This is a genomic window from Prevotella jejuni, from assembly GCF_900187995.1.
In the GTDB taxonomy this organism is placed as follows: domain Bacteria; phylum Bacteroidota; class Bacteroidia; order Bacteroidales; family Bacteroidaceae; genus Prevotella; species Prevotella jejuni.
In genome coordinates this window covers 1-57,671 of sequence record NZ_FZNZ01000023.1, presented here as the reverse complement: position 1 = coordinate 57,671, position 57,671 = coordinate 1, and the positions used below count along the sequence as shown (strand labels likewise).

Annotated in this window: 44 protein-coding genes (1 of these 44 running past the window's edge); 21 read left to right on the top strand and 23 right to left on the bottom strand. The window is 42.6% G+C overall.

Annotated features, from left to right (window positions below; translation table 11 throughout):
* Positions 1-682, bottom strand: the 5' end (the start) of a protein-coding gene (locus tag CHB62_RS09745; protein WP_089366681.1) for an NAD(P)/FAD-dependent oxidoreductase. The gene continues 893 nt to the left of window position 1, outside the view; only the first 682 of its 1,575 coding nucleotides appear in the window; its start codon is at positions 680-682; its stop codon lies beyond the left edge, outside the window.
* A gap of 154 nt (positions 683-836) precedes the next feature.
* On the opposite strand from CHB62_RS09745, the gene thrA reads away from it, so the two are divergent.
* On the top strand, positions 837-3,272 hold the full coding sequence (gene thrA, locus CHB62_RS09740) for a bifunctional aspartate kinase/homoserine dehydrogenase I (protein ID WP_089366680.1): 2,436 nt from the start codon (positions 837-839) through the stop codon (positions 3,270-3,272).
* A 78-nt stretch (positions 3,273-3,350) separates the two neighbouring features.
* On the opposite strand, the gene CHB62_RS09735 is transcribed toward thrA, so the two are convergent.
* The 8 genes from CHB62_RS09735 to CHB62_RS09700 all read right to left on the bottom strand — a co-directional run bounded on the left by CHB62_RS09735 (position 3,351) and on the right by CHB62_RS09700 (position 14,436).
* Positions 3,351-4,346 (bottom strand): hypothetical protein, encoded by a 996-nt coding sequence (locus tag CHB62_RS09735; RefSeq protein WP_089366679.1) that lies wholly within the window; start codon positions 4,344-4,346, stop codon positions 3,351-3,353.
* A 38-nt stretch (positions 4,347-4,384) separates the two neighbouring features.
* Complete coding sequence (locus CHB62_RS09730) at positions 4,385-4,600, bottom strand: hypothetical protein (protein WP_141240420.1); 216 nt, start codon at positions 4,598-4,600, stop codon at positions 4,385-4,387.
* Between the two features lie 45 nt (positions 4,601-4,645).
* On the bottom strand, positions 4,646-5,719 hold the full coding sequence (locus CHB62_RS09725; RefSeq protein ID WP_089366677.1) for a hypothetical protein: 1,074 nt from the start codon (positions 5,717-5,719) through the stop codon (positions 4,646-4,648).
* A gap of 957 nt (positions 5,720-6,676) precedes the next feature.
* Positions 6,677-7,633 carry a DUF6057 family protein gene (locus tag CHB62_RS09720; RefSeq protein ID WP_089366676.1) on the bottom strand — a complete coding sequence of 319 codons (957 nt, stop codon included), beginning with the start codon at positions 7,631-7,633 and terminating at the stop codon, positions 6,677-6,679.
* A gap of 7 nt (positions 7,634-7,640) precedes the next feature.
* A complete protein-coding gene (locus CHB62_RS09715; RefSeq protein ID WP_089366675.1) occupies positions 7,641-9,725 on the bottom strand; it encodes an alpha amylase C-terminal domain-containing protein in 2,085 nt (694 codons plus the stop codon).
* Positions 9,726-9,765: 40 nt separating this feature from the next.
* The gene (locus tag CHB62_RS09710) at positions 9,766-10,878 is read right to left on the bottom strand and encodes an MORN repeat-containing protein (RefSeq protein WP_009012083.1); all 1,113 of its coding nucleotides are present in this window, start codon (positions 10,876-10,878) and stop codon (positions 9,766-9,768) included.
* Between the two features lie 1,955 nt (positions 10,879-12,833).
* Positions 12,834-13,772, bottom strand: a complete 939-nt coding sequence (locus CHB62_RS09705) for a ribose-phosphate pyrophosphokinase (RefSeq protein WP_089366674.1) — start codon at positions 13,770-13,772, stop codon at positions 12,834-12,836.
* Between the two features lie 55 nt (positions 13,773-13,827).
* The gene (locus CHB62_RS09700) at positions 13,828-14,436 is read right to left on the bottom strand and encodes a thiamine phosphate pyrophosphorylase (protein WP_089366673.1); all 609 of its coding nucleotides are present in this window, start codon (positions 14,434-14,436) and stop codon (positions 13,828-13,830) included.
* 74 nt (positions 14,437-14,510) lie between these two features.
* Between CHB62_RS09700 and nspC the strand changes: the two genes are divergently transcribed.
* The 3 genes from nspC (at position 14,511) to CHB62_RS09685 (ending at position 18,504) form a co-directional block, all read left to right on the top strand.
* On the top strand, positions 14,511-15,677 hold the full coding sequence (gene nspC / locus CHB62_RS09695; protein WP_089366672.1) for a carboxynorspermidine decarboxylase: 1,167 nt from the start codon (positions 14,511-14,513) through the stop codon (positions 15,675-15,677).
* A 60-nt stretch (positions 15,678-15,737) separates the two neighbouring features.
* Positions 15,738-16,433: a DnaJ domain-containing protein gene (locus CHB62_RS09690; protein ID WP_009012087.1), complete on the top strand. Its 696-nt coding sequence runs from the start codon at positions 15,738-15,740 to the stop codon at positions 16,431-16,433.
* A gap of 523 nt (positions 16,434-16,956) precedes the next feature.
* A complete protein-coding gene (locus CHB62_RS09685; RefSeq protein ID WP_089366671.1) occupies positions 16,957-18,504 on the top strand; it encodes a Gfo/Idh/MocA family protein in 1,548 nt (515 codons plus the stop codon).
* 115 nt (positions 18,505-18,619) lie between these two features.
* Here the strand turns inward: CHB62_RS09685 and CHB62_RS09680 are convergent, their stop codons facing one another.
* The 4 genes from CHB62_RS09680 to rpsF form a co-directional block, all read right to left on the bottom strand.
* Complete coding sequence (locus CHB62_RS09680; protein WP_089366670.1) at positions 18,620-19,693, bottom strand: AAA family ATPase; 1,074 nt, start codon at positions 19,691-19,693, stop codon at positions 18,620-18,622.
* 84 nt (positions 19,694-19,777) lie between these two features.
* Positions 19,778-20,308, bottom strand: coding sequence for a 50S ribosomal protein L9 (gene rplI, locus CHB62_RS09675; protein WP_009012091.1), 531 nt, complete (start codon positions 20,306-20,308; stop codon positions 19,778-19,780).
* Between the two features lie 15 nt (positions 20,309-20,323).
* Entirely contained in the window at positions 20,324-20,593 is a 270-nt protein-coding gene (gene rpsR / locus CHB62_RS09670; protein WP_004353605.1) for a 30S ribosomal protein S18, read from the bottom strand.
* Positions 20,594-20,597: 4 nt separating this feature from the next.
* Positions 20,598-20,942, bottom strand: a complete 345-nt coding sequence (gene rpsF / locus CHB62_RS09665; protein ID WP_009012092.1) for a 30S ribosomal protein S6 — start codon at positions 20,940-20,942, stop codon at positions 20,598-20,600.
* A 137-nt stretch (positions 20,943-21,079) separates the two neighbouring features.
* Here rpsF and CHB62_RS09660 point away from each other — a divergent pair, with 137 nt between their 5' ends.
* Positions 21,080-21,283 carry a hypothetical protein gene (locus tag CHB62_RS09660; protein WP_089366669.1) on the top strand — a complete coding sequence of 68 codons (204 nt, stop codon included), beginning with the start codon at positions 21,080-21,082 and terminating at the stop codon, positions 21,281-21,283.
* Positions 21,284-21,890: 607 nt separating this feature from the next.
* Here CHB62_RS09660 and nadC read toward each other — a convergent pair.
* The 8 genes from nadC to CHB62_RS09620 all read right to left on the bottom strand — a co-directional run bounded on the left by nadC (position 21,891) and on the right by CHB62_RS09620 (position 32,286).
* Positions 21,891-22,751: a carboxylating nicotinate-nucleotide diphosphorylase gene (gene nadC, locus CHB62_RS09655; protein WP_089366668.1), complete on the bottom strand. Its 861-nt coding sequence runs from the start codon at positions 22,749-22,751 to the stop codon at positions 21,891-21,893.
* Between the two features lie 15 nt (positions 22,752-22,766).
* Entirely contained in the window at positions 22,767-23,759 is a 993-nt protein-coding gene (nadA, locus tag CHB62_RS09650) for a quinolinate synthase NadA (protein ID WP_089366667.1), read from the bottom strand.
* Between the two features lie 51 nt (positions 23,760-23,810).
* Positions 23,811-25,421 (bottom strand): L-aspartate oxidase, encoded by a 1,611-nt coding sequence (gene nadB / locus CHB62_RS09645; protein WP_089366666.1) that lies wholly within the window; start codon positions 25,419-25,421, stop codon positions 23,811-23,813.
* A 673-nt stretch (positions 25,422-26,094) separates the two neighbouring features.
* Complete coding sequence (gene rprY, locus CHB62_RS09640; protein ID WP_089366665.1) at positions 26,095-26,802, bottom strand: response regulator transcription factor RprY; 708 nt, start codon at positions 26,800-26,802, stop codon at positions 26,095-26,097.
* Positions 26,803-26,837: 35 nt separating this feature from the next.
* Positions 26,838-28,397, bottom strand: coding sequence for a sensor histidine kinase (locus CHB62_RS09635; protein ID WP_089366664.1), 1,560 nt, complete (start codon positions 28,395-28,397; stop codon positions 26,838-26,840).
* A gap of 496 nt (positions 28,398-28,893) precedes the next feature.
* Positions 28,894-30,270, bottom strand: coding sequence for a tRNA lysidine(34) synthetase TilS (gene tilS / locus CHB62_RS09630; RefSeq protein WP_089366663.1), 1,377 nt, complete (start codon positions 30,268-30,270; stop codon positions 28,894-28,896).
* Positions 30,260-31,462, bottom strand: a complete 1,203-nt coding sequence (locus CHB62_RS09625) for a class I SAM-dependent rRNA methyltransferase (protein ID WP_089366662.1) — start codon at positions 31,460-31,462, stop codon at positions 30,260-30,262. Before CHB62_RS09625 ends, tilS begins: the two co-directional genes overlap by 11 nt.
* Before the next feature lie 149 nt (positions 31,463-31,611).
* On the bottom strand, positions 31,612-32,286 hold the full coding sequence (locus tag CHB62_RS09620) for a 3'-5' exonuclease (protein WP_042856249.1): 675 nt from the start codon (positions 32,284-32,286) through the stop codon (positions 31,612-31,614).
* 103 nt (positions 32,287-32,389) lie between these two features.
* Between CHB62_RS09620 and CHB62_RS09615 the strand changes: the two genes are divergently transcribed.
* The 5 genes from CHB62_RS09615 to CHB62_RS09595 all read left to right on the top strand — a co-directional run bounded on the left by CHB62_RS09615 (position 32,390) and on the right by CHB62_RS09595 (position 41,468).
* The gene (locus CHB62_RS09615) at positions 32,390-34,852 is read left to right on the top strand and encodes an FtsK/SpoIIIE family DNA translocase (RefSeq protein ID WP_089366661.1); all 2,463 of its coding nucleotides are present in this window, start codon (positions 32,390-32,392) and stop codon (positions 34,850-34,852) included.
* 154 nt (positions 34,853-35,006) lie between these two features.
* Positions 35,007-35,621, top strand: coding sequence for an outer membrane lipoprotein periplasmic chaperone LolA1 (lolA1, locus tag CHB62_RS09610; RefSeq protein ID WP_089366660.1), 615 nt, complete (start codon positions 35,007-35,009; stop codon positions 35,619-35,621).
* A complete protein-coding gene (locus tag CHB62_RS09605) occupies positions 35,622-37,121 on the top strand; it encodes a DUF5687 family protein (protein WP_089366659.1) in 1,500 nt (499 codons plus the stop codon).
* Positions 37,122-37,626: 505 nt separating this feature from the next.
* Complete coding sequence (gene serS / locus CHB62_RS09600; protein WP_089366658.1) at positions 37,627-38,916, top strand: serine--tRNA ligase; 1,290 nt, start codon at positions 37,627-37,629, stop codon at positions 38,914-38,916.
* A gap of 170 nt (positions 38,917-39,086) precedes the next feature.
* Positions 39,087-41,468, top strand: a complete 2,382-nt coding sequence (locus CHB62_RS09595) for a bifunctional dihydroorotate dehydrogenase B NAD binding subunit/NADPH-dependent glutamate synthase (protein WP_089366657.1) — start codon at positions 39,087-39,089, stop codon at positions 41,466-41,468.
* Positions 41,469-41,742: 274 nt separating this feature from the next.
* Here CHB62_RS09595 and queC read toward each other — a convergent pair whose 3' ends face one another.
* A complete protein-coding gene (gene queC / locus CHB62_RS09590) occupies positions 41,743-42,399 on the bottom strand; it encodes a 7-cyano-7-deazaguanine synthase QueC (protein ID WP_089366686.1) in 657 nt (218 codons plus the stop codon).
* 116 nt (positions 42,400-42,515) lie between these two features.
* On the opposite strand from queC, the gene CHB62_RS09585 reads away from it, so the two are divergent.
* The 4 genes from CHB62_RS09585 to CHB62_RS09565 all read left to right on the top strand — a co-directional run bounded on the left by CHB62_RS09585 (position 42,516) and on the right by CHB62_RS09565 (position 46,842).
* Positions 42,516-43,766, top strand: coding sequence for a phosphoglycerate kinase (locus tag CHB62_RS09585; RefSeq protein WP_089366656.1), 1,251 nt, complete (start codon positions 42,516-42,518; stop codon positions 43,764-43,766).
* Positions 43,767-44,853: 1,087 nt separating this feature from the next.
* Positions 44,854-45,474 (top strand): SanA/YdcF family protein, encoded by a 621-nt coding sequence (locus tag CHB62_RS09575; RefSeq protein ID WP_089366654.1) that lies wholly within the window; start codon positions 44,854-44,856, stop codon positions 45,472-45,474.
* Between the two features lie 116 nt (positions 45,475-45,590).
* Entirely contained in the window at positions 45,591-45,968 is a 378-nt protein-coding gene (locus tag CHB62_RS09570; protein ID WP_240616303.1) for a LytTR family DNA-binding domain-containing protein, read from the top strand.
* On the top strand, positions 45,958-46,842 hold the full coding sequence (locus CHB62_RS09565) for a hypothetical protein (RefSeq protein WP_089366652.1): 885 nt from the start codon (positions 45,958-45,960) through the stop codon (positions 46,840-46,842). Before CHB62_RS09570 ends, CHB62_RS09565 begins: the two co-directional genes overlap by 11 nt.
* 363 nt (positions 46,843-47,205) lie before the next feature.
* On the opposite strand, the gene CHB62_RS09560 is transcribed toward CHB62_RS09565, so the two are convergent.
* Complete coding sequence (locus CHB62_RS09560; protein WP_089366651.1) at positions 47,206-48,750, bottom strand: alpha-L-fucosidase; 1,545 nt, start codon at positions 48,748-48,750, stop codon at positions 47,206-47,208.
* A 253-nt stretch (positions 48,751-49,003) separates the two neighbouring features.
* On the opposite strand from CHB62_RS09560, the gene CHB62_RS09555 reads away from it, so the two are divergent.
* The 7 genes from CHB62_RS09555 (at position 49,004) to CHB62_RS09525 (ending at position 57,345) form a co-directional block, all read left to right on the top strand.
* A complete protein-coding gene (locus tag CHB62_RS09555; RefSeq protein ID WP_089366650.1) occupies positions 49,004-50,326 on the top strand; it encodes an MFS transporter in 1,323 nt (440 codons plus the stop codon).
* Positions 50,327-50,373: 47 nt separating this feature from the next.
* The gene (gene nagB / locus CHB62_RS09550) at positions 50,374-51,162 is read left to right on the top strand and encodes a glucosamine-6-phosphate deaminase (protein WP_089366649.1); all 789 of its coding nucleotides are present in this window, start codon (positions 50,374-50,376) and stop codon (positions 51,160-51,162) included.
* A complete protein-coding gene (locus CHB62_RS09545) occupies positions 51,162-53,150 on the top strand; it encodes a glucosamine-6-phosphate deaminase (RefSeq protein WP_089366648.1) in 1,989 nt (662 codons plus the stop codon). Before nagB ends, CHB62_RS09545 begins: the two co-directional genes overlap by 1 nt.
* Positions 53,151-53,174: 24 nt before the next feature.
* A complete protein-coding gene (locus CHB62_RS09540; protein WP_089366647.1) occupies positions 53,175-54,569 on the top strand; it encodes a sialidase family protein in 1,395 nt (464 codons plus the stop codon).
* Positions 54,566-56,050: a DUF4091 domain-containing protein gene (locus CHB62_RS09535; protein WP_394341642.1), complete on the top strand. Its 1,485-nt coding sequence runs from the start codon at positions 54,566-54,568 to the stop codon at positions 56,048-56,050. Before CHB62_RS09540 ends, CHB62_RS09535 begins: the two co-directional genes overlap by 4 nt.
* Positions 56,051-56,466: 416 nt before the next feature.
* Entirely contained in the window at positions 56,467-56,991 is a 525-nt protein-coding gene (locus tag CHB62_RS09530) for a hypothetical protein (protein ID WP_089366645.1), read from the top strand.
* Positions 56,992-57,012: 21 nt separating this feature from the next.
* On the top strand, positions 57,013-57,345 hold the full coding sequence (locus CHB62_RS09525) for a hypothetical protein (protein ID WP_089366644.1): 333 nt from the start codon (positions 57,013-57,015) through the stop codon (positions 57,343-57,345).
* Positions 57,346-57,671: the final 326 nt, after the last annotated feature.

Below are 57,671 nucleotides of genomic sequence, written 5' to 3'. Positions count from 1 at the left end.
CGACTTTATCGCCATCAAGTATCAATGAGGTCATCTTAGTTTGGAAGTGAACCTCCCCGCCACAGTCGAGTATGGTGTTACGCATGTTCTCTATCACCCGTGGAAGCTTGTCTGTACCGATATGTGGGTGGGCATCCGCAAGAATAGCGGGGGATGCGCCATGCTGACAAAAGACGTTTAGAATCTTGTCGACAGGGCCACGCTTCTTACTTCTTGTATAGAGTTTTCCATCCGAATAGGCTCCTGCTCCACCTTCACCAAAGCAGTAATTCGACTCAGGATCAACCTCTTGCGTCTTTGAAATCAGGGCCATATCTAACTTACGATCACGTACATTCTTTCCTCGTTCAAGGACGATTGGACGCAAGCCTAATTCTATCAGTTTCAGAGAAGAGAACAGACCAGCTGGGCCTGCGCCTACCACAATGACCGAAGGACGGCTACTTACGTCTTGATATTCAGTCTTAACATAGGGGTCGTCTTGCGGAAACTCGTTGATATAGACACGCACTTTCAGATTTACATAGATGTCACGATGACGCGCATCAATAGAACGCTTCAACACCCGAACACGATAAATGGTACGCTCGTCCAGTCCCTTCTCCTTAGCAAGATAGCTTTTCAAGTTGTTTTCACTATAGGCAATCTGGGGTAGAACACGTAGCTGATATTCCTCTGTCATATATAGTAATACTTCTTCTTTTTGACGCAAATTTAATCAAATATATCGAGATATTCGTTGGCTATTGCAATATTTCTTATTATTTTTGTGGCTAAGTTTCGCACCTCCCCCATTGTTAAGGGGATGCTAAATAATAACAAATAGAATATCAGAAATGAAAGTATTAAAGTTTGGTGGAACGTCCGTAGGTTCTGTTGCGAGTATTCTAAGCCTGCAAAAGATTGTCGAGAAAGAGGCTAAACATCAACCGATTATTGTGGTTGTAAGTGCCTTAGGGGGTATAACAGATCAGCTTATTGCTACCTCTCAGCTTGCCTTGAAGGGGGATGAAAGGTGGAGAAATGAGTTCGATTCTATTGTTGCACGACATCACAAGATGATTGATGCGATTATTACCGACCCTCATGACCGTGAGAGTCTATTCAACAACGTGGATAGTCTCTTTGAACAACTACAGTCTATCTATTATGGTGTTTTCTTAATCCACGACCTTAGTCATAAGACTGAGGATACTATTGTTAGCTATGGCGAACGCCTTAGTTCGAGAATAGTAGCTACGCTCATCCGTGGTGCGAAGTGGTTTGACTCACGCAAGTTCATAAAGACAGAAGAGAAGCAGGGCAAGAGAAGTCTCGATTCAGAGCTAACCAACAAACTTGTTTTAGATACTTTCTCTGACCTTCCTCGTATCTCTCTTGTACCTGGTTTCATAGCACAAGACCGCGACTCTGGCGATATCACCAATCTTGGACGTGGTGGAAGTGACTACACAGCGTCTATCCTCGCTGCCTCTCTCAATGCTGAGGTGTTGGAGATATGGACAGATGTTGACGGCTTTATGACAGCTGACCCACGTGTCATCAAGAGTGCTTATACCATCAATGAACTGTCATACGCAGAGGCAATGGAGCTTTGTAACTTTGGTGCAAAGGTTGTCTATCCTCCAACGATATACCCTGTCTGCGTGAAGAACATACCGATTAAGGTGAAAAACACCTTTAATCCTGACGGGAAAGGTACGATTATTAAATCACACGTTGAGAACAATCAAAAGCCTATCAAGGGTTTGTCATCTATCAAAGGTACGACGGTCATCACCGTAACGGGCCTTTCTATGGTGGGTGTCGTTGGTGTCAACCGGCGTATCTTTAGTTCTCTTGCCAACAATGGTATCAGTGTCTTCCTTGTGTCACAGGCTGCTTCAGAGAACAACACCTCTATCGGTGTGAAAGATGAAGATGCTGACAATGCCGTGAGAGTACTCAATGATGAATTCCGACTTGAGATAGAAGATGGTCGTATGTTCCCTATGCACGCTGAGAGTGGACTTGCCACTGTAGCCATCGTAGGCGAGAACATGCGGCGAACACCAGGCATCAGTGGAAAGCTATTTGAGGTTCTTGGACGTTCAGGTATCAGTATTATTGCTATTGCACAAGGTGCGTCAGAGATGAACATCTCCTTCGTTGTGAAGGGAACTGACCTAAGGAAAGCACTGAATGTACTTCATGATTCACTCTTCTTGTCGGAGTATAAGGTGCTTAACCTCTTTATATGCGGTGTCGGAACAGTAGGTGGTATGCTCATCGAACAGATTAAGAGCCAGTATGAAGAGTTAAAGCAAAACTCTAACCTGAAGCTAAAGGTGGTGGGTATCGCCTCCTCCAAGAATGCAATCTTCAATCGTGACGGATTAAACTTAGACAACTATCGAGAAGAACTCAAGGCGAGTGAGCCGTCAAACCCAGAACATTTGCGTGACATAATACTACAGATGAATATCTTCAACTCGGTATTTGTGGATTGTACTGCCTCACAAGACGTGGCTGCACTCTACCAGTCTTTATTAGAGAATAATATCTCTGTGATAGCAGCCAATAAGATTGCAGCATCTGGAAAGTACGAGGATTACTATCACTTAAAGCAGACTGCCATACAACGTGGCGTCAAGTTCCGCTTTGAAACGAACGTAGGTGCTGGACTGCCTATCATTGGTACGATCAATGACCTACGTAATTCGGGGGATAAGATACTTAAGATTGAAGCCGTACTGTCTGGTACGCTTAACTTTATCTTCAATGAGATTGGAGCCGAGACTCCCTTCTCTGAGACCGTTAAACGAGCCAAAGAGCAGGGCTATAGTGAGCCTGACCCACGTATTGACCTTAGTGGGAAGGATGTCGTTCGCAAGTTAGTTATCCTTACACGTGAGGCTGGATACAAGGTAGAACAGGAGGATGTTGAGAAGCACCTCTTCGTCCCTAATGATTATTTCCAAGGTTCTGTAGAAGACTTTTGGAAGCGTCTTCCTGAGCTTGATGCCAACTTCGAGCAGCGTCGAGAGAAACTTGCTGAGGAAGGTAAACGCTGGCGTTTCGTCGCAACGATGGACCATGGCAAGACTAATGTGGCTCTGAAAGAGGTCGATTCGAACCATCCTTTCTATAACCTTGAGGGTTCTAACAACATTGTTCTACTAACAACCGACCGATACAAGGAGTATCCTATGCAGATTCAGGGCTATGGTGCTGGTGCGTCAGTGACTGCTGCTGGTGTGTTCGCCAATATCATGAGCATTGCTAACATATAATATTAGATTGTTTATATACCAACAAGAAGAGGGGCATACGGCGTTGTATGCCCCTTTCTCATTATTTAATAGCCAGCCTTATAACACCAGTTTCCAAACCGTATTCTCGGTCTCCATGTCGCCAGACTCCTCATGGAACGTAAAGCCTTGAGGCTTCTTTCCTTCCACACTTATATCTATTACCGACATAACATTACGTTTGATGGTGAGCTGCTTCTGCTCTTTCTCTACCGTCCCATCGTCCTTTGTCCATGAAACACGAAGGTCTATTGTCGTTTGATAACCGTCTTTAGTCCCATTCACCACGTCATAGAAGGAATAAACAGCCCTATTGTCATACATCGGACTTTCCTTTGTCAGAGGAATACCCCAGCCTACATAGTTGACAACAAGTTTTCCTTCATCGGGCGGTGTCACCTTAAAATGCAAACCAAACACCGACCGTTTCATATCGAGTGTCAGGTCTTTTGTTGCCTTAGGACTAAAGGAGTCGATTGTAGCATACAGCTTCGTAATACGTGGATAATGAATCGTTCGACCGTCGTCAATAGTTGTTTCACCTTTTGTCAGACCATTAAGATTCTCCTCTTTAGATAACACAAAGCTATTTGTTAACCGTGTTCCCTTATCCGTTCCATGCAAGAAAGGAGCAAGATACTCGCCATCCTTCAAGAATATTCTATCATCTCCTTCCTCTACAATAAGGCACTCTACCTTGTAAAGGTTCTCTACATTCATCTTCAAAGCAATCTTTGAAGCATTGGTAAACAGTCCGTAGGCATACATAGAATACGTCTCTTCATTGGGCTTCTTCTCGTACACATTGACAGCATAAAACTTCTTCTTCGTTTCACCAGTGACACCTCTACTAAACGGTTGAGGCTTTGCGCCCATCGCATCCTCAAATGTTTCGATATGCAACTCCTTAGGATGAATACGCACAACTCTGGTTAGCTTGTTCTTTGAGTTATGCGACTTTGTCCCCTCATCGACATTGTCTAACACTGGTTTCTCACATGCGGCTAATGCTAATATACATACTATAAGCCAAATCCATGCTACTTGTTTTTTCATATTAGTTATTTTTTAAGTTAAGTTATGGTCGTTCTGTATTAATCATCCCACGCTGGGAAGGAATCATCTAATCCTAAGTCTGGGAAGGAAAAGCCCTTTGCCAATTGGTTCTGATCTCCTTCATATTGATTATGCACTTCACCTTGTTCACCTCTCAATGTGGTACTCCCCGCTCTTGTTTGCGAACTTCCTAACAAGAAAGAACGTGAGGATACATAATAAACTGTTATTAAGGGCTTAATATATGTTTTCATATTCAATTGCTTTAAGTTGTCAAAAGGAGTATATAACAAAGTCGTTTATCGATTTAAGTATTTCTTTCCACCAACAATTATAATACCTTTATAGTCCTTACTAACCTGTTGCCCTGCAAGATTATAGAATGGACAGCACTGGTGAACATCATCATTTACCGTGGTGGAATTGATTCCTAAAGGTATATCAAAGGTGAAATTAGACTTTGCTTGTGTAGCTACTGTTGGCGTGTAGACGAGGTAAGCTTTATGAGCCTTCGTCTGAAAAGCCTTGCCATCAGGCTTATTCCAATAAAAGCCTACGCCATTACTGCCCTTAGCAAAGACATAATACAATGTGCCCCCAGTCGTTTCAGTCTCCACATCAGAGCCTCGTAAGGCATTAAAAGTATCTCGTTCGCCTTCTTTAGTCGTCTCCTTGAAAAGGTAATTACCCTCCTCTGCTTCTAAAACGACAGCCGTACCACTCGGAAGGACATCATTCTCTTGATACGTCTTACTTACTGAAAGAACATTATCAACAATCTTATACGTTCGTGCTATGACTCCTTTAGGAATAACAAACGATTTCTCACCATAATAAAAAGTAGCTCGCTTGGCTGCAGAGATGTCGATAGAGATTGTGTTCTCAGTAGGTTCTATAGGTTTGACTGGCTCATAAGTGACTTTTATGGACTTAATGGAACTATTCTTAGTGGTTGCATGAACGAAGGTAATACTTTGCTTATTAACCTCCCAATCCTGCTTAAAAAACTCCTCTCCTTTGCTTTTTTCCTTTTTACAATTTATCTCACTATCATCGCCGAAGACCTTAAAACGGCCTGGAAAGTCAACTATAAAAATAGTTACAGCCGTAATCTCACAGCTAATACCTTCTATTGTAAAATAAGTATGATTATTAAGTTGTAAAGAAGAAGACCTACCCTTTTTCTTACACCATAATGTGTTACTCTGTTCTGAATCAAAACGAAACTCCAACACAATCCCTTCCTTCTCAATTCTAAAGGGTATTTCTTTATCTTTAGAATACTTTGAGAAATCAAAGAGAACAGACTTCTGTGCCAGAATGGATATTGGGAACAGTAGCATTAGACATGAAAAGATGAGTTTCTTGGCCATAGTTGGTAAAGATTTGTATTATATTTTTTAAGGTTAAAGTTGGTCCTTTCCTTCTCTATTACAAGAGGACAGCAGCCAAAAACGACCTTGTTTTCTACATGGTAAATAGTATTTATCGATGCAAAGATAAATAAAAAATAAATAAAAGGAAAGTAAAATAAAAGAAAAAAAGGCGACTTAATAAACCTATAAAAGCCTCATTTTCTCCATTTATAGACATATATTTGCGTTCAGTATAGCATAAACTATAATTAGTCAATAAACTTTTAGAGTAGAATATATGCATAAATATGATCACACAGAGCAGAGATTTACGCAGAAACCCTACTTAATATTTATATTTATCCGCCTTTCTGAGCAATATGTCGAGCATTCCTTATTGTCTTAACGCCAATTACAAATCTCTCTTACAGGGGTATCTTTATGCTTACCCTCTTCCCCATTCGTAGCGAGAGAAGGCCGTGTCCACCACACTTTGAGTTCTACCTGCATGTAAAAACCTCCGTTACTCTGTAAGAAAAAAAACTCCCCTCTATCTCTATCAGCATATTCTATGGAAACACCTCAGCTATCAATCCACTTTTAGAGGAAATCAACAAGAATACGAAAAATCATTACATCACAACGAGTTAAACAACCTCAACACAGGAGTATAACGTTTCTTAGAAGCAAGTTTATAACTTTCAAGAAATCAACAGGTTACATACAGCATCAAAGAAGACGCCTTTCTTGCTTCAAGAAGAGCGTCTTCTTAACCCAAGAAGGGCATGTTCTTGAACGTTGAAGGGCATCTTCTTAACCCATGAAGAGCATGTACTATCTTCAAGAGGGGCGAAAATAATTGACAAAGGGATGAGGAGTTAAGGAGTGAAGGGGGAGTGAAAGGAGTTAAGACATCAGCACCAATACCACGAAAGAAAACGAGGTATCAACTCTTATTAAAGCTGCAAAAGAGAGCTACTTTGCATAATAGTAACTTGCATAACTTCCTTTCTTATAAGGCGGAATAAGTCTTAGTCCTTGCTTCTTGAGCAGCAATATTTTCATAGCCTCCTTATAATAACGAGGACGAAGACTGTCGGCTGGATAATACTCCGGTAGGTAGCGGGCAAATTCAGATAGGTTACGATCCAACAAGAAGCCTGTCAACTGATAGTTAGCAGAGTTACGGGTCACCTTGTAAAGGACGCTATCTGGCTGCAACCACGAATGTACCTTCCCTGGACGTAAAGTGCGTGCACCACCCTCAAGAGGATAATAGAAGAGACTATCGGCAAGCTGTCCTCTTCGTGCAACAGCATAGACAGTTAGCATGGAAATGACCGAGTCGGTATGAGGCATGGTACGTACAACATTTAAAGCACCTGCATAATCCCGCTTATCTATCAAGGCCTCCACCTTAGCCCGCTGATGGAAATACCTATCATTATTGCTAAGAAGTCCTGTAAACAAGAAGTAGAAAAGGAATAGAAGAAGGCTAATCCATATCATCTCTGAGAAGGGTCCGAAGCTACGTTGTTCTGGTTCGTAAGGTTCAAAACGCTTTACAGAGATCAAAACAAAGACATAAACGATGATTAATAACGGTGTTGCCCACAGCCAGTTACCAAATGTAACACCATCAACCGTAGGACGTAAGTCGGAGATAATTGTTAGTATAAGGAAAGATGGAAAGTAAGTCAAGGCGAAGCCACGCTTGCCTAACTTAGCCAAAGAGCTAACTCCTACCTGAAAAAGCTTCAACGTAGCTGTTATCAGCACTGCTCCTAACAATGGATTATAGAAGGTCTGCCTCCCAGAAGCCAAATGTTGTACTACTGTCATCACGTCTGCTTGATAGAAGAACAGGAAGCAGAAGGTGAATGAACAAAATAGTATCGTGCAGATAGCACGCATAAACTTACTCTCCATCATGCGTAATTTACTTCTTTCTCAACACCACAGCGCTGCGTGCTGGTATGTAGAGTTTAAGCCAACCTTTATGATCTTTCTCATAAAGAGGGTCGGCATTCGTGAAATGCTCAACTGTATCATCAGCAAAACCATTACCACCATACTCCGTAGCATCCGTGTTTAAGACTACATTATAAGAGCCTTCAGGTACCAAGAAACCATAATCATAGAAGGAACGAGTAGGAGAGAAATTGAAGACAAAGATTAGCTCGCCTCTACTAAAGGCTAAGATCTGGTCGCCATCATTGTGCCATATCTCTTGAACTGGCGTCTCGTTGAATTTCTTCTCGCTCTTCACCACCTCTAACATCCTCTGATCGAAGTCGCCAAGGAAGTGATAACACAGCTCTTTATTGTCTACTAAGTTCCATTGTCGGCGTGCATACTTATAGCTCCATCCGTTTCCTTCACGTGGGAAATCTATCCACTCTGGATGTCCAAACTCATTTCCCATAAAGTTCAGATAGCCACCATTGATCGCAGCTAACGTCGCAAGGCGTATCATCTTATGCAATGCTATACCACGATGAACCATCTCTGTCTCGTCTCCCTTACGGAAATGCCAATACATATCAGCGTCTACCAAACGGAAGATGATAGTCTTATCGCCTACTAAGGCTTGGTCGTGTGACTCGCAATAAGAGATAGTCTTTTCATCAGAACGACGATTTTTTATCTCCCAGAAGATAGAAGATGGCTTCCAAGACTCGTCAGGCAACTCCTTAATAGTCTTTATCCAATAGTCTGGAATGTTCATGGCCATACGATAGTCAAAGCCATATCCGCCATCTTTGAACTTAGCGGCAAGACCCGGCATACCAGATACCTCCTCCGCTATAGTTACTGCATTCTTATTGACTTCATGGATGAGACAGTTGGCTAAGGTCAGATAACAAATAGCATTATCATCCTGATGACCATTAAAGTAGTCGGCATAGTTACAGAAAGCCTCACCTAAGCCATGACTATAATAAAGCATTGACGTGACACCATCAAAGCGGAAACCATCAAAGTGATATTCCTCCAACCAATACTTGCAGTTAGACAAAAGGAAGTGTAGAACCTCGTCTTTACCATAGTCAAAGCATAGGGAGTCCCATGCTGGATGCTCATGACGTTCACCTGGATAGAAGTATTGATTAGGGTCACCGGCTAAGTTACCTAATCCTTCCACCTCGTTCTTAACGGCATGAGAGTGTACGATGTCCATGATAACAGCAACCCCATTCTTATGAGCCTCATCGATAAGTGCCTTCAAGTCCTCGGGAGTTCCGAAGCGTGAACTGGCTGCAAAGAAAGAGCTAACATGGTAACCAAAGCTGCCATAGTAGGGATGCTCCTGTATTGCCATAATCTGAATAGCATTGTAACCATCCTTAATAATACGTGGCAACACCTTCTCACGAAACTCATTATAGGTCCCTACCTTCTCTTCATCCTGTGCCATTCCGATGTGGCACTCATAGATCAAGAGCGGAGAAGTCTGTGGTTTGAAAGTCTTCTTCTTCCAAACAAATGGCTTCTTAGGCGCCCATACCTGTGCTGAGAAGATTTTCGTTGCATCGTCTTGGACAACTCGTTGTGCCCAAGCAGGGATACGCTCGCCCTCACCTCCTTGCCAATGAACTCGCATCTTATAGTACTGACCGTGTTGTAAGGCGTCTTCAGGGAGTATAAGTTCCCAGTTTCCTGTTCCTTCCAATCGTTGACACTGGTAGGCCTCTTGCTCCTTCCAATCATTGAAATCGCCAATAAGGAAGATTTCGGTCGCATTTGGCGCCCATTCACGGAACACCCAACCATCCTTTGTACGGTGTAGTCCGTAATAATTGTAGCCATTTGCGAATTCAGAAAGCGACAGCTTACCATCCTGTGTGAGCTGATTCATTTTCCAAAGGGCATGTTCGTGGCGTCCACGGATAGCATCCTCGTATGGAGCCAGATAAGAATCGTTCTTCACAAGTCCGATATGTGCTGGTTCCTTCGCCTTTGTTATTCTGGCAGAAGTCTTCTTCTCTGAAGCCTTCTTAGTGCTGGTTTTCTTTGTTACCATGGTAGAATAATCTTTATGTTGTTGTTATATTATGTAAAGACTAATTAGTATATCGCTTTCCATTCTCGTAATAACCGCTTGCTGTAACGTTCCCGTTTTTATCACGTTCAATGAACTTTCCATCACGACAGTCATCTCGATAGTTACCTTCAAAGCGCACGCCTGAGGCAGACTCCTCAACCGCTGTGCCATTACGCTTACCATTATGGTAGCTTCCACGGAACTTACTTCCATCAGCATAGTGGATGATGATAAGTCCTTCTAACAGTCCGTTGCGGAACTGCCCTTCATAGACATCTTTATTCTTCTTGGTCAGTTTGCCTTGTCCGTTCTGCATATCTCTCTCCCAGTAGCCAGTATAGATGTCACCATTTCGCCATGACATCGTACCATAACCCGACTTCTGTCCTTTTAAGAAATGGCCTGAATACTGGTCACCATTCTTATATCGAAAGATTCCTTGACCAGTCCGCTCGCCATCTAAATACTCTCCATCGTAGCTCTCACCATCCTTGAATTTATAGATGCCTTTACCATTCTGCAAGTCATTCTTCCAATCACCGTTATATTCATCACCATCGGCATAGATGTAAAGTCCTTTTCCCTCTTTGAGATTATTCACCCAGTTACCAGTAAAGGAAGAGTGGTCAGGCCATCTGAAACTGCCGTATCCGTTCTTCATATCGTCTTTCCAAGTCCCTTCATAGTAGGCTCCATTCGCAAAGATGTACTTTCCTTGCCCGCTACGCTTATCATGTTCCCAGTTGCCAACATACTTATCACCATTGTAGTAATACATTGTGCCCTGTCCTTGCTGATAGTCTTTATACCACAGACCATCGTAACGATTGCCGTTAGCAAAGTAGTAAACGCCCTGTCCATGCTGTTGGTCTTGGAACCACTGACCCTTATATTTCTCTCCATCAGCGAAGGTATAGGTCCCTTCTCCATGTCGCATGCCTTTCATATACTCTCCTTCATAGACATCACCTTTCTTGTATGTGGTCTTACCTTTACCATTTGGCTTTCCACGAAACATCTGTCCATGATACTGTCCGCCGTCCTTTGTCGTACACGAACCAGTCTCTATATCCTGAGCATAGAGGCAAGTAGATATGAATAGAAATAATATGACGATATAATTATGTCTCACGTTGTGCGATTTTAGATTGTTATAATTAAAATAACCTATATGCAAAGATACCGATTTCAAGTGAAAAAAACAAATTTATGAAGCTTTTTTAATGTTCTTCTGAAAGATGAATTAAGTTGCTTCGCAAAATGAGTAGTGAAGGAGAACACACCTTATTGTCTTTCTAACGCTCGTCCTCTGTTTTTGATGACAAACCTGCCCCCTATCCTTTCTCCGAATAACAAGGGATTTGAACGCCGAGATAGTCCATACGAAAGTGGTTACTTATCCCTCTTCAACGTACGAGATAGGCACACACAAAACTGTCTGCTGCTTTATTTACAATCTATCTTCATGCCATTTGCTCAATTTGTAGTTCTATCTGTTTTGAACTTTATAATCGCTATATTCGCACACATGAATATGCGTAGGGGACGTAGTTTTTGTATCATCTAAGCAGTTTACATAGTTGTGAAATATCATGACAAAACACAAAGAATAGCTTGTCTGTAAAATAGATGTATATGCGTAATCATTAAGCTCGTAATCTTCAAGAAACCAGAAAGTTATAGGCTATGTAGAAGAAGAGGCCTTTCTTGGCGTAAGAAGGGCGTCTTCAACATGCAAGAAGGGCATGTTCTTGGAAGTAGAAGAGCGTCTTCTTGATGCTTGAAGGGCAAGTCTTAGAATTGAGACACTTGAAAACAATTTACAATAATATCTTTGTGCCTAACTTTGCTAAGCTATTATTCCTCCTTTCCTCAAATTCTCTCTCACTATGATGGTACTCAGGGAAAGATAAGACAACAGCCTGCATTCATTTTGCGAACGATAGAATCGTCGTTCTATCAGCCCACAATCATGGCTCAACCACCTTGTCGACTGGTATAACTAATCTTAGCTATAACATTCAACTTTCTTTCGTTGTTGCTTCTTGAGTTTTTCATGCTATTTGATAGTCTCTACACACGCTGTTTCTGTATGTCGATAAGAAAGCATAAATACCGAAAAATAAAGTTGCTGTCATTACTGTCATGCAAAGTAACAAGCTAACTCTTTAGTTTACAGTAGAGTTACATGAAATGTTAAAAATGACAGCAAAAGAAAATAAAACTATTTTCGTATAAATAGCAAGAGTTTGACTTTCATTAGAAGCCATTTCTCTTCTAATATTTGAAAGTATCTTCCTCAAGGTAAAAGGAGTTGATTATAGATATCAAAACAGAGCGAATTGGACTATAAGACATCATAAACAAAATAACAAGCGTATGTAGAGAAATATTATACATGTATATGATAAGCAAAGAAAATACTTGTCATTATTGCAAACTCCCCTACTCTCTTCAGTCTACCACATCACCATCACCCTCCAAAGAAATAATTATCAGAATCGTCATAGATTGCATATTTCGTAATAAATGAATGTATATATAGAACTAAAGGGCACAGCATTAATTTGCTGTGCCCTTTAGCATCCACCTTTCAGTGGAATGTTTGAGCTTGATTTTTGGTTCGCGCCTCACGGCGTTCACCAATCATCTCGCATCATAATTATCCTTTAATCAATCTTTATTATTACCTTTAACTAAACCTATTTAGTTGAAACCTGAACAATCTCCTTTGTTCTACCTTAAATAATAACTAAAAACCTAAATCTATTACTACTAACCTAAACAATCTATTATTTGTCTTTTGACAATGCAAAGGTACGACTGTTTGCGTACACAACAAAACTTTTTTAGGTTTTTATTCATCGTTCTCTGCGTTTTTTGATATATATCAAGATTAATACATAAAACTGTGTCCTGTGAATAAAGAAAATGTTAGTTGATCGATTGTCGACGATGAAGTTAAGTTTATAGATATATACAATAGCTTACAGATGAGCATAAAAAATGTTGGAACACACGCTCGGTGTATTCCAACATCTATAATATATCCTTTAAAGAAAGGGTTATGTCCTACCTTACACCTTATTATATAAGGTACTGACTTGAGATACTCTCATTGTTCAACACACGCTGAATTGTCTCAGCAAACATGTCGGCTACAGAGATCTGCTTAACCTTTGAGCAACGAGCAGTGTATGGGATAGAATCTGTAAAGACCATCTCCTCCAAAGAAGAAGCCTCTACACGCTCAGTAGCAGGACCACTCATCACACAGTGAGAAGCAATGGCACGAACACTCTTTGCACCAGCCTCCTTCATAACATCAGCTGCCTTAGTAATCGTACCAGCCGTATCAACCATGTCATCAACAATGATGACATTCTTGTCTTTCACATCACCAATAATCTGAATTGTGTCTACAACATTAGCACGTGCACGTGTCTTATTACAGAGAACGAGCGGACAACCAAGATACTTAGCGTATGTGTTAGCACGCTTTGAGCCACCTACGTCAGGACTTGCGATAACAAGATCCTTCAAGTGAAGGCCCTGAACATAAGGAAGCAGCACACCACTGGCATAGAGATGGTCGACAGGGACATTGAAGAAGCCCTGAATCTGATCTGCATGTAAGTCCATTGTAATCAGACGATCGATACCAGCAACACTCAATAAGTCTGCTACTAACTTTGCACCAATGCTGACACGTGGCTTGTCCTTACGGTCCTGACGTGCCCAACCAAAGTAAGGCATGACAGCGATGATATGACGAGCAGAAGCACGCTTTGCCGCATCTATCATCAAAAGAAGCTCCATGAGGTTGTCGGAGTTAGGGAAAGTACTTTGCACAAGGAACACATCCTTACCGCGAATACTCTGCTCGTAGGAAACGACAAATTCCCCGTCAAAGAAACGGGTCATCACCAAGTTGCCAAGCGGACAGCCAAGGCTGGCGCAGATCTTCTCAGCAAGGTATCTCGTCTTTGTACCTGAGAATACCAAAAAAGAGTTATTTTCACTCATTTCTTTTAGTTGTTTATATTGATAACGTAGAAATCTCTTATAAGTCTTGTAACCACTAACAGAGGGCACGTAGTTTACGAAAATAATCTATGATGGGCTTGAAATCCTGTTCATTATGGATACAGAACTTGTCCCAAAGGTCGTTCCTTATCACCACACCACCAAAGTCAAGCTCACGTAAAATGGGTAGATCGTCTATCGTCACACCTCCCATTGCATAGACACGTCGTCCCAACAGGCCCTGTCTATATGCCTCGTCTAACTCAAGGTCGGAAAGAACATGCTCGTCATGTGACGATTGCTCACGAGGTTGATGGATGTTCTTCAGAAAGACGTAGTCAGACTGCTTTGTTATAGCCTTCAGTTGCATCACGTCATCACAAGTCCTACTTAAAGTACCACGATAACCCCGTGGCACAGCTACAGATGAGTCATCAAGATGGATACCACCCAGAGAAAACTCATTCTTCATGTCAAAATGCTGGTGAACTGTGACTTTTCTATGATATTCAGAAGGCAAAAGAGAAAGAAGACGTTCCCAATAAAGTGGGGAATTATCTGCCTTCGAGATATGAAGACTATCAAGTCCTTCCTCGAAAAGCAAACTTATAATCTTATCTTCTTCCACAAAGAACGTGGACTTAGTCATGATGACCAGTTTCATGCTTTTACTCTGTTTTGTATTGCAAAGGTAGAGATTATTTCCCATAACTGCAAATTTTTCCTTATATTTGCAGCATGAAAATAAATCCATTAACATACGCTGAACTCTCCCGCCCGATGTATGTGCTGGAGGAGGCGAGACTTAGAAAGAACTTAGAAACTATCGCTCACGTGGCTAAAGAGGCTGATGTTGAGATTATTCTTGCTTTTAAGGCATACGCACTATGGCGTACGTTCCCTATCTTTCGTGAGTATATCAAGGCTACAACGGCCTCTTCTCTCTTTGAAGCTCGATTAGGTTTTGAAGAGTTTGGAGCACCCACACATACCTTCTCTCCGGGCTATACCGACTATGAAATTGACGATATCGCTCGTTGTTCATCGCATCTTGTCTTCAACTCAATCACTCAATACGAGCGTTATCACGTTCGTGCGAAGATGGTGAACAGTAAACTAAGTTTTGGTTTACGTGTTAATCCAGAATACTCTGAGGTTGAGACGTTGATTTATAACCCTTGTGCTCCGGGTACTCGGTTTGGTATATCATCCGACAAACTCCCGGAAACACTCCCAGAGGACGTAGATGGGCTCCATGTTCACTGTCATTGTGAGAGTGGTAGCGATGTCTTCGAGCGTACCTTGGCTCATATCGAGGAGAAATTCGCCAACTGGTTCCCACAAATTAAGTGGATTAACTTTGGTGGTGGACACCTTATGACCCGCAAAGACTATGATGTCAAACTACTAATACATCTTCTGAAAGGCTTTAGAAAACGATACCCATGGATTAAAGTCATCCTCGAGCCTGGTAGTGCCTTTGCTTGGCAGACTGGTCCACTGGTTGCACAAGTAGTCGATATAGTCGAAGATAACAATATCAAAACCGCTATCCTTAACGTTAGCTTCTCTTGTCACATGCCCGATTGTCTTGAGATGCCATATCACCCAGCCGTCCGCAATGCTACACTTACTGACGAGGATGGTACAGCAAAGGGTGAAACAACCTACCGACTGGGGGCTAATAGCTGTCTAAGTGGAGACTGGATGGGGTCATGGACCTTTGACCATGCACTGCAGGTAGGCGAGAACATCATCTTTGAAGATATGCTTCATTATACAACAGTCAAGACAACAATGTTTAATGGTATTAGTCATCCTGCCATTGCTTTACTCCATACAGACAACGAACTGGAGGTTCTTCGCAATTATACTTACGAAGATTACCGTGACAGAATGGACTAATGGCATACTTTTTGCCTTATATACAATAAAGTAATAAGACATTATTTAGGAGGATATATTATGGCATTTATAGATTATTATAAGATACTTGGCGTTGATCGAAACATCCCACAAAAGGATGTTCGAGCAGCATATAGAAAGAGAGCGAAACAGTTTCATCCAGACTTACACCCTAATGACCCTAAGGCTAAAGCTAAATTTCAGGCTTTAAGTGAGGCTTTTGAGGTTATTGGCGACCCTGAGAAGCGAGCGAAGTATGACAAGTATGGCGAACAATGGCGTAATGCTGAAGCCTACGAGAATGCTGGTGGATTCGGTGGTGCTCAAGGTTCACAAGGTGGAGGAAACCCGTTTGGTGGATTCGATTTCAGTAGCTTTGGAAATGGAGGTGGTGGCTTTAGTAGCTTCTTCCAAGACCTCTTCGGAGGCGGGGGACGCCGTCGCTCATCTGGTTTCAACACTGGTAGAGCACAAAGCCAACGTCCTACAGGACAAATGGAGGCTACTGTTGGTATCGACCTTTACACCGCTTTATTGGGTGGTGAGGTTATCATCCAATTGTCAGGAGGGCAGAAACTAAAACTAAAGGTAAAGCCTCTTACACAAGGCGGAACCAAGGTGCGTCTACGTGGCAAGGGTTACGACCGTGGCGATGGCACCTTCGGCGACCTCATCATCACCTACAATGTGAAACTTCCAGACCATCTAACAGACCGTCAGAAAGAACTGATTGAACAGATGAGACGTGAAGGATAAAGGTTGAAGAAAGACATTACAATAAGGGACTTCTATGTTGATAGGGGTCCCTTTTATTGTTTATCAACATCTCTTTCATCGTTCAATAACTTCCCTTTCATTGATTAATGACATCTCCTTCATCGTATTGTGGGTTATCTTTCATCGTTTTGTGGGATCCAATTAGACGCTTAGTAAGGTAGTGTACTTGGCTATTAAGCTTCTAAATCTGCCCGAATAGAAGGACAGAGAACTCTCATCTTCAAATTATTTTCATGAACAGAAATATTTATTTTCACGACAAGAAATATTTATTTTCATGAAGAAAAATAATTTCTTTCACGAACTTATAAATCATTATCGTAGCTTGTCAATGTGATTATTAACCAACCATACTGTTTGAATCATTGGTTTTCACCACCATTGAAAAGGGAAAATTAGAACGCTTAACCTCTTTTGTTCAAATATTTTTTAGTAACTTTGCCTACCGAATCATTCGAGAACTGAATTCGAATATACCAATAAATAAATAACTAAAAACAACATGAGTATTAAAAGAACATTAGCTGCAGCATTCATTCTTGGCAGCTTACTCTTACCCTCAACAGTATCGGCTCAATTCAATTGGCCATACAAAGTCGTCAATGGAAAAGCTGTAACAGAAGTACCAGAACGTCCTGCAGGACAGGAGAGTGCGCTCAACTTGGCTACACCTAAGATGAAGGTTGTACGCGTAGCATTCGTAGGTTTAGGAATGCGTGGGCACGACGCAGTAGAACGTTGGACTCATATTCCAGGCATACAAGTAATGGCGTTATGCGACTACGAGCGTGACAGAGCAGAAAGATGTCAGGAGTATCTACGCAAAGCAAGCATGCCAGCTGCCGACATCTATTCTGGTGAGGATGGATATAAGGCCTTGTGTAAGCGCAAGGACATCGACCTTGTATATATTGCACCAGACTGGAAACACCACTTCCTCGTAGCCAAAGAGGCTATGAATAACGGTAAACATGTTGCCGTAGAAGTGCCAGCAGCAATGAATCTCCACGAGATTTGGGAGCTTATTAACCTATCAGAGAAGAAGCGTCTACACTGTATGATGCTTGAGAACTGCTGTTATGATTTCTTCGAATTGAACTCATTAAACATGGCACAGAAGAATGTCTTTGGTGAAGTTCTTTATGTTCAAGGTGCTTATCGCCATGAGTTATCCAAGTTCTGGGATGCCTATTGGAAGAAAGATGCACAAGACAAACTTGGCTGGAGACTTGATTATAACCAGAAGTTCCGTGGTGACATCTATGCTACTCACGGCTTAGGTCCTATTGCTCAGGTGTTGAATATCCACAGAGGAGACAAGATGAAGACCTTGGTAGCTATGGATACCAAGTCTGTCAATGGTAAGAAGCAAGTGGAAAAGATGACAGGTGAGCCTTGTAATGAGTTCCGTAATGGTGACCAAACAACCACCCTTATCAGCACGGAGAACGGGAAAGTCATCGAAATACACCATAACGTAATGACGCCACAACCTTATAATCGTATGTATCAGCTCACTGGTACAAAGGGATTTGCTAATAAGTATCCTTTCGAAGGATATGCTTTATCAGCCGACGAATTGAAGAGTTCTGGTATTACTCCTTCTTCTGACAATCTCTCAGGACACTCTTATCTCTCAAAGGCCGACACTGAGGCGTTGATAAAGAAGTATGAGAGTCCTATCGTTGCAAAGTATGAAAAGCAAGCAAAAGAGGTTGGTGGACATGGTGGAATGGACTTTATCATGGACTCACGATTAGTTTATTGCCTGCAGAATGGTCTTCCATTAGATATCGATGTTTATGATTTAGCAGAGTGGTGCTGCTTAGCTGAATTAGGATCTATCTCTATGGACAATGGTAACCTTCCTGTTGAGGTACCTGACTTCACACGTGGTCAATGGAACAAGGTTAAGGGGTTCCATCATGCATACGCCTCAGAAGCTGACGAAACACAAGCTGCTGCAGACGCAATGGCTTTCACAACCAAACTAAAAGAGACTGGAAAGAAATACTGGGAGAAGGCTGATAAGGCTGCAAAGAAGAAGTAACGAATACAAATAAAGGCCAAACATATAAATGCCGTAACGCTTGATGAGTGTTACGGCATTTACTTTATGTTTCAAGTCAAGTAAGATATCCTTTGATATCCACCTACTTATAGTCTTATTTCTTTAATGCTAAGTTATAGTTATAATACTCCGTCTTACCCGTGATGTCCTCCACTACTTCAATAAAAGGAGGGAAATTAACATCTTCATGGTCTGCTATTCCCTTTGTTTCTAATATCTGAAGATGAGAACAAGGAGCAAGATAAGTATCAAGCTCAAAGAACTGACCACGCCAAATAAAGGTCTTACGTATCTTATGAATAGACTGACGATAAGGGTCAGCTTGGCGCATCAATGATTCATAAAGGTTATTATCAATCTGACGTTCAGTAACAACTTGCTCATTGTTAGGCAACGTCTTCTTCGTTGTACGTACATTGATAGACACACCATTCAGTGTTCGACGACGCAAGCGAACCTCACTACAAGGTTCTGAAGTGAGATAGGTCTGTGTGATATCACTCTCGATAGCATCAGGGATGACACCCGTCAATCGAACAATATACTTTCTTTCTTCAACAACCTGTTGTGGAATTTCTAAGACATTAGAGATATCTTGCAGTACACGATTAATCTTAGTATCGAAGTTCTCGTGGTTGTTAATAACCCGCAAGTGCGGATGTTCCGACCAAGCTTGAATGACTTTCTTATCCATTTCACGTGCAAGCTCAAGCCCTTCTGTACGCTCAGCATTATTAGCAGTGGTATAGAACTGCTCAGCACCATCGGCTGCACTAACAAGATGGAGCACTGCATCGTAACGAGCACGGAGTTTTTCAGATGTTGTTCCGACCCCAGCTGTGATCTCTTTCCACATCTCTGGCTTCATATAAGCAGATATATCCATCGTACCACGGTCGCAAACAATGATCGTAGGTTTGTCTATTGTCTCCGCCATAAGCGTAAACTTATCCTCCAAGGCAAGCTGTATCTCCAACGTTGCCTTCTCTCCTTCATAGAAGAAAGCAGCATTTTTAGTAAGATAATCCATACCCGCTTGAGAGAAAAGCGTTGGTACTTCAGGAATGATAAACACCTTATAACCAAGACTTGAGAAGTGTTCAATAATCTTGACAAGGGCCGTTGTTTTTCCGGCGCACGGTCCGCCAGTGAGTACAATTCGTTTCATAATGACTAAAAAATCCCCTCCACCCGAAAGTGAAAGGGATTATTATCTAACATTACTGCTTTACAGTGCAAAATGCCATTAGGATTACTCAGCTGCTGGAGTCTCTTCCTCAGCTGCTACAGGAGCCTCTGCTGGCTGCTCTGCAGGAGCTTCCTCAACAGCAGGTGCTGGCTGGTTCTCAGCAACAACAGTTACAGGAACCTTCACCTCAACCTCCTTGTGGAAGTGTACAGTAGCCTCAGAAGTACCAACCTTCTTCATGTCGCGCATTGTAACAATCTTACGATCGATTTCAATACCACGCTTAGCGAGTTCCTCAACAACAGTAGCTGCGTTCACTGAACCGTAAGTTACGCCAGTAGCAGACACCTTAGTTGCGATAACAAGCTCTACACCCTCCAACTGAGCAGCCTTCTTCTCAGCCTCAGCCTTGAGTGCTGCAAGCTTAGAAGCCTGCTGCTTCAAGTTCTCAGCCAACTGCTTCTTAGCAGAAGGAGAAGCGATGACACCCTTACCAGTTGGGATAAGGTAGTTACGGCCATAGCCGTTCTTTACATTAACGATATCGTTCTTGTATCCAAGACCGATAATATCTTCTTTCAATATAATCTCCATCTATTGACCTCCTTTTTACTTCATCAAATCGGTTACATAAGGAAGAAGCGCAATCTGGCGAGCACGCTTTACAGCCTGTGCCACACGACGCTGATACTTCAGAGAAGTACCTGTAATACGACGAGGAAGAATCTTTCCCTGTTCATTGAGGAACTTCTTCAAGAACTCGCCATCCTTATAATCGATATACTTAATACCGCTCTTCTTGAAACGGCAATACTTCTTCTTCTTTGTATCGATAGAAGGAGCGGTCAAATAACGGATTTCTGATTTCTGCTCTGCCATGTTCTTAAGCCTCCTTTTTAGCTGCCCATTTAGCACGACGCTTCTCTGCGTATGCTGCAGAATACTTGTCTTGCTTAACGGTAATGTAACGAATAACCTTCTCGTCACGACGGAAGCCGGTCTCGAGAGTGTTGATAACTGATGGATCTGCGTTGAACTCCAACAAAGCATAGAAGCCTGATGACTTCTTCTGAATGTTGTAAGCCAACTTCTTGAGCCCCCAAGCCTCCTCGTTCAAGATCTCAGCACCATTGTCGGTGAGCAGTTTCTTGAATTTAGCGACCGTTTCCTTCATCTGTTCGTCAGACAAAACGGGAGTCAAAATGAAAACGGTTTCGTATTGATTCATACTACTTTAATTTATAAAATTGTGAATTAATTTACACCTGCCTACGCAAAATGCGGTGCAAAAGTACTGCTTTTTATACAAATGACCAAATATTTTTAGTACTTTTGCGTCTGTAAACAGCATATTTACTATTATATATGAAAAGATATATCAAATACTTAGGTATTGCAGCGATAATTATCGGTATTCTGCTATTTGTTCTCCATGTCGTCCTGAATTATCATGGGAATGCACTCCTGTTCAGTGGCCTCACACTGGTTTTGGGTGGTATTGTCTTATTTGTAAAGGGTGAGGGTGCTACCGCTATCCAACCCTCTAAGGAGGACAAAGACAAGAAGTAACTATCGTTCTTATCATCGCCTGAAAGCTGCCTTAGCAACTCCCCACATCACAACATGCTCTAACTCGCTTACTCTACATCAGAGAAAAGAATCATACAAGCGAAGGAGTAGCAAAGACAGCTAAGCAGGAAAGAGACTTATCACCCCTTTATAACAAGAAAAAAGTTTATTTCGTTTTGCTGTCACTTTTAACATTTCGAGTCAACATCCTATTGGTCAACGAATTAGCAAGCTGTAACATGTGACAGAAATGACAGGAAACTTCGTTTTTAAAAATCGCACATTACTTGTGTCCTATTCCTCTGAACAGGAATTTTCAACCGCTAAGCCTTATCTTGTCACCCAAGTTTTAGGATTTTCACCAAGTACTTCTGTCTGTTTTAACTCCGTTTTCACCCACCTTATTCATACAGTTTATCGTTAGTGAGAGAGCCTACGAAAAGTCAAATAAACCAAAGAGAAAGAGCACACAACGCGTATCTCTTCACATTACCTTCGTGAAAAGAAATAATTATTTACGTGAGAAGAAATATTTTTCTTCATGAAAAGAAACGTTTCCTATCACGTAAATAATTCAAAGTCATTGATTGAGTCAAGTCGACCAAACCTACTTTGTCACCGCCTTAAAGCTCATATCAAGTCCTTTAACACTGTGTGTCAATGCACCAAAGGAGATGAAGTCGACCCCAGCCTGTGCGTATGGAATCATCGTATCGAAGGTGATACCACCACTTGACTCCGTCTCACAGCGTCCTCCAACCATCTCAACAGCCTTACGAGTGTCCTCTGGTGTGAAGTTATCAAACATGATTCTGTCGCATCCTTCATGCAAGGCTTGCTCCAACTCATCAAAGTTCCTGACCTCACATTCTATCTTTAAGTCTTCCTTTCCATGTTCCTTACAATACTGCTTAGCCTTAGAGATAGCATTATGTATCCCTCCACAGAAGTCGACATGATTGTCTTTTAGAAGTATCATATCAAACAGTCCAATGCGATGATTCATGCCACCACCAATCTTAACGGCCTCCTTCTCCAACATTCTCATCCCCGGTGTCGTCTTACGAGTGTCGAGGACTCGCGTCTTCGTACCGGCATCTATCAGGGCTTGTTGGTACTTACGCGTCATTGTGGCTATACCACTCATACGCTGCAAGATATTGAGCATGAGTCGTTCGGTCTGTAACAGACTTTGTATCCTACCCTTTACTATCATCACCACATCCCCTGGCTTCACCCATGCACCATCTTCTATAAACACCTCAACTTGAAGTTCAGGGTCGAAGCGATAGAACACCCGCTTAGCAATCTCAACTCCTGCCAAGACTCCTTCTTCCTTTATTAGCAACTTACTTTCGCCGATTGCCTCTGCAGGAATACAACAAAGCGTTGTGTGATCACCATCTCCAATATCCTCACTGAAAGCGAGTTCGATAAGTTTATCGTTAAGTTCTTCTACTGACAACATAATTATTTGATTAAATTATAAACCTAAACTCTTTGATATCTCCAACATCTTATGAATAGACTTCACGGCCTTCTTGCCCATCTCTGGCTCTACCTCGATAGCAGGCCATTCGTATTTCAGACAGTTATACAACTTATTCAACGTGACAAGTTTCATATACTCACATTCGTTACAAGTGTTATCACTGTCCTCCGCAGGGGCAGGGATGAATGTTTTATGCGGTGCCAATCGTTGCATCTCAACAAGAATACCACTCTCCGTCACCACGATGAACTCTTGAGCCTCATCTGTTACGCTATACTTCAGCAAGGCTGCTGTACTCCCCACCTTGTCTGCCAGACTGATTACGGCTGGTGGACACTCTGGATGAACGAGTACCTTAGCAGCAGGATGCTCGCTTTTCAGTTGTTGTATCTTCGTTGCAGAGAACTTCTCATGAACCTGACAAGCTCCGTCCCAAAGTAACATCTTACGACCTGTTTGCTCACTGATATAATGTCCTAAGTTCTTATCTGGCCCAAAGATAATCGGTGTCTCTTTTGGTAAAGACTCTACTATCTGTTTGGCATTACTACTTGTTACCACGACATCCGTCAAAGCCTTCGTTGCAGCCGTCGTGTTTACATAACTGATAACCGTGTGATTAGGATGCGCCTTAACAAACGTCTCAAACTCATCAGCGGGACAACTCTCTGCTAAAGAACAAGAGGCATTAAGGTCGGGAACAAGTATCGTCTTCTCAGGACAGAGTATCTTATTCGTCTCACCCATAAAGTGCACACCACACATCACAATGATGTCGGCATCTGTCGATGCTGCCTTCTGTGCCAAGGCCAGACTATCTCCGACGAAATCAGCCAACTCCTGGATGACTCCCTCTGTATAATAATGTGCCATGATAAGTGCATTCTTCTCCTTGCACAACCTACGTATCTCAGCCTTAACATCTACCCCTTCTGGGATAGCCTCGTCGATAAAGCCTTGCTCCAACCACTTTTCTTTTATCATCTGATTCTTAGTTATATGTTGAAAAAACTATGGTATCTGTGTTTCTCCTTATTATTTATCTATCTTTTCTTCGGTCTTCTTGTCGTAAGCATGCTTCGGATAATCTACCGTATAATGCAGTCCTCGACTCTCTTTCCGCTCTATCGCTTGTCGTGTTATCAGATAACCAACATTAATCATATTACGGAGTTCGCATATATCCTTTGTTGCTTTAACACGCTTAAAGAGGTTTTCGGTTTCTTCATAGAGTAAGTCGAGCCTGTCCCACGCACGTTTCAAGCGTAAGTCGCTACGAACAATACCGACATAATTACTCATGATTTCGCCCACTTCTCGAACACTTTGTGTTATCAAGACATGCTCTTCATTGGTCATTGTACCCTCGTCGTTCCATTCAGGGACATCCGTATTGAAGTCATACTTATCAATCATCTCGAGTGAATGAGCTGCTGCCGACTTAGCATAGACGGCCGCTTCTATCAGCGAGTTACTGGCAAGGCGGTTCCCTCCATGCAGTCCTGTACACGAACATTCGCCCACAGCATAAAGCCGATGGATAGAACTCTCCCCATTTAAGTCTACCTTTATACCACCACACATATAATGGGCACTGGGGCAAACGGGTATGTAGTCTTTCGTAATATCTATCCCAACGCTCATACACTTCTCGTAGATATGTGGGAAATGACGCTTTGTCTCTTCCGCATCCTTGTGTGTCAAGTCAAGACAAACATGGTTGAGTCCGTGTATCTTCATCTCATGGTCGATTGCTCTTGCCACAATATCACGTGGCGCAAGAGAAAGTCGTTCATCATACTTCTGCATGAACTCCTGACCATCTGGCAGTCGTAACACCCCTCCATAACCCCTCATAGCCTCAGTAATCAGGAATGCTGGATGGGTCTCAGAAGGGTTATAAAGAACCGTAGGGTGGAACTGCACGAACTCCATATCCTTCACTGTACCCTTTGCACGATAAACCATTGCAATGCCATCTCCTGTCGCTATCACCGGATTAGACGTCATTGCATAGACAGCCCCAACGCCTCCTGTAGCCATGAGTGTCACCTTACTCAAGAAAGTATCAACTTTCTGTGTATCGGGATTAAGGATATATGCACCATAACACTCTATGTCTTGCGTCCTTCGCGTCACCTTTCTCCCTAAGTGATGTTGCGTGATAATCTCCACAGCATAGTGATTTTCAAACACCGTGATATGCGGGTTAGCCCTCACAGCCTCCATCAGTCCACGTTGAATCTCAAACCCTGTATCATCAGCGTGATGAAGTATGCGAAAGTCACTATGTCCTCCCTCACGATGAAGGTCGTATGTTCCGTCATGGCTCTTATCGAAGTTAACACCCCAGTCAACGAGCGTTTGAATTGCTGAAGGCGCATTACAAACAACCTGTCTGACTGCTAAAGGGTCAGAGATATAGTCCCCTGCCACCATAGTGTCATGGATATGCTTTTCAAAATTGTCAACGGCAAAATTGGAAACAGACGCTATTCCTCCCTGTGCCTTAGCTGTGTTTGCTTCATCCAAAGAGGTTTTACAAATCAATGCAACCCTACCCTTTCCACGATTGGCCACACTGAGCGCATAACTCATACCAGCTATACCACCACCGATAACCAAGAAATCGAATTTATGTATCATTTGTTTGTTAGTAAGATGTCTCTCTTTTAGTTGGTACAAAAGTAATAAAAAATACCATAACATAAGTAAGAAATGAGCATATATATTTACCTTTGCGTGTTAAAAGTTCCCCATCGCCTATTGACTATCACCGAGATAACTTATAAGAACGTTGATAAAAGAAAAAGAAAGAACACCTAACACGCACACCGAGATTGTAAACATATTTCACCAATAACACCCTTCTTCTTTCGAGAGAGGGCCGAGAATGAGACAAGAAGAGGCCTTTCTACATTCGAGAACATGCCCTTCTTGCACGCAGAAGACGCCCTTCTTGAAGCAAGAAAGGCGTCTTCTTCAACGCTGCAGATAACATACTGGTATCATGTATGTTATATTATTAATTACAACTAACATCATACTACTCTTTTGAGGGTACTTAGCTTAACACCCTGTAAAGGTTTTTCGTTATCACACAGACTCCTCCAAAGACTGCGAAGGGATAAGTTCTATGCTTGAAAAGAATGTGTAGAACATCACTCAGAAAGTCGGATAGGCCTCTTGTTGAGGTCCAGCCCTTATCCTTCCACGACCTTATAAAGCAAGAAAAAACGCTATTCAATCTCCTAATCGAAGATAGAATAGCGTTATGTTGATAATGTTTCGTCTAATGATTTAAGCCGAAACAGGAATCTTACTCCTCGTCTGGCACAATGAGTTTATAGCCTTTACCATGGATATTGATAATCTCTATCTGTGGATCTGGCTTCAAGTGCTTACGCAACTTAGTAATATAAACATCCATAGAGCGGGCATTGAAATAGTTATCATCAATCCAAATGGTCTTCAAAGCATAGTCACGTTGAAGGATCTCATTAGAGTGTGCGCACAATAAAGCGAGCAACTCATTCTCCTTTGTAGTAAGCTTTGTAGCCTTCTCTGGGTCGTTATCCAATGTAAGCAACTGCTTCTGTGTGTCGAAAGTAAAGCGACCAATGTTGTACATGGTAGACTCCTTGGTCTTTTTACCCCTTACTCTACGCAGGATAGCTTCAATACGGAAGACCAACTCTTCCATTGAGAAAGGCTTTGTAATATAGTCATCAGCACCAATCTTAAAGCCTTCTAAGATATCTTCTTTCAGCTGCTTTGCAGTAAGGAAGATGATAGGAATCTCCGCATTAGCCTGACGTATTTCCTGTGCAAGGGTAAAACCATCTTTCTTAGGCATCATAACATCAAGTACACAGATATCATACTTGCTCTTTAAAAAGGTTCTGTAACCTACTTCACCATCAGGGCAAAGTTCGGCTTGGAAGCCTTTTGCCTGCAGATACTCACTCAATAGTGTTCCAAGGTTCTCATCGTCTTCACACAAGAGAATTTTCAACTTATCGTCCATAATCTATACGTATTAAATTGTTTATATACTTTTATTTATGTTTCTTCGTCCTCCTCGTCACGTATAACGGGAAGTTTTATAACGAACTTAGTTCCTTTTCCGTACTCACTCAACACCTTTATCTCTCCTTCATGTAGGTCGACCATCTTCTTCACGTAGGCTAAGCCTAATCCAAACCCTTTCACATCGTGAAGGTTACCAGTGTGAACTCGATAGAACTTATCAAAGATCTTTTTCAGATTCTCCTTCTTTATTCCCTGTCCAGTGTCCCGTATAGAGAGGTAAAGGTTCTCGTTTGTATTCCATGTCTTCAAATAGACGTCTAATGGCTCATCTGGTTTAGCATACTTCACAGCGTTATCTAAGAGATTGAAGATAACATTCTGAAAGTGCATCTCGTCTACATACATGAGGGAATCGACGGCTTCTATCTCTGTGTACACCTTACCTCCCGTATGCTCAACACGCAGACTGAAAGAGTGGGCAATCGTCTCCACCATCTCATTAAGGTCTGTGTATTTCTTCTTTAGCACAGCCTTTTTGCGCTCGTACATACTCATCTGTAGCACCTTCTCAACCAGGAAGCGCAGTCGTTTAGACTCATCATTGATGACACCACCCAAGTGGTCAATCATCTTTGGGCTCTTTACGAGTGTCTTATCATTCAACATCTGCGCAGCAAGAGATATACTTGCGATAGGCGTCTTAAGCTCATGCGTCATGTTATTGATGAAGTCGTTCTTTATTTCACTGTATCGTTTCTGTCGGAAGATAGTAACGATTGTAAAGATAAAGGTGACCAACAGTACGAAAGTGAAGATGATTGACGGTATCATAAACCGTACACTGGAGAAGATGTAGTTGTTCATTTGTGGAAAATGAACCTTTACTACGCCCATTCTATTTACTGGGTCGTTACGGAACAACACCTGAGAATAAGTATTCTCCTCGCCATCACTCACATAATCTGGACATCTATAGACTTCGCGCCCATCCTGTGTTGTCACCGTGAAATGGTAAGGGATGTTGATACCATTGTTCATCATCTCTGCCTTTAAGTCCTGGTCTAAGAGCTTAAAGTTTATTCTATTGCGTAAAGGCTTGTCCGAAGCAGAATAGAGAATATTATAGATAACCTCCTCTAACATAGCTTTCTGATAGACATAACGATTACGAACAATCTCTTGCATGTTACGTTTTGTAGCAGACAAAGAGCTACTATCACTCCGTAAAATAGAACCTTTCGGAACTAAGGAAGGCTTTGATTGCTTTAGTTTTGCTTCAAAAGAAGTATAGACATCACCCTGGTTGTCTGTCGAAGGAGCTTGATGGGCTGGTGTAGCAGCAGCCTTATCAGCAGCTTGAGCATCGTTATGTAAACGCTCAGTCTTGTTCACATCGTCCTCTAAATAACGAAGAGTCTCATTCAACTCCATGTTGCGAGATGCCTGATAGAGGGCACGGTTGACGGATTCGTCAAACTGTTCCTTCTTCATCTCAGCCATTTCTTCAATGTAGTTGAGCTGGAGCAGCAGCAAACCAAGGAACGAAAGTCCCATGATTATAGCTATTATCCATATCGTTTTCTTCTTCATTACTCACTGACTTATATGTAAACTGCTCATAAAGAAACTCTATTCACAGCACTATATCTTTATTTTCCGACTGCAAAGATAGGATTTCCTTAAATGTTTAACATCTAAAAGTTAAGAAATAACTCATAATTGATTTTAGTTAACTAAATACTACTTTTTAGATTAATAATTATCAAGTATAAACTTTGATATAGGTCTTTAATACTCCAAAATATAGTTTACAAAGATGGTATTAGACGAAGAGAAGCTGACTGCTATCGCTGAACTAAACGACTGTCATTATACCTTACACCTTATATTAATAAGGTATAAGTTCAGAAAATAGCTCTCGTATCAATAAAGCCTTAGGCTTACACATCCCATGATAAATGCAAGAAAGAAACATGCCTCCGCCTTATTACAATGTATATGAGTTCTGTATGGGTGGTCGTAATAGTATAGTAGGCCTTAGTAAAGAAGAGTATGCGATTATAGTCTTACTGAACAACAAAGGCTATTATCCTTGTAATGCTTCAATCCGTAGGCAAGATGTGCTCTGTGGGGTCAACTTAAAATGGTCATTGATACGAAGGCCAAGGACCCAAAGGATAGTACCTGTGGCATCAAGGAGCACCAGTTGGTTACGTTTCTCAAAGCGGTTACGTTTAAGATTAGTAAGGAAATCACTCACAAGTTGGCTTCCTCGCATGCCAAGAGGAGTAAAGCGGTCGCCCTCTGCAACACGTCGTAAGGTCAAAGGGAAACGTATAGAAGAGGTATCAAGGTCAACTACAATAGGATTCTTAGAGAAAGAAACAATTGAAGACGGGGCCAACGTCCGTTCTGTCAGTCGAAGAGAAAGTTGCTCATCATAGACATAACGCCCCGTCTCGGGGATAACAAGCGTGCGAGGCTCACCTTCTTCACGAGGTAGAACCATAAAGAAACCACGGTCATGGGTGAGTTCATGCGTTGAAGAATACCATAACTGGCCAGTCTGCCCATCAAGGTGTGAGACCATCTCTGCTATCTGAGAAGATGAAAAACCGAGTGGTTTAAGAATATAAAAGAGGAGATAAGCAGGGGAAGGAAACGCTCGAACAACTGACAAATCAAGTTGGAAAGGATGATTACTCAGACTACTTTGACTTACAGAACTCTCCGAACAGAAAAAGTGAACAGCCTTCCCCAAAGCCTCTTTGAGCGACTCCTGCACAATAGCCTCTACATCTGAGAGGTGATTAGCAGTAGTAAGAATAGCCTCCGTAACCGACGGATTTATCTCAGCCAACTGTGGAAGAACATTCAACCTAATCTTATTTCGCACCACATCATCCACAAGGTTGGTACTATCGGTTACAAATGTAGATGCGTGTCGACGAAGATAATCCTCAATCTCTTGGCGTGCCACGCAAAGCAAGGGACGTATAATGTCATTCTTTCGAGGACGTATACCCATCAAACCACTTAGTCCAGTGCCCCGAACAAGGTTGATAAGAACTGTCTCTACAGAGTCTTCTTTATGATGACCGACGCAGATACCCTCAGCTTCTAATGCTTCTTTCAATTGAAAGAAATAACGATAACGCAGCTCACGTGCTGCCATCTCAATGCTCACCTTATGTAAGTCAGCATAAGACTGCGTATCAAAATGGACTTTATGGAGCGGTATATTCTCACGTTGACATAGTTCTTCACAGAACCGTTCATCCCTCATGCTCTCCTCACCACGCAGTCGAAAATTGCAATGAACAGCCTCAACACGATAGCCTAACTCCTTGAGACATAGCAAGAGAGCAACACTATCGGCACCACCAGACAGCGCTACTAAATAAAGAGCATCTACCCGAAGCAGATGCTCAGAAGCTATGAATCGTTTTATCTTATTCAACATAAAGGACCAAACCCTTCAAATACTCGCCTTCTGGATGATAAATATTAATTGGGTGATCAGCAGGCTGATGAAGCTGATGGAGGATGCGCACCTTACGTCCAGCTTGTGCGGCAGCCGTGAAAACAGCCTGTCTAAAATTGTCCTTTGTGACTACCTGCGAGCAACTAAAGGTAAACAAGATTCCTCCGGGCTTAATCTTTTCAAATCCTTTGACGTTCAATCGTGTGTAACCACGCAATCCATTCTTCAACGCACTACGGTGTTTTGCAAAGGCAGGAGGGTCGAGAATGATAAGATCATACTTACCATCATGGTCGTCAAGATATTTGAAAGCATCCTCACAGATAGCCTCATGACGTGAATCACGAGGGAAGTTGAGTTCGACATTCTTGTTAGTTAGCTCGATAGCCTTCGCTGAACTGTCAACAGAATGTACCACTTCTGCCCCACCACGCATAGCATAAACAGAGAAGCCACCCGTGTAACAGAACATATTCAACACACTTCTTCCCTTAGCATAATACTCTAAGAGAGAGCGATTCTCACGTTGATCGATAAAGAAACCTGTCTTCTGACCCTTTAACCAGTCAATATGAAACTTTAAGCCATTCTCAATCGCAATGTTATTGTCGGTATCTCCGTAGATAAAACCATTCTCTTGACCGAGTTCAGCCTTGTAAGGAAGGGTCGTCTCACTCTTATAATAGATACTATCCAACTTATCGTCCATCACCTTAACAAGGGCTTTCGCAATCACTTCACGGCATACATGCATACCTACAGAATGGGCTTGCATAACGGCAGTCTTGCCATACACGTCGATTACCAAGCCTGGGAGGTTATCGCCCTCACCATGAACAAGACGATAAGTAGTATTAGGGAACACCCCTACCGACGTGGGTTCTTCACGAATAACACCAATCGCTTGGCGCACTTGGAGGGCCGCACTCAATCGACTCTCCCAAAACGTATCATCAATCTTTACGTCGTGGAAGGAGAGAACACGGACGGCAATAGAACCTATCTGGAAATGTCCTACAGCAATAAATTTCTTGTCGTGCGTTAGGACACGCACTATATCGCCCTCTTCAAGTCCCTCTTCAATCTTGTTGATAGCACCTGAGAAGACCCATGGATGGTAACGAAGAAGACTCTCTTCTTTGCCCCTTTTCAAATATACTTGCTTATACATAAAGTTCCGTTTTAGCGTTTATCGTTTTCTTCTACTTGATGATCTCCGAATTACTTTCATGAACAAAAAGATTTATTTACATGATAAGAAATATTTTTCTTCACGATAAAAAATATTTTTCTTCACGACAGTAATCTACATAGAACCTATCATTCTGTTGTCACGTCCGCCTCCTTTTCGCTCTCTTCAACCGCTGGCTTCACCTTTGGAGGTACTACAATGAGCTCGTAATCACCACTGTGTTTTAGTTCGTGTAGCCGCTCGTAGAGTTTAATACACGTCCAAGCATCTGTTGAAGCATAGAGTTTCTGCTTATCATTCAACACCTCGTTCTCCCAATTCGATAGCTGTTCACGTTTTACGATACGCTCATGGAAGACATTGGCATAGAGTTTCTGCAGACTCATATCCTCTATTCCCAAAGATTTGACATAGTCTTGTAGGTCGATGAAATAGCCCGGCTTGAAGTCAAGACGTTGATGCAACATCAGCATATCGTCGCCCAATGAGAGACCAACCTTAGGTACCGTTGTATCTTCAAGGAAACGTTTAATACAATCAGGCACACCTATAAGGTTCAGTCGAAAGAGGAAGCACACCTCATGGTCGCAGGCCTGCAAGAGCGCAACCTTGCGTCGCTGCCCCTTCTTGAAGACAGGACGCGTCTCCGTGTCAATGCCGATGATATCCTTAGAAAGCAGATAATTAACCGCCTTCTCAGCCTCAGCTTCATTCAAGACAACGACAATCTTCCCAGGGAAAGTAACCCTTGGTAACTGTGATATCTTACTTTTATCAAATCGATTGTATATTTTTATACTCATTTCAGATTGCATACTAACTTGCAAAATTAAAAAAAAAGTTTGAAAAACTATGCTTATGTGGCACTTATTTATTACTTTTGCAAGTATAAATGAATAACGATAAATGGCAAAGAAGAAATCAGAACGCAAGAGCAAAACATTCACCGAGGCACTCGGACTAAATAACATTATTAACGACAAGACGGGATTTGTTGTTGGACTCATCCTCCTTTGTGTTGCTATCTATATCTGTGTGGCTTTCTTTAGCTATTTTAATACAGGTGCAGCAGACCAGAGTTTAGTTACCGACTTACGCCCTGGCGAGGTAGAGAACGCTAACAGAGCCTTCCAAAACACTTGTGGTTCATTGGGTGCATTACTGTCATACGGACTCATCTCCCGCTGCTTTGGTATTCCTGCCTTTATCATTCCTGCTTTCATTGCATTGTGTGGTATCCGAATGATGGGTGCCTACAAGAAGCTAAGTCTTATGAAATGGTTCATGGGAATGGCTTTGGTGATGATATGGTCATCTGTAACCTTTGCGAAAGCCCTCACTCCACTGATGGGCAACCAAGTATATAATCCAGGCGGAGACCACGGAGCCTTCTGCGTTCAATACATGGAGAACCTTGTTGGAACGCCTGGTTTGATAGCCATCTTGGTGATTGTGATGTTAGCTTATCTCACCTATCTCACCTCCGAAACAATAACCGTTGTAAGAAAACTGATGAACCCCTTTGGATATATCCGTGATAAGGTGAAGTTCACTGTGGTTCATGATGATAAGGGAGAGAATGTTAATGAAGCATGTGACGAGGAGGCTATCGTTGGAGGAGAGCCTGTAGAGGCGTTAGTATATGACGACCCTACTCGTGCTGAACCTATCGACCTACCGACACAGCCTGCGACAGAACCACAAGAGCTTAACACTCTCTATACGCCAGACAGCAACGAGAAAGCGAAGAAGACAGCAGAGAAAGAAGCACCAGGATTTGAGGTTGAAGAAGAGAAGATTGAGGAGAAGGCAAACAGTAAGACGCTTGCTAACAACAACCTTCCGCTGACCCCTATTAATCCACGTGAACCTTTCACGAGATGGAAATTCCCTTCACTCGACTTACTGAAAGAATATAATTCTGACACGAAGACTAACTACGTTAGCCAAGAGGAGTTAGAAGCTAACAAAGACCGCATCATCAAGGTGTTAAACGACTTTGGTGTACAGATTAGAAGTATCCGTGCGACAGTCGGTCCGACGATTACGCTCTACGAGATAACACCTGCACAGGGTATTAGAATCTCTAAGATTAAAAACCTCGAAGATGATATTGCACTGAGCTTAGCGGCTATCGGCATCCGTATCATTGCTCCTATGCCAGGCAAGGGAACAATAGGTATTGAAGTTCCAAATGCTAAGCCGAACATCGTGTCCATGTTCTCAATCCTAAACTCACGTAAGTTTCAGGAATCAACGATGGAGTTACCGATCGCATTGGGTAAGACTATCACCAATGAGGTGTATATGGTCGACCTTGCCAAGATACCTCACTTGCTCGTTGCGGGTGCTACCGGACAGGGTAAGTCAGTCGGTCTGAACGCTATCATCACCTCCTTACTCTACAAGAAACACCCTAATGAGCTGAAAATAGTACTCGTTGACCCGAAGAAGGTGGAGTTCAGTGTTTACTCTCCGATTGCTAAACCATTCATGGCGGCAGTAGAAGAGAATGAAGACGAGCCTATCATCACAGACGTTCAGAAGGTGGTAAAGACGCTGAAAGGTCTTTGTGTACTGATGGATGAGCGTTATGATCTACTGAAAGCAGCACGTGTCAGAAACATAAGGGAGTACAACCAGAAGTTCCTTAGACACGAACTGAACCCAGAAGAAGGACACGAATACATGCCTTACATCGTGGTTATCATTGATGAGTTTGGTGATTTAATTCTCACTGCAGGCAAGGAAGTGGAAATGCCTATCACACGTATCGCCCAGTTGGCACGTGCCGTCGGTATTCACATGATTATTGCAACACAGCGACCAACGACATCTATCATCACTGGTAACATCAAGGCGAACTTCCCAGGACGTATCGCTTTCCGCGTAGGAGCGATGATGGACTCACGTATTATCCTTGACCGACCTGGTGCACAACAGCTTGTCGGACGTGGTGACATGCTCTATCTTAACGGGGCTGACCCCGTTCGTGTACAGTGTGCCTTTGTCGATACACCAGAAGTAGAGAACATCACGAAGTTTATCGCTAACCAACCAGGACCTGTTCGACCGTTAGAAATCCCAGAACCGCTGTCTGAAGACGAAACTGGTGGAGGCGGTTCACTGGATACACACAACCTTGACCCTCTCTTCGAGGAGGCCGCACGTGCAATTGTTGTCACTCAACAAGGTTCAACAAGTATGATTCAGCGCCGTTTGTCTATCGGTTACAACCGTGCTGGTCGTCTGATGGACCAATTGGAGAAGGCAGGTATCGTGGGTGCTGCTAAGGGTTCAAAACCTCGTGAGGTACTGATAAGCGACGAGGTGAGTCTTGACAATATGCTGACTGTCCTGCGTGGATAAGATGCATCACCAAATTGAGAAGTCTTGCTTATAAAGCCCTATCGCAAACTTGTCAGAACACTCAAAGGTAATAAATGTCTGTAAACAAAAAAGATATATCAACTGACTACGTTTCTATGTAGCAGCAGTTATCAATAATAAAAACAATAAAACGATGAAGCAAATTAAATATTTACTTTTGTTCGCAGCCATCTTTATGGCAAATAGTGTATTCGCACAGAATGCCAATCAGGCTAAGGCTTGTATGGATAAAGCTACAGCCAAAATATCTAATTTAGGTGGGTTTACTGCTCGCTTCGAACTTTCCAGACCCGGTGCCGTTGGTAGGACATCAGGTACTATATCTGTGAAAGGTATTAAGTTTGTGGCTACTACCCCACAGACAACAGTATGGTTTAACGGTACAACACAGTGGTCATACATGAAGTCTACGAATGAGGTGAATGTCTCAACGCCTACCGAAGCACAGCGTCTCTCAATGAACCCTTACGCATTGATGACCTTGTATCGCCAAGGTTACGACCTCTCAATGACCAATGAAGGGGGTGCTTACGTGGTACACATGAAATCAACCAACCCAAAACGTAACATACCAGAGGCCTTTGTGATTGTAAACAAAGCCTATCAGTTGCAGAAAATCAAGATAAAGCAGACTAATAAGTGGACGACAATTACCGTTTCTGGTATTCAGCGTAAGAACCTCTCTGATAATATCTTTACTTTCAATAAGAAAAGTCATCCATCTGCTGAAATCATAGACTTGAGATAAATGACTTACTGGGAGGCTATTCAAATATTGCATAAGCACTTCTACCTGTCTGGTAGGAGAAATAAAATATGGCAAGCCAACAGCGTAGCAAAGTATATTTACTACGTGTTGGCTGTCTTTCTTTATGCTTATCTTGCATGGATAGGATGTGAATTGGCAGACCTCACCATCAATGATAATCTTGGAGGCTACCACTTCATCTACGCCCTGCTGCCGCTATTTCTGTTCATTGATTATCTTTTCAGATATACAACAGACCATCGGTTGCTGATGAATATCCGCCCATATCTACTCTTACCACTACCGAAACATAGCTATACAGACTATCTGATTCTGCGACAACTGATAGTTTTTAAGAATGTGAACCTTCTTTTTATCTGTATTCCCTTTGGTATTAGGACTGTCGTTCCAGAGTTAGGTGCAACAGCTATGATTGGTTATACAGCAGGACTTTATCTCTTTCTACTTATCAACGGACAATTCTTCCAGTTTACGCAAGTGCTGACGGCACGTGGACTGTGGTATTGGCTCATACCGATTCTTACCTATTTATCTATCGTCATCATAACTATCTTCTTCCCTTCTCCACAAGGTTACCTCCACCGTTGGGCAGAGATTGGTAATGCAATGATAAGAGGAGAGATAGGGATATATGCTGTTTTAGCATTGTTACTCATAGGAATGATATTGCTAAATCGTAGCTTCCTTGAACGTCGTATCCGCCAAGAGCAATACACGTCAGAAACTTCTAAAAGCGACAAGAATAATATCAATCTTACTATCTTCGACCGTTTCAATAAAATTGGAGAGTTTCTAAAGATTGAGACTTGGAGTATACTACGCAACAAAAGACTCCGTTTGATATTCTATCTAAACACCTTCGGTATCTTTATATTTAGTCTAATCACAGCCTTTGATCCAGAGAGTGACATGGTAAAGAGTAACGGCTTTCTCTACTATAGCTTTATCGTCTATGGACTAAGTTCGCTCTCAAGAATCATGTGTTATGAAGGGAATTACTACGAATGCCTACTGATGCAACGCAATAGTATCCAAAACCTTTTGCTTGCAAAGTATTATTTTTATACAGCCTTACTATTGATTCCGCTGATCGCCTTCCTCCCTTTAGCTCTAATTGGGAGGATAAGCTTTTGGACAATATTATCCTATGCCCTCTTTGCAGCTGGTGTTGCCTATCGTATTCTATTTCAGATGGCAATATATAATAAGGTGACTTTCTCTATGCAAGCTACCCACACAGGAAAGAATGTAAACACGAATTATATACAACTCATCGTTACGCTCGTTACCATCATCAGTCCTTTCCCAATCACCGCATTAGGTACATGGTGGCTAAACCAACCTATCATCACTAATACCCTCCTCTCCCTCCTTGGCATCTTCTTCATTTCCACCCACCGCCGTTGGCTTATTAGTATCGCCCAAAAGATGAAAGACAACCAATACGACCAACTTGAAGGCTTTCGAAGAAGCAGATAAAACAAGTTACAAGCTGCTGGGACACAAACTCAAGATGCCTACTCCACTAATTTGTAAGAATAGACAACATCCCTCCATACTTGAGAATACTTATCTCTAAGCCCTTAAGGCGATACTCGCCCTACTTACCCTATCCTCAACCCATCAGCATTTTCTTTTCTTTCCCACCGCCCTTTTGCATCATACTGAGACTCATTACAATAATAAAAGTACTAATATTAAAATTAACTTTTGGATGAACAGAGATACCAAATAACAAAGAAAATGAATAAGGTGACAACAGGATAGTTTATAAACCAAGCATAAACAATATTAGAGACAAGCATAAACAATACTATCAAGGGTGCGATTCTCTTAATAGCAAATAGCAACAATCATCAGAAATACAACTATAGCTGATTCAACTCAATGCAGAACAAAATAAGTAATATAAATGTTTTTGACTTATAGAAGTTTTTTCGTAACTTTGCTCTCAGAAACAAATTAAAATAAAGATTAGAACGTTATGCTTACATTAAAGCTCATCAGTGAAGAAACTGAACGCGTCATCAAAGGACTGGAGAAGAAACACTTCAACGGTGCACGCGAGGCAGTTGAGAAAGTATTAGAATATGACCGTCTGCGTCGTGAGACTCAGCAGAAGCTTGACACAAACAAGCAGCAGCAGAATCAACTCTCGAAGCAGATTGGTGGACTGATGAAAGAAGGAAAGAAAGACGAAGCTAATAAAATAAAGGAAGAGGTGGCACTTTTGAAGTCTTCTGACAAAGCTCTCCAAGAGATTATGGATTTGGCTCAGAAAGACATGACCAACGTGTTACTGACGATTCCTAATATCCCTAACGACATCGTACCTGAAGGTAAGGATGCTGAGGACAATGTTGTTGTAAAGGAAGGGGGCGAGAAGCCAAACCTACCTGCTGACGCTTTGTGCCACTGGGACTTGCTAAAGAAGTTTAACTTGGTAGATTTCGACCTCGGTGTAAAGATTACTGGTGCTGGTTTCCCACTCTATATCGGTAAGATGGCACGCTTCCAACGTGCCTTGGAGGCTTTCTTCCTCGATGAAGCTCGTAAGAGTGGCTACTTGGAAGTACAGCCACCATTGGTAGTAAACCAGGATTCTGGACTTGCTACTGGTCAGTTGCCAGATAAGGAGGGACAGATGTATCACGCTAATCTTGACGACCTCTATCTCATCCCAACAGCTGAGGTTCCTGTAACAAATATCTTCCGTGACGAGATTCTCAACGAGCAAGACCTGCCTATCAAGCGCTGTGCCTATTCTGCTTGTTTCCGTCGTGAGGCTGGTAGCTATGGTAAGGACGTACGTGGTTTGAACCGCTTACACCAGTTCGACAAGGTTGAGATTGTACGTATCGACAAGCCAGAGCACTCTTATCAGTCATTGGATGAAATGTTAGACCACGTTGAAGGTCTTTTAAAGAAGCTTGAATTGCCTTATCACATCCTCCGTCTTTGCGGTGGGGACATTAGCTTCACAGCCGCACTCTGCTATGACTTTGAGGTGTGGAGTGCTGCACAAGAGCGTTGGTTGGAGGTATCAAGCGTATCAAACTTCGAAAGCTACCAGGCAAATCGTCTGCATTGTCGTTTCCGTCATGCCGAAGATAAGAAGATTGAACTCTGCCATACATTGAATGGTTCAGCCCTTGCTCTGCCACGTATCGTTGCAGCTATCATCGAGAACAACCAGACCCCAGAGGGTATTCGTGTACCAAAGGTACTCGTTCCATACTGTGGTTTCGAGATGCTCGACGACAAAATGGACTAAAGAATACAGCCCCTCCCCTAACAAGGAGGGGCATCATTACCGCGAACAACTAATTTAAACAAATAAAGTATCTAACCTTATTCTATCTTCATACACCTCTATCCAATTGGATAACACCCATTGTATAAGTGGAATATAGGGACCGTACTTTTCATATCTATTACCACTCCATGAACAAGATTATCCGTAAACAACAGTTTTCAGAGAAGGTTTTCTGCTTAGAAGTAGAAGCACCACTCATTGCACGAAGCTGCCGTCCAGGTAACTTTATCATCGTGCGTGTTGACAACCACAGCGAACGTGTACCTTACACCATTGCGAAATCGGACCCAGTAAAGGGTACGCTCACCATGGTTATCCAAGAGGTAGGACGCTCATCAACAAAGCTTTGCCAGTTGAATGAAGGCGATGAGATTGTTGATATTGTCGGACCACTCGGTACTCCATCCCACATCGAGAACTATGGTACGATTATCTGTGCGGGTGGTGGTATTGGTATTGCCGCCATCCTACCTATCCTTACAGCCTTGAAGCAGGCTGGTAACAGAGTAATCTCTGTCCTCGCCGGTCGTACTAAGGAGTTAGTTATCATGGTAGACGACGTAAAGAAATACTCTGATGAGGTTATCATCATGACCGATGATGGCTCCTACGGAGAGAAAGGTGTCATCACCGTGGGCGTTGAGAAGGTGATACAACGCGAACACGTAGACAAGGTGTTAGCTATCGGACCTCCTATCATGATGAAGTTCACCTCTCTTTTAGCAAAAAAATACGGCATTCCTAACGATGTTTCACTCAATACTATTATGGTGGACGGAACTGGAATGTGTGGTGCTTGCCGCCTTACAATTGGTGGTAAAACCCGCTTTGTCTGCATTGATGGTCCTGAATTCGATGGCGACCTCGTCGACTGGGATGAGATGTTCAAGCGAATGGGGACGTTTAAGGAGATTGAGACCTCCCCCAACCCCTCCGAAGGAGGGGAGTGCCTGGCGGGAAACAAGTCAGAAAAAGAGGCTCAAGGGAAGACAGGAGATAAGAACAACGCAGAAAATGGAGCAGCAAACTGTCAAGAAGAAAACACCTCATCACCTACAGCCCTCCTATCAGAAGATCTGGAGGGAGCCGATTGGCGCACCACGTTACGCAAGGCCCTCAAGCCAAAGGAACGCACAGCTATTGAGCGTGTGAAGATGCCAGAGTTAGATGCAGACTATCGTGCGAAGACCCGTTTAGAGGAGGTAAATATCGGACTAACCCCAGAAATGGCTATGCAAGAGGCTAAACGCTGCCTCGACTGTCCGAAACCTTCTTGCGTAGAGGGCTGTCCTGTAAACATTCACATACCAGACTTCATTAAGAATATAGAGCGTGGCGACTTCCTCGAAGCAGCCAAGATACTCAAGGAAACATCTGCCCTACCAGCCGTATGCGGTCGTGTTTGTCCACAAGAGAAGCAATGTGAGAGCCGTTGTATCCACTTGAAGATGAAGTCACCAGCCGTAGCCATCGGCTATCTTGAGCGTTTCGCAGCCGACTACGAGCGTGAAAGCGGACACATGGCATTGCCAGACGTTGCACCATCCAATGGTATCAAGGTAGCTGTTATCGGTTCTGGTCCTGCAGGCTTAAGCTTTGCTGGCGACATGGCAAAACGTGGCTTCGAGGTTTATGTATTTGAGGCACTGCACGAGATTGGCGGTGTTTTGAAATATGGTATCCCTGAGTTCCGTCTACCAAATAAGATTGTTGATGTCGAAATAGATAATCTTCGTCGCATAGGCGTACACTTCCAGACCGATACTATCGTCGGTAAGACCATCAGTATAGAAGACTTAAAGGAGAAAGGCTTCAAGGGTATCTTCGTTGGTTCAGGTGCCGGATTGCCTAACTTCATGGGTATTCCAGGCGAGAACGCTATCAACATCCTTTCAAGTAACGAGTATCTGACACGTGTAAACCTCATGGACGCAGCCAATCCAGAGACCGATACACCTATTATTATGGGTAAGAAAGTCTTGGTTATCGGTGGTGGTAACACAGCTATGGACTCTTGTCGTACTGCCAAACGATTAGGCGCAGACGTCACACTTGTCTATCGTCGTTCTGAAGCCGAGATGCCTGCACGTCTTGAAGAGGTGAAACATGCTAAAGAAGAGGGTATCAACTTCCTCACTCTTCATAATCCACAGGAATATAAGGCAGATGAGAAGGGCCGCGTATGTGCCGCTGTCTTAGACGTAATGAAACTCGGAGAACCAGACGCAAGCGGACGCTGCCGACCTGAATTGACTGGTGAGACCGTCACTGTTGAGTGCGATCAGGTCATCGTTGCTGTAGGTGTATCACCTAATCCATTGGTACCTAAGTCTGTAAAGGGACTTGAATTAGGTCGCAAAGACACCATTGTTGTCAACGACCAGATGCAGAGTTCGCAGCCAGAAATCTTTGCTGGTGGTGACATCGTACGTGGTGGTGCAACTGTCATCCTTGCTATGGGAGACGGAAGAAGAGCTGCGGCAAATATGGCAGAACAACTATTAACTTAATCCCAACAGGGGATAAATAACGAGACGAGGGTGTGTCAAACCAGACGCATCCTCGTTTTTTTTAGTAACAAGCAAGATCTTTGTAAAAACAATCGCTCCTTATAGTAAAAAGGTAGACCCTTTTTGCGAAAAAGGTCAACCCTTTTGCCAAAAAAGGTAGACCTTTTTGCTGACAGGGTAAGTATGAGGATACAAAAAGAGGGACGTCCTTATTATGGCACATCCCCTTTTTATTTTTAGCAATCAAAGGATAAGCAGCAACAGCCAAATGCTGTTAATCCTCACTATAAACAGTCGGGTCCTTCACTCCCGCCGCTTCAAAGGCTTCTCTACGTTCTACACACGTACCACACTTACCACAGTGTACGTCGCTACCCTTATAGCAACTCCAAGTCTTAGCATAGTCAATTCCCAACGCAGCACCACGTGCCACGATTTCAGCCTTAGTAATCTCCGTATAAGGAGCCTCAACACAAACCTTCACAAAAGTGCCCGCCTCCGTAGCACCATTCATCGCATTGATAAACTCAGGACGGCAGTCAGGATAAATGGTATGGTCGCCACCATGGTTAGCAATATACACACGCTTCAACTCATGACTCTCAGCAATACCCGTCGCTATCGCAAGCATAATACCATTACGGAAAGGAACAACCGTCGATTTCATATTCTCCTCCGCATAATGTCCCTCTGGAATAGCCTCAGCACCATCAAGTAGCGAACTCTTAAAATACTCGTGCATAAACGACAAAGGGATAGTAATATGCGGGATACCCAACTTCTCACAATGATACTGAGCATAAGGCAGTTCCTTAGACCCGTGATTCTGACCATAGTCGAAAGAGATAGCCAAGGCGATAGTCTCCGCCTTATCATAAAGCAACGTAATGGAGTCTAACCCACCACTAACAATAATAACCGAATCTTTCATTACCATCTTATTTTTCTGCAAATATACAAAAAAGATAGTGTTTGATTTCACCAATCCATTAAAAATTAGTATTTTTGCCACAAGGAAATAATAACATTACAAATAATAAAGAACAAATGAAAATTAACGATTTTAACTTCGCAGGACATAAAGCTATCGTCCGCGTAGACTTCAATGTGCCTTTGGATGAGAAGGGCCACGTAACTGACGACACACGTATCCGTGGTGCTCTGCCAACACTAAAGAAGATATTGGCCGACGGTGGCGCCCTCATTATGATGAGCCACATGGGTAAGCCAAAGGGAAAGGTAAAGCCAGAGCTCTCATTGAGCCAGATTGTTAAGAACGTAAGTGATGCTCTTGGTGTCGAGGTTAAGTTCGCTAAGGACGCTGGTAACGCTGAGGCTGAGGCTGCTGCACTAAAGCCAGGCGAGGCTCTCTTGCTTGAGAACCTTCGTTACTACCCAGAAGAGGAAGGCAAACCAGTAGGTGTTGAGAAGGGTACACCAGAGTATGACGCTGCAAAGGCAGAGATGAAGGATCGTCAGAAGGACTTCGCTAAGAAGCTCGCTTCATACGCTGACGTATATGTAAACGACGCCTTCGGTACAGCTCACCGCAAGCATGCATCTACAGCAGTTATCGCTGACTATTTCGATGCAGACCACAAGATGTTAGGCTACCTCATGGAGAAAGAGGTTACAGCTATCAATAACGTATTGAAGAACGCTCAGCATCCATTCACCGCTATCATCGGTGGTTCAAAGGTAAGCTCTAAGCTCGGTGTAATCAAGAACCTCCTCGACAAGGTAGACAACCTTATCATCGGCGGTGGTATGGGTTATACCTTCATCAAGGCACAGGGTGGTAAGATTGGTAAGTCTCTCCACGAGGACGACTTGATGCCAGAGGCATTGAACGTAATCGCTGCTGCTAAGGAGAAGGGCGTAAACCTTTCACTCTCAGTAGCCACTGTTTGCGGTAAAGACTTCTCTAACGACACTGAGCGCAAGGTATTCCCTATCGACCAGATTCCTGATGAGTGGGAAGGTATGGACGCATCAGAGGAGAGCATCGAGGCATGGAAGAAGATTATCCTCGCTTCTAAGACAATCCTTTGGAACGGTCCTGTAGGCGTGTTCGAGTTGGAGAACTTCGCTAAGGGTACTGGTGAGATTGCTAAGGCTGTAGCACAGGCAACTCAGGAGAACGGTGCTTACTCACTCGTTGGTGGTGGTGACTCTGTTGCTGCTGTTAACAAGTTCGGTCTTGCTGACAAGGTTTCATACGTTTCTACTGGTGGTGGTGCTATGCTCGAGGCTATCGAGGGTAAGGTGCTCCCAGGCGTTGCAGCTATCGAGAAGTAAGAGATTTTTCTCTCAAACATACACAAGCCGTTACTTCATCTGAGGTAACGGCTTTTCCTGTATATACGATAGATTCAAACGGATTGGAGTTTGTATTCCCACTGAAGGGAGCAAAGGGTGAAGTGCTGGGTATTTTTTTCTCTCACAGAGCTCACAGAGTTCACGGAGCCTGTTTACTCACGTTTCGAACCCACAGAAGGCCTCCGGCCGACAGAGAGCACAGAGCGTTTCTGCTATCGTTGACAATTTTCTTAATGAGAACGGAACGAAGGGTGAAGTGCAGGGGAATGCTTTCTCTATCTAAACGGAACGAAGGCTAAGAAGGTGGGGAGGTGTTTCTCTCACAGAACAAATTACAGAGGTTAACCCTATTAAATGACAGATAATAGAAGAGAGAACACACAATGGACAGACAAAAAATGTTGGGATATTTCGCTTACAACTTTTCTCTCCATTCAGAAAGGGCGCAGAGATGGGACAAGAAAAGGCCCTTCTTCACTCGAGAACATGCCCTTCTTGCTGACAGAAGACGCCCTTCTTGGAGCAAGAAGGGCGTCTTCTTTAATGCTATTCATAACATACTGATTTATTGAATATTATATATGCTACTGCAAGACATATCCTTCACCATCTAAGAGAATATTTAGCTAACACGCATGTAAAGTTTTTTTGCTATCTTATTAATTCTCTCAAAATATGGCGTGATTGCCGAGATACACTATAAGCATGTAAGTGAAAACAAAAGAGTCAGACCCTTCTCTGATAGATAAATGTAAGTTTTGTACACATACAGAACTCACAGAAAGCCAGTTTCTGCCGTTACAAGTGAATTTCCCCCACATATTTTCCCACGAAAAAAAGACTACGCTCAATAATTTATGATGCTCGGCAATGAAGTACAAAGGAATGTTTTATCTAAATAAAGACAAACTACGCTATTTCATACACGCTCACTACCATTTCATCAGCAGGTGGAAGAAAGATGGTGATTGGTAAGAGAGAAAGTATAACTTTGCATCGAGATAATCAGAAAAGGTATCAAGACAAAGTACACTCATACGTAATGATTCAATAAATACATAATCAGATGAAACGAAGAAGACAAATACTTTATTCCTCCATCGCTATCCTTGTCATACTTGTCATCATCATCGCACTATGCAACATCAGTGTTGACAGGAATGCAGAAGGTAGGACATTCAGTAACATCAATGACGTTCCCACTATGCAGACAGCCTTGTTGCTCGGCACTAACCCAAAGACAAGAGACGGTAAAAGACCAAGTTCGTTTTACTTGGCACGTATCAATGCGACAGCAGAACTCTACAAACACGGGAAGTTCAGACAGCTTATCATTAGTGGAGACAGGCGAGAAGGATATGACGAACCACAAACAATGCGCCACGACCTGATAGAAAGGGGTGTGCCAGATAGCATCATCATGATGGACGGACAAGGCTATCGTACCCTGCTGTCTTTGAGGAATAGCAAACAAAATTTCGGTATTCATGACATGATTATCATCTCTCAAAAATGGCACAACGAGCGTAGCATCTTCTTAGCAGACAAGATGAACATTAAAGCAGTGGGTTATAATGCTGATGACGTACGCCATCCGAGGGCTATATGGACACATATAAGGGAGTTGTTGGCAAGAGTTAAACTCTTTATCGACCTGTATGTAACCCATCGAGAAGACTTCTGTTAGTAGCTATTCTAAGGCATTGATTGACTGAAAAGAATAGATTTTCGATACAAAGCAACAAGAGTATAGCTTTTTATTACTACATTTGCAGAAGTATAACAATCTGTTAGCAATAGAGAGTGAAACAGCTGTTAATCATACAAAACGGGAGCACTGAGATGATGCGACTGGCGTTTGACGAGATACTTTATATCCGGTCAGACGGCAACTACTGTGTGATGACGCTTTCAAATGGGGAGGAGTTACAGTTATGGATGAACCTTAAAGCCATCACAGAGCTCATTGATCAACAGATGAGACAACAGGAAATTGTATTTGTAAGGGTGGGTAAACAATATGTTCTCAACCTTCACTATATCTGTAGAATAGACACTAAGAAAGACCAGCTGAGCCTTTGGAGGAAAGAAATACCACAAAAGATAGTACTCAACTCCATCTCTCATAAAGCGCTGCAGCTGCTTGAAGAGGGTATAAAACAAAAGCAGAATGACCTATAATGACGACGATATTCAGTTCTTAGGAGGTGAAGGATTCAAGCCTTCTCAGCCAACAGACAAGCAGCAACCAGCATCCCGCAGATGGTGGAAAGGTCTTGTTCTGCTTGTTATTCTCGTCCTTTCGGCTACAACCTTCTACTTCTGGCAGAAAGCAATGAACCGTACCCTTGCCTTTGACTACCCACTGAGTCGTACGTCAACAGAAGTCATTCGCGATTTAGAGAAGATGCCGACAGACACTTTACAAGGGGTGACAATGAAGGTAGACTCGCTCTATGGCGTGGGTATGAGACTATACGAACTACACGGACTCACGCCTACTCTATCTCGTACGGCCCCTTCTGACAGCGACTCTACCGTCTGTCTTGTCACACATGGCTGGGACTTCTATTGGGATGAAAACCATCAATACAAATACATAGGCGACTTTATCTATCAAGGTAAGGAGTATGCAAGCAACCATAATAAGGCAGGCTTTGTGATTATCGCTGGCGACAAGTGGCAAATAGGTATCGGTCAGGACGATTCCATAAAAGAGTATGTCAAAGCCCACAATGGCAGTATGTTCCGTCAATTTGCACTCGTATCAGCAGGACAAATATGTGAGCGACAGTTTGCCTTAAAGGGTAAGGTGACACGCTGTGCCTTGGCTCGTAAGGCAGGCTCTACGGCCATCTGGTATGTTGAGACAATCCACAATGAGTCGCTCTACGACTTTGCACAAGCCCTTGCCGACTACGGTTTTACCGATGCCATCTATCTGACAGGTGGAAACAACGGCAACACCTTCTATCGCACACCAACTGGTAGCAGCTGTGGAGTGGCTGACTGGAAGGAATACGCAGACAACCTATTGATATTTAAGAAGCAATAATACGGGTTGAGAAGATAAGATTAAGAGTCATTGGAAATAAAAGGAATAAGACAACAGTATCGTAATATAGAAGATTGTCTACTATTCCTACTCCTCTTACTTTGGGCAGCGTATATCAAACGGCACATAATTGTCAACGATATGAGACCTTTGGAATAGGACATAAAAGGATTGAACAAAGGTAAACACAAGAACAGATACTTCTCCATAGATAGACTCACAAGCACCTTGTACATACGCTGTTCGGACGGAAAATGATTGCTATTAACCAATAACACACCAGACTTAAAATAAAAAATGGACGCACACTTTGTACGTCCATTTATTGTATTGCTTGTCTTATTAAGCCTAAGTGGTGGCCGCTTAATCTCTTAATCGGTACAAACCAATCTCAGAGATAGCAGGTACGGCACGCACCTCACTAATGATAAGGCGCACCTCCTTAGCGGTCTCAACAGGGAATTTCAACAAACGCTTATGCCCAACAGTTGTTCCCTCAGTAACTTTCTTCCAATTACCCTTGGCATCCTTTACTTCGAGTAAGAACTTTTCTACACGCTGCCCCTTACGGATATCCTCCTGAACAGACAAGACATTGAAGGTGACAGGTTTGTTCAGTTTAAATGAGAAGACCGCCTTACCGTCCTTCATCTTAGGACGTACAGAGGTGTCATAATTATCATCAATGACATTGCGGCCCTTCCCCTCTGACAGAGAACAAGTAACCTTAGCCTTCGCTAAGAGGTTATCAGTGAAGGTTGTTACATACAACTGGCGGAAACCACGAAGACTTCTCACATCAGCATCAGACAGTCTACCTTCCTTATTAGGAGGGAGATTTAGGAGAAGTACGCCATTCATTCCTACAGAAGTAAAGTAGATATCCATCAACTCCTTTGGAGACTTGACCTTACTGTCCTGTTCCTCATGATAGAACCAACCTGGACGAATAGACACATCAATCTCAGCTGGATACCAGACGAGCGACTTTGCCTTCTCAATCTTCTTGCGACTACCAAGGTCCTGACCCATCATATCGCCAACAGGTGCCGTCAGCACCTCCTGCTGTGAGTTCTTCGCAATAGCATCCTGGTCGAGATTATCCTTAGGCACAACACTCCATTCCATCTCACGACCACGTCCTGTCTCTGTTCCAACCCAACGTACATCAGGTCCCATAACAGCTATCACGGCCTCAGGCTGTAGCTTACGGATAAGCTCATACCAACGTACAAAGTCATACACCTGCTTCTTACCGTTTGGACCCTCACCACAAGCACCATCAAACCAGACCTCGCTTATCTTACCATATTGCGTAAGCAATTCTGTCAACTGCTTAACAAAGAAATCATTATAAGCGTCGGTTCCATACAACGGAGAATTACGGTCCCAAGGAGAAAGGTAAACACCAAATTCCATACCATACTTCTTACAAGCATCGCTCACCTCACGGACGACATCACCCTTACCATTCTTCCAAGGCGAGTGTTTAACGCTATGCTCCGTATAAGCCGATGGCCACAAACAGAAACCATCGTGGTGTTTACAAGTAAGGATGGCACACTTGAAGCCTGCAGCCTTTAACTCACGTATCCACTGGTCTGCATCAAGGTTGGTAGGATTGAAGATAGCAGGCGACTCCTTGCCATCTCCCCACTCTCTACCAGTATAGGTATTAACACCATAGTGCAAGAAAGCAGTAAGCTCCTGACGCTGCCAATTGAACTGACGAGCAGAAGGAACAACATTTGCAGCCTTACGAACAATATCTGAAGGAGAGTCAGTCGGGTTAATCACAACAACATTCTGTTCCTGAGCATGAACCGTTGAAAGAACTACCGGCGAGAATAATAAGCTTGTACAAGCTATCGTTGCCTTAAAAAGATGGGAATAAGAATTCAGCCACATAATTATAGGTAATGATTTATAAACGTATTTTTTTATTCTATGCAAATTTAATTATTTTCATTGAAAATACCAAATACGCATACAATAAAAAGCGTTTATAAGCGTTATAAATACAATAGTTAGAATTAAGGGAGTGCAGTTCTCATAACAAGAGGTTCATCTCATTGGTAAATTAAAGTTAAATTTAACCTTTTAGATAAGTAAAACCACCTCTTCAACTGTTACTTTCTTTAGAAAATCATAGATAAAGAAAATGAGTCTAAACCCTAAGAACCTAAAAGAAGAAAATAAAAAGCTGCATAGTCCTGCAACATGGGTTCCTACGCTTTATTTCGCCATGGGTATGCCTTTCGTCGTACTTAACATGGTATGTACATTAATGTATAAAGGAATGGGAGTATCTGATGGGCAGATAGCCTTTTGGACATCTCTTATCATGCTTCCATGGACCTTGAAACCACTATGGAGTCCGTTCTTAGAGATCTATAAGACAAAGAAGTTCTTTGTTGTATTGACACAGCTGCTTACAGGTGTGCTTTTTGCCTTAGTAGCCTTTGCCCTTCATCTTCCTTTCTTCTTCCCTGTTACAATAGCGATACTTGCGGTTATTGCTATGAGCGGCGCTACGCACGATATTGCTGCGGACGGAACCTATATGTCTGTGCTCTCAAATGAAGAGCAAGCAAGGTGGATCGGCTGGCAAGGAGCTTTCTATAACATTGCGAAGATAGCAGCTACAGGTGGGTTGGTCTACCTTGCTGGTACGTTTATTGAGCATTTCGGTGTAACAAAAGCATGGATGTTTATCATGCTCATTATCGCTACTATCATGATAGTGATTGGTTGTTACCACTTCGTCATCCTACCAAATCCAAAGAAGGCTACAACAGATTCGCCCAAATCACTAAACGAGTCATTAGTAGAACTGGTAGAGGTATTTGTCGATTTCTTTAAGAAAAGACACATTATATATTATATATTCTTCATTATCCTCTATCGTTTTGCAGAGGGTTTCGTTATGAAGATAGTTCCTCTCTTCCTTAAAGCGTCACGTGCTGACCAAGGTTTAGGATTGAGCGAACAAGAGATTGGACTCTGCTATGGTACCTTCGGTGCTGCAGCCTTTGTTATTGGCTCTATCCTTGCAGGCTATTACATTGCTTGGAGAGGGTTGCAGAAGAGTCTCTTCTCACTTGCATTGGTATTCAACATCCCATTCATAGCTTATACATTCTTAGCTATCTATCAGCCAGAGAGCCTTTGGTTGATTGGTGGTGCCATTGTAATGGAATACTTTGGGTATGGTTTCGGCTTTGTTGGACTCTCCCTCTTTATGATGCAACAGATAGCACCAGGCAAACATCAGATGGCTCATTATGCCTTTGCAAGTGGTATCATGAACTTAGGAGTGATGTTGCCAGGTATGCTGAGTGGGGTTTTCAGTGATATTTTAGGTTATCGCCGCTTCTTTATCTTCGTATTGATATGTACCATCCCAGCCTTACTGGTTACATGGTTCGTACCATTCACCCATCCAGACAAGACGAAGAAAGAGAAGTCAGAAGCACAAGAATAGAATTAATAACATAATAAACCAAAACATAATAATTAAAACCAAAGAGTATGAGATTAATCATAGAACCTAATTACGAGAAGTTATCTAAATGGGCAGCAAACTACGTTATTGAGCGTATCAATGCTGCTAAGAATCAAGACAAGCCTTTTGTACTCGGTTTGCCAACTGGTTCTTCACCAGAGGGCATGTATGCTGAGTTGGTAAAGGCATATAAAGAAGAGAGAGTAAGCTTCAAGAATGTTGTTACATTCAACATGGATGAGTATGTTGGACTACCTGAGAGCCATCCACAGAGTTATCATTCATTCATGGCAGAAAACCTCTTCAATCATATTGACTGCCCAAAGGAGAATATTCATATATTAAATGGTAATGCAGAGAACCTCGAAGCAGAGTGCCAGCACTATGAGGAGATGATTCGTGAAGCAGGTGGTATCGACCTCTTCTTGGGTGGTATCGGTCCTGATGGTCATATCGCCTTCAACGAGCCAGGTTCGTCTCTTCGCTCACGTACTCGCGTCAAGACATTGACTTCAGATACACGTATTGCAAACTCACGTTTCTTTGACAATGACCCTAACAAGGTTCCTGTACATGCACTGACAGTAGGTGTTGGTACTGTAATGGATGCCAAGGAAGTATTGATTCTTGTAAATGGTCATAACAAGGCAGAGGCTTTGCGCGCAGCCGTAGAAGGTCCGCTCACACAGAAGTGGACAATCAGTGCATTGCAGATGCACGAGCACGGCATCATTGTTTGTGATGAAAGTGCAACAGACAAACTAACAGTAGAAACATACAAATACTTTAAAGACATAGAAAAGGAGAACTTGTAATGAAACTGAATCTAAGTTCACAAATCGTACTCAATCAAATACCTGAGGAGTTTTATCGTCCTGCAACAGCTATCGAACGCTCTGAGATAACACGCTTTGAGAAACTTCCTACAGATATCTTCCCAACTATTGAGGAAGGAACTATCGACATTGCTAATCATCTTGAGGCTGATATCAAGAAGAGAGAGCAGGAAGGAAGGAAGTATGTTATGGGCGTTGGCTCTGGCTCTTCGCTCACTCCTATCTTCCAAGAGCTTATCAAGCGTCATCAGGAGGGCAAGTTAAGTTTCAAGAATGTTGTTATCTTCAATGCATACGAGTACTTCCCACTGAGCGTAGAGAACGTAAACCGCAGTATCAACCAGCTTAAAGATCGATTCTTAAATCATATTGATATTGATGCCGAGAACATCTTTACACCAGATGGTACTATCACTCAGGACGATGTACAGGAACATTGCCGTCAGTATGAACAGCATATTAAGGAGTTAGGTGGCCTTGATGTCATCCTTTTAGGTATTGGCCGTATGGGTAACATCGCTACCAATGAACCAGGTTCAAGCATTACCTCAGCTTCACGTCTTATCTTGATTGACGAGACTTCACGTGAGGAGATGAAAATGAGCTTTGGTTCTCAGGAGTCTGTACCTCCATGTTCTATCACCATGGGCGTCAGCACTATCCTCGCAGCACGTAAGATATACCTTACAGCATGGGGCGAAGAGAAGGCAGACATTATTAAGAAGACTGTTGAAGGTAAGGTTAGTGACGCTGTCCCAGCATCTTTCTTGCAGACACATAACGATGCACATGTTGTTATAGACCTCTCTGCTGCAGCTAAACTAACACGTATTCAGCACCCTTGGCTCGTAGCATCATGCAAATGGACAGACAAGTTGGTACGCTCTGCACTGGTTTGGCTCTGCCAGATTACAGGTAAGCCACTTCTCAAGTTGACCAACAAGGACTACAATGAGAATGGTCTTAGCGAACTCCTTGCACTCTATGGTTCAGCATACAATGCTAACATCAAGATTTTCAATGACCTCCAGCATACTATCACAGGTTGGCCAGGTGGTAAGCCAGATGCTGACGACACCTATCGTCCAGAACGTGCTAATCCATTCCCAAAGAGAGTGATTGTATTCTCTCCACACCCTGACGATGATGTTATCTCAATGGGTGGTACCCTCCGCCGCTTGGTACAGCAGGGACATGATGTCCACGTAGCTTACGAGACATCAGGCAACATCGCTGTAGGTGATGAGGAGGTTGTACGCTTCATGCACTTCATCAACGGTTTCAACCAGCTCTTTATCAACAGCCAAGATGAGGTTATCAAGTCTAAGTACAAAGAGATTAAGGAATTCTTGAAGAACAAGAAGGAAGGAGACATCGACTCACAGGATATCCGTACCATCAAGGGACTTATCCGTCGTGGTGAGGCTCGTACCGCTTCTACTTTCAACCAGATTCCACTCGACCATGTTCATTTCCTCGACCTTCCTTTCTATGAGTCTGGTAAGATTGAGAAGCTTCCAATGGGCGAAGCTGACGTGAATATTGTAAGAGAACTTATTTCTAAGGTTAAGCCACATCAGATTTATGTAGCTGGTGACTTGGCTGACCCACACGGTACTCACCGTAAGTGTACAGATGCTGTACTTGCTGCTATCGACCTTGAGAAGGAAGCTAAGGCAGAGTGGTTGAAGGACTGCCGTGTATGGATGTATCGTGGTGCATGGGCAGAATGGGAAATTGAGAACATCGAAATGTGTGTTCCTATCAGTCCTGAGGAGCTGCGTGCAAAACGTAACTCAATCCTCAAGCATCAGAGTCAGATGGAGAGTGCACCATTCCTTGGCAATGACGAACGTCTCTTCTGGCAGCGTTCAGAAGACCGCAACCGTGCTACTGCTAAGCTTTATGATGACTTAGGCTTAGCTTGCTACGAGGCAATGGAGGCATTTGTAGAGTATAAGTTTTAGTATTAATTCGCCTAATCACGATTAATGTATAAAAAGATCTTATTAACTGTTTACCTCTGTATCTCACTCTTACAAGTAGGTGCAGTAGGAATAAACAAGAACAACAATATCAAGAACGATGATGGTTTTACCACCATCGTTTTTGATAGAGCGAACAGCCCAGTGCCTTACCGTATCCCAGCCATTACTGAGACACGTAAGGGTACACTGTTAGCTGCTTGCGACTTCCGCCTTAGTCATACCGATGTGGGATGGAACAATAGAAATGGTTTGTGGCAGATAAACATTGTCATGAAGACGAGTAAGGACTTTGGTAAGACTTGGTCTGACACTGTTTGCGTGGCACGAGGTAACGAACATGCGGCCGACCCCGTCCGTACTGCGTTCGGTGATCCAAGCATCATTGCTGACCGTACGTCAGACAATGTGCTCCTTCATTGTGTAGCTGGTAAGAGTGCCTACCAAACAGCTACTCGGCAGAACCCGCAGCATGCTTACTTCTTCCATAGTACTGATGGTGGTAAGACATGGGACAATGGAACAGATCTTACCGAGATGATTCATGGTCTCTACGATGGAAAGCTACCTAATGGTGGTAATCCAGATGGTATCTTCCTCACATCAGGTAAGATTATGCAGAGCCGTTACATCCGTAATGGCAAGTTCTATCGCCTTTACATCGCACATCCTATCCGTCAGAAAGGTGTTGACCGTTGCGGTACTTTCGTTATCTATTCTGATGACTTCGGTCACACATGGCACGTCTTAGGTACTCCTTCAAAGGCTCCTTCTATTGCACAGGACGAGTCAAAGGTTGAGGAGATGCCAGATGGTAGTGTATTACTTAGCTGCCGTGACGTTTATGGAGGCCGACGCTTCAACATCTATACTTACAAAGATGCTGCGAAGGCTACAGGTAGCTGGGGAGAAGAGGTTATGCCACAGAATATGACAGGCAAGCAAGTAAATGCCTGCAATGGCGGTATTTTGATTGTTCCTGCAAAGAGAATAGCTGACGGTAAGAAGCTTTTTGTTGCCCTTCAGTCAGTTCCACTCAGTGCACGTCGTGACAGTGTCGGTTTCTTCTATAAGGAGTTAGCATCCTACGCAGACTACTCTACTGCCCAAACATTAGGTAGTAACTGGAAGAAAGGTTTACGAGTAACCGACGAATCTTCCTGCTACTCAACAATGGTACTTATGAAGAACCAGCGCATAGGCTTCCTCTATGAGGTACGCGGACAGAATGACGGCTATGACATTGAGTTCAAAAGTCTGTCATTGAAGGCGATTACTAATGGAGAATATGACATTCTTCCTTACGTTGATCGTTCTAAGTACATGGTCGATGCAGCTAAGGCACATCAGACCAAAGCACCACTTGCTGTAAAAAAAAAGCAAGTGAAAAGAAAGAAATAACAGCCTGGAAAGGCGAACGTATCGGACTTGAGTTCTCATTACCAGAGATGGTAAAGGGCAACTTAAAACTATCAATGAGCTGTAGCAATCGACTCCTGTCGACTGCTACAGCTCATTTTCTTTCTGCCGTTATCACCGATGACTTCCAAAACTGTGGTAATCACCCTGATTCCTTACAAACTTGGCTCATGCCCGATATCATTGGTGACGACAGCATAAAGGCCGACGATCCAATGTATAGCAAGTCTGCTTGGTGCACAATTGAGATTCCTCAGAACATTAAAGCAGGGTCCTACAAATTAAACTTATTGCTACAGCAAGACGGTAAGACTGTCAGCAACATCCCATTCACCATAAAAGTACTCAATCGCAGGCTCTCCCTCTCTGATAACTTCCACCTCAATTTCTGGCACCAACCCTACGCTGTTAGTAGATATTATGGTGTCGCACCTTGGAGCCAAGCACATCTTGACATCCTCCGACCTTATATGCAGCTGCTTGCACGTGCTGGACAACGCAATGCCTCAGCTATCCTCTTTTACGAACCTTGGGGCGTACAGAGCAATGACAAGTTCGATGCAATGATTGAGACGACACGAAAAACGGACGGAACATGGTCGTATGACTATACAGCCTTCGACCGTTGGATTTCGTTCCTCGACTCTTGTGGAATCAATGGAGATATCAATTGTTTCTCAATGGTGCCTTGGGACATGACTTTCACCTATTATGACGAAGCCTCAAAAAGCTATAAGGAACTAAAAACAACAACCAACAGCAAAGAATACAGCGACATGTGGATTCCATTCCTACGTTCCTTTGCTGACCACCAGAAGCAGAGAGGTTGGTTTGACAGAACTGTCATTGCAATGGACGAACGCGCCCTCGATGCTATGCAAGATGCCTATCGCATTGCGCAGGAGGCTGCACCGGGTATTAAGATGTCGTTAGCAGGAAACTACCACAAGGAACTTGTCGACAAGATCTATGATTACTGTATTGCTTGGAAGCAACAGTTCACGCCAGAAGACCTTGCTTTGAGAAATTCGAAAGGTTGGATTAGCACCTCCTACACGGCTTGTCCTGATGCAATGCCAAATGTGGGTAGCAACAACGAACCAATTGAAGCAACCTACCTCCCACTCTATTGCCTTGCTAATGGCTTCAATGGTTTCCTTCGCTGGGCATGGATGAATTGGACAGAAAACCCTATGTACGACAGCCGCTTTAAGCTGTTCACACCAGGCGACACCTACATCGTATATCCTGGAATGCACTCAAGCCGTCGTTTTGAACATATCATAAGAGGTGTACAAAACGTTGCCAAGATTGAAACACTACGCAAGGAATATAAACAACAGAAGAACTTGAAGGCCTTACAACAGTTAGAGGAAACGCTCTCCCTATTCATGAATCCAACACCTAACGAGGCTGAATTAAAAGGAAACATAGAAAAGATGGAATATCTACTCAATAGATAAACATAATAAGGAGAGACTCCTCATTATACGTTGTGATAAAGTTCAAATAGAGTAAGGAGGAATTTCTCGATACTACTATATTACGAATATATTCATTTCCTGTCATTTATAACATTTCAAGTAAACCGATTATAAACTTACAAACTTAGTGTCTACATGAGATAATAGAGATGACAGGAAACGTTGTCTTTAAGGGGATTGCCCAGTCAGCAGCACATTGAGAGACAGAGTTAATATCCTTCACAAACGGTTCTGCCCTATACAATAAAAGAAAACAATATTCCTTTCAATCTATTAAATAACGTCAAATGGACAAAAGGAGGGACCATCTTACATCAAAAAAGACCTATTTAGATTGCTCATCTGTAGGAACTTTCATACCTTTGTAGCAAATAAACAACTTATTAAATAACCAAATGGAAGACAAATTAGTTTCTAAACACATATTGGATGCAAGCCAATATGTAGGGAAAGGAAAATGGAAGGGAGTTATACAAGGTTGGGTTGTATTCCTTATTATTTATGGCATTACACGCATACCAAACGTACAGCAAGCCATGTTAGACTTTGCTAATTCGATGAAAGGTGTAGCCTGGCTCTCATCTGGAGTAAACTTTATGATTCACGGTCTCTGGATAATTGCAATTCTTTTAGTAATAGGAACGCTGATAAAATGGAAAGAGAAACAACCCTTCATGGAGTTACATATCTACGAGGATGGCATCGGCTTTGTAACAATGTTTGGTAAACTGGAACGTGTTGACCACAATAAGGTTTATTTCCACTACGGAAAATATCAAAAGACCATATTTATTGATTGTGCTGTATTGGGTATATCTGCCCATAACATTCCATGGGAGTACTTCTCACAGGCCGATGTTCTACACAAGAACCTTGAGCGTTATGCAAACTGGAACATGAATAAGTATCAAAAGAACTAACCTTCGTATCATCATACACAAATGGAGATAAACACATATTACATAATGGCTGCACTTGTTATCTTGTGCGCAATCATAGCAATAGTCATAGGGGTATGGTACAATATCAACTACGGAAAGTTTACACCAAAGATTGAGATCTTTTCAGATGGGACTGGTCGTATGCTCTTCCTTGGTGTCTCTGAACGCTGCAAGAAGCAGATGGTTCGTTTCAACGCAGAGTATCAAGTTGGACAAATCATCAATTATCAAGGAAAGAAATATGTCATAGAAGAAATCAAGCCTATTACTACAATAGACGCCAAATACCTTGGTCCACGTCATGGCCTTGCTGCTTACTTGGAAAGAGCATAACCCTTAACAAGTGAAAATCGAGTAGAAAGAAAACAAATCCCTTCCTTTCTACTCGATTATTGTTTTCTATCTATACTTTTATAGTCCTTTTATTTATTCCTCTTATGGGATAGGGTTATAAGCGACAAAAGTGTTTTCCTCAGATAAATTAGGATTCTTCCGTTAAATGTGTGGACTCTTTTCGTAGTGCTTTAACGTAAGAGCCAAAGTTACTCATTAAACAAAAATATAGCTGAGACAGTCAACTATCTATCCTATTTTCATCCTCTTTCATTGAAAATCTTTTCGTTTTAAGACTTCGAAAATCTGCAGACAAGGGTTTGAAA

What these genes read in the sequence shown, in the direction of transcription:
- CHB62_RS09635 (WP_089366664.1), bottom strand. Translation starts at nt 28,397, where the DNA reads ATGAAGAAGAAAACGATATGGATAATAGCTATAATCATGGGACTTTCG.
- CHB62_RS09660 (WP_089366669.1), top strand. Translation starts at nt 21,080, where the DNA reads ATGAAAAGATATATCAAATACTTAGGTATTGCAGCGATAATTATCGGT.
- CHB62_RS09560 (WP_089366651.1), bottom strand. Translation starts at nt 48,750, where the DNA reads ATGTGGCTGAATTCTTATTCCCATCTTTTTAAGGCAACGATAGCTTGT.
- queC (WP_089366686.1), bottom strand. Translation starts at nt 42,399, where the DNA reads ATGAAAGATTCGGTTATTATTGTTAGTGGTGGGTTAGACTCCATTACG.
- nspC (WP_089366672.1), top strand. Translation starts at nt 14,511, where the DNA reads ATGAAAATAAATCCATTAACATACGCTGAACTCTCCCGCCCGATGTAT.
- tilS (WP_089366663.1), bottom strand. Translation starts at nt 30,270, where the DNA reads ATGTTGAATAAGATAAAACGATTCATAGCTTCTGAGCATCTGCTTCGG.
- CHB62_RS09620 (WP_042856249.1), bottom strand. Translation starts at nt 32,286, where the DNA reads ATGAGTATAAAAATATACAATCGATTTGATAAAAGTAAGATATCACAG.
- CHB62_RS09705 (WP_089366674.1), bottom strand. Translation starts at nt 13,772, where the DNA reads ATGAGTGAAAATAACTCTTTTTTGGTATTCTCAGGTACAAAGACGAGA.
- nadA (WP_089366667.1), bottom strand. Translation starts at nt 23,759, where the DNA reads ATGATAAAAGAAAAGTGGTTGGAGCAAGGCTTTATCGACGAGGCTATC.
- CHB62_RS09575 (WP_089366654.1), top strand. Translation starts at nt 44,854, where the DNA reads ATGAAACGAAGAAGACAAATACTTTATTCCTCCATCGCTATCCTTGTC.
- CHB62_RS09735 (WP_089366679.1), bottom strand. Translation starts at nt 4,346, where the DNA reads ATGAAAAAACAAGTAGCATGGATTTGGCTTATAGTATGTATATTAGCA.
- thrA (WP_089366680.1), top strand. Translation starts at nt 837, where the DNA reads ATGAAAGTATTAAAGTTTGGTGGAACGTCCGTAGGTTCTGTTGCGAGT.
- CHB62_RS09605 (WP_089366659.1), top strand. Translation starts at nt 35,622, where the DNA reads ATGACTTACTGGGAGGCTATTCAAATATTGCATAAGCACTTCTACCTG.
- rpsR (WP_004353605.1), bottom strand. Translation starts at nt 20,593, where the DNA reads ATGGCAGAGCAGAAATCAGAAATCCGTTATTTGACCGCTCCTTCTATC.
- CHB62_RS09680 (WP_089366670.1), bottom strand. Translation starts at nt 19,693, where the DNA reads ATGAAACGAATTGTACTCACTGGCGGACCGTGCGCCGGAAAAACAACG.
- CHB62_RS09540 (WP_089366647.1), top strand. Translation starts at nt 53,175, where the DNA reads ATGTATAAAAAGATCTTATTAACTGTTTACCTCTGTATCTCACTCTTA.
- CHB62_RS09565 (WP_089366652.1), top strand. Translation starts at nt 45,958, where the DNA reads ATGACCTATAATGACGACGATATTCAGTTCTTAGGAGGTGAAGGATTC.
- CHB62_RS09685 (WP_089366671.1), top strand. Translation starts at nt 16,957, where the DNA reads ATGAGTATTAAAAGAACATTAGCTGCAGCATTCATTCTTGGCAGCTTA.
- CHB62_RS09700 (WP_089366673.1), bottom strand. Translation starts at nt 14,436, where the DNA reads ATGAAACTGGTCATCATGACTAAGTCCACGTTCTTTGTGGAAGAAGAT.
- CHB62_RS09690 (WP_009012087.1), top strand. Translation starts at nt 15,738, where the DNA reads ATGGCATTTATAGATTATTATAAGATACTTGGCGTTGATCGAAACATC.
- CHB62_RS09720 (WP_089366676.1), bottom strand. Translation starts at nt 7,633, where the DNA reads ATGATGGAGAGTAAGTTTATGCGTGCTATCTGCACGATACTATTTTGT.
- CHB62_RS09595 (WP_089366657.1), top strand. Translation starts at nt 39,087, where the DNA reads ATGAACAAGATTATCCGTAAACAACAGTTTTCAGAGAAGGTTTTCTGC.
- serS (WP_089366658.1), top strand. Translation starts at nt 37,627, where the DNA reads ATGCTTACATTAAAGCTCATCAGTGAAGAAACTGAACGCGTCATCAAA.
- rpsF (WP_009012092.1), bottom strand. Translation starts at nt 20,942, where the DNA reads ATGAATCAATACGAAACCGTTTTCATTTTGACTCCCGTTTTGTCTGAC.
- CHB62_RS09545 (WP_089366648.1), top strand. Translation starts at nt 51,162, where the DNA reads ATGAAACTGAATCTAAGTTCACAAATCGTACTCAATCAAATACCTGAG.
- rprY (WP_089366665.1), bottom strand. Translation starts at nt 26,802, where the DNA reads ATGGACGATAAGTTGAAAATTCTCTTGTGTGAAGACGATGAGAACCTT.
- CHB62_RS09625 (WP_089366662.1), bottom strand. Translation starts at nt 31,462, where the DNA reads ATGTATAAGCAAGTATATTTGAAAAGGGGCAAAGAAGAGAGTCTTCTT.
- rplI (WP_009012091.1), bottom strand. Translation starts at nt 20,308, where the DNA reads ATGGAGATTATATTGAAAGAAGATATTATCGGTCTTGGATACAAGAAC.
- CHB62_RS09585 (WP_089366656.1), top strand. Translation starts at nt 42,516, where the DNA reads ATGAAAATTAACGATTTTAACTTCGCAGGACATAAAGCTATCGTCCGC.
- CHB62_RS09615 (WP_089366661.1), top strand. Translation starts at nt 32,390, where the DNA reads ATGGCAAAGAAGAAATCAGAACGCAAGAGCAAAACATTCACCGAGGCA.
- CHB62_RS09530 (WP_089366645.1), top strand. Translation starts at nt 56,467, where the DNA reads ATGGAAGACAAATTAGTTTCTAAACACATATTGGATGCAAGCCAATAT.
- lolA1 (WP_089366660.1), top strand. Translation starts at nt 35,007, where the DNA reads ATGAAGCAAATTAAATATTTACTTTTGTTCGCAGCCATCTTTATGGCA.
- CHB62_RS09730 (WP_141240420.1), bottom strand. Translation starts at nt 4,600, where the DNA reads ATGAAAACATATATTAAGCCCTTAATAACAGTTTATTATGTATCCTCA.
- CHB62_RS09715 (WP_089366675.1), bottom strand. Translation starts at nt 9,725, where the DNA reads ATGGTAACAAAGAAAACCAGCACTAAGAAGGCTTCAGAGAAGAAGACT.
- nadC (WP_089366668.1), bottom strand. Translation starts at nt 22,751, where the DNA reads ATGTTGTCAGTAGAAGAACTTAACGATAAACTTATCGAACTCGCTTTC.
- CHB62_RS09725 (WP_089366677.1), bottom strand. Translation starts at nt 5,719, where the DNA reads ATGGCCAAGAAACTCATCTTTTCATGTCTAATGCTACTGTTCCCAATA.
- nagB (WP_089366649.1), top strand. Translation starts at nt 50,374, where the DNA reads ATGAGATTAATCATAGAACCTAATTACGAGAAGTTATCTAAATGGGCA.
- nadB (WP_089366666.1), bottom strand. Translation starts at nt 25,421, where the DNA reads ATGATACATAAATTCGATTTCTTGGTTATCGGTGGTGGTATAGCTGGT.
- CHB62_RS09555 (WP_089366650.1), top strand. Translation starts at nt 49,004, where the DNA reads ATGAGTCTAAACCCTAAGAACCTAAAAGAAGAAAATAAAAAGCTGCAT.
- CHB62_RS09525 (WP_089366644.1), top strand. Translation starts at nt 57,013, where the DNA reads ATGGAGATAAACACATATTACATAATGGCTGCACTTGTTATCTTGTGC.